This is a genomic window from Photobacterium sp. WH24, assembly GCF_019204055.1.
Taxonomy (GTDB): domain Bacteria; phylum Pseudomonadota; class Gammaproteobacteria; order Enterobacterales; family Vibrionaceae; genus Photobacterium; species Photobacterium arenosum.
In genome coordinates this window covers 1-55382 of the sequence record NZ_JAGSOZ010000021.1, presented here as the reverse complement: position 1 = coordinate 55382, position 55382 = coordinate 1, and the positions used below count along the sequence as shown (strand labels likewise).

The 55382-nt window shown below is 51.7% G+C and carries 63 protein-coding genes and 1 tRNA gene (1 of these 64 running past the window's edge); 11 read left to right on the top strand and 53 right to left on the bottom strand.

What is annotated here, in order from left to right; all coding sequences use genetic code 11:
- The 5 genes from KCG43_RS19140 to dusA all read right to left on the bottom strand — a co-directional run.
- Window positions 1–1019, bottom strand: the 5' portion of a protein-coding gene (locus KCG43_RS19140) for an assimilatory sulfite reductase (NADPH) flavoprotein subunit (protein WP_218386914.1). Its footprint begins 802 nt before the window's first position; only the first 1019 of its 1821 coding nucleotides appear in the window; it begins with the start codon at window positions 1017–1019; the stop codon falls past the left edge of the window.
- A gap of 166 nt (window positions 1020–1185) precedes the next feature.
- Window positions 1186–1419 carry a thymidylate kinase gene (locus tag KCG43_RS19135; RefSeq protein ID WP_192017785.1) on the bottom strand — a complete coding sequence of 78 codons (234 nt, stop codon included), beginning with the start codon at window positions 1417–1419 and terminating at the stop codon, window positions 1186–1188.
- A gap of 111 nt (window positions 1420–1530) precedes the next feature.
- Window positions 1531–2187, bottom strand: coding sequence for a TIGR04219 family outer membrane beta-barrel protein (locus tag KCG43_RS19130; protein WP_192017784.1), 657 nt, complete (start codon window positions 2185–2187; stop codon window positions 1531–1533).
- A 129-nt stretch (window positions 2188–2316) separates the two neighbouring features.
- The gene (pspG, locus tag KCG43_RS19125; protein ID WP_192017783.1) at window positions 2317–2568 is read right to left on the bottom strand and encodes an envelope stress response protein PspG; all 252 of its coding nucleotides are present in this window, start codon (window positions 2566–2568) and stop codon (window positions 2317–2319) included.
- Between the two features lie 221 nt (window positions 2569–2789).
- Window positions 2790–3818 carry a tRNA dihydrouridine(20/20a) synthase DusA gene (gene dusA, locus KCG43_RS19120; RefSeq protein WP_218386912.1) on the bottom strand — a complete coding sequence of 343 codons (1029 nt, stop codon included), beginning with the start codon at window positions 3816–3818 and terminating at the stop codon, window positions 2790–2792.
- 84 nt (window positions 3819–3902) lie between these two features.
- On the opposite strand from dusA, the gene KCG43_RS19115 reads away from it, so the two are divergent.
- Window positions 3903–4982: a site-specific integrase gene (locus KCG43_RS19115; RefSeq protein WP_218386911.1), complete on the top strand. Its 1080-nt coding sequence runs from the start codon at window positions 3903–3905 to the stop codon at window positions 4980–4982.
- A gap of 54 nt (window positions 4983–5036) precedes the next feature.
- Here KCG43_RS19115 and KCG43_RS19110 read toward each other — a convergent pair whose 3' ends face one another.
- From KCG43_RS19110 to KCG43_RS19020, 20 genes are all read right to left on the bottom strand, one after another.
- Window positions 5037–5702 (bottom strand): hypothetical protein, encoded by a 666-nt coding sequence (locus tag KCG43_RS19110; protein ID WP_218386910.1) that lies wholly within the window; start codon window positions 5700–5702, stop codon window positions 5037–5039.
- Between the two features lie 338 nt (window positions 5703–6040).
- Window positions 6041–6178: a hypothetical protein gene (locus KCG43_RS19105; protein ID WP_155804952.1), complete on the bottom strand. Its 138-nt coding sequence runs from the start codon at window positions 6176–6178 to the stop codon at window positions 6041–6043.
- Window positions 6175–6591, bottom strand: coding sequence for a hypothetical protein (locus KCG43_RS19100; protein WP_218386909.1), 417 nt, complete (start codon window positions 6589–6591; stop codon window positions 6175–6177). The genes KCG43_RS19105 and KCG43_RS19100 overlap by 4 nt, the downstream gene beginning before the upstream one ends.
- Before the next feature lie 9 nt (window positions 6592–6600).
- Window positions 6601–6996, bottom strand: coding sequence for a structural protein (locus KCG43_RS19095; protein ID WP_255558101.1), 396 nt, complete (start codon window positions 6994–6996; stop codon window positions 6601–6603).
- The gene (locus tag KCG43_RS19090) at window positions 6983–7330 is read right to left on the bottom strand and encodes a hypothetical protein (protein ID WP_218386908.1); all 348 of its coding nucleotides are present in this window, start codon (window positions 7328–7330) and stop codon (window positions 6983–6985) included. Before KCG43_RS19090 ends, KCG43_RS19095 begins: the two co-directional genes overlap by 14 nt.
- The gene (locus tag KCG43_RS19085; RefSeq protein WP_218386907.1) at window positions 7327–7824 is read right to left on the bottom strand and encodes a hypothetical protein; all 498 of its coding nucleotides are present in this window, start codon (window positions 7822–7824) and stop codon (window positions 7327–7329) included. The genes KCG43_RS19090 and KCG43_RS19085 overlap by 4 nt, the downstream gene beginning before the upstream one ends.
- Entirely contained in the window at window positions 7817–8638 is an 822-nt protein-coding gene (locus KCG43_RS19080; RefSeq protein ID WP_218386905.1) for a hypothetical protein, read from the bottom strand. Before KCG43_RS19080 ends, KCG43_RS19085 begins: the two co-directional genes overlap by 8 nt.
- 4 nt (window positions 8639–8642) lie before the next feature.
- Window positions 8643–9101: a hypothetical protein gene (locus KCG43_RS19075; RefSeq protein WP_161442356.1), complete on the bottom strand. Its 459-nt coding sequence runs from the start codon at window positions 9099–9101 to the stop codon at window positions 8643–8645.
- Between the two features lies 1 nt (window position 9102).
- Window positions 9103–9372: a hypothetical protein gene (locus tag KCG43_RS19070; protein ID WP_218386902.1), complete on the bottom strand. Its 270-nt coding sequence runs from the start codon at window positions 9370–9372 to the stop codon at window positions 9103–9105.
- Entirely contained in the window at window positions 9369–9551 is a 183-nt protein-coding gene (locus KCG43_RS19065) for a hypothetical protein (protein ID WP_027253759.1), read from the bottom strand. Before KCG43_RS19065 ends, KCG43_RS19070 begins: the two co-directional genes overlap by 4 nt.
- Window positions 9552–9554: 3 nt before the next feature.
- Entirely contained in the window at window positions 9555–9821 is a 267-nt protein-coding gene (locus KCG43_RS19060) for a hypothetical protein (protein WP_218386900.1), read from the bottom strand.
- Window positions 9822–9830: 9 nt separating this feature from the next.
- On the bottom strand, window positions 9831–10730 hold the full coding sequence (locus KCG43_RS19055; protein ID WP_218386899.1) for a major capsid protein P2: 900 nt from the start codon (window positions 10728–10730) through the stop codon (window positions 9831–9833).
- 2 nt (window positions 10731–10732) lie between these two features.
- Entirely contained in the window at window positions 10733–10858 is a 126-nt protein-coding gene (locus tag KCG43_RS21470; RefSeq protein WP_255558100.1) for a hypothetical protein, read from the bottom strand.
- 126 nt (window positions 10859–10984) lie between these two features.
- The gene (locus KCG43_RS19050; RefSeq protein WP_218386893.1) at window positions 10985–11767 is read right to left on the bottom strand and encodes a hypothetical protein; all 783 of its coding nucleotides are present in this window, start codon (window positions 11765–11767) and stop codon (window positions 10985–10987) included.
- Window positions 11730–12248 carry a hypothetical protein gene (locus KCG43_RS19045; RefSeq protein ID WP_218386891.1) on the bottom strand — a complete coding sequence of 173 codons (519 nt, stop codon included), beginning with the start codon at window positions 12246–12248 and terminating at the stop codon, window positions 11730–11732. The genes KCG43_RS19050 and KCG43_RS19045 overlap by 38 nt, the downstream gene beginning before the upstream one ends.
- Window positions 12214–12732: a hypothetical protein gene (locus KCG43_RS19040; protein ID WP_218386889.1), complete on the bottom strand. Its 519-nt coding sequence runs from the start codon at window positions 12730–12732 to the stop codon at window positions 12214–12216. The genes KCG43_RS19045 and KCG43_RS19040 overlap by 35 nt, the downstream gene beginning before the upstream one ends.
- A complete protein-coding gene (locus tag KCG43_RS19035; RefSeq protein WP_218386887.1) occupies window positions 12725–13033 on the bottom strand; it encodes a hypothetical protein in 309 nt (102 codons plus the stop codon). Before KCG43_RS19035 ends, KCG43_RS19040 begins: the two co-directional genes overlap by 8 nt.
- A gap of 4 nt (window positions 13034–13037) precedes the next feature.
- Window positions 13038–14813: a replication endonuclease gene (locus tag KCG43_RS19030; protein WP_218386885.1), complete on the bottom strand. Its 1776-nt coding sequence runs from the start codon at window positions 14811–14813 to the stop codon at window positions 13038–13040.
- Entirely contained in the window at window positions 14813–15001 is a 189-nt protein-coding gene (locus KCG43_RS19025; protein WP_192015895.1) for a hypothetical protein, read from the bottom strand. Before KCG43_RS19025 ends, KCG43_RS19030 begins: the two co-directional genes overlap by 1 nt.
- Before the next feature lie 9 nt (window positions 15002–15010).
- Window positions 15011–15265 carry a pyocin activator PrtN family protein gene (locus KCG43_RS19020; protein WP_218386882.1) on the bottom strand — a complete coding sequence of 85 codons (255 nt, stop codon included), beginning with the start codon at window positions 15263–15265 and terminating at the stop codon, window positions 15011–15013.
- Window positions 15266–15399: 134 nt separating this feature from the next.
- Here KCG43_RS19020 and KCG43_RS19015 point away from each other — a divergent pair, with 134 nt between their 5' ends.
- Window positions 15400–16008: a S24 family peptidase gene (locus KCG43_RS19015; protein ID WP_218386880.1), complete on the top strand. Its 609-nt coding sequence runs from the start codon at window positions 15400–15402 to the stop codon at window positions 16006–16008.
- A 63-nt stretch (window positions 16009–16071) separates the two neighbouring features.
- On the opposite strand, the gene KCG43_RS19010 is transcribed toward KCG43_RS19015, so the two are convergent.
- Window positions 16072–16944 carry a hypothetical protein gene (locus KCG43_RS19010; protein ID WP_218386878.1) on the bottom strand — a complete coding sequence of 291 codons (873 nt, stop codon included), beginning with the start codon at window positions 16942–16944 and terminating at the stop codon, window positions 16072–16074.
- 804 nt (window positions 16945–17748) lie between these two features.
- Here KCG43_RS19010 and KCG43_RS19005 point away from each other — a divergent pair.
- A complete protein-coding gene (locus KCG43_RS19005; protein ID WP_192017371.1) occupies window positions 17749–18126 on the top strand; it encodes a hypothetical protein in 378 nt (125 codons plus the stop codon).
- A 127-nt stretch (window positions 18127–18253) separates the two neighbouring features.
- Here the strand turns inward: KCG43_RS19005 and KCG43_RS19000 are convergent, their stop codons facing one another.
- Both KCG43_RS19000 and KCG43_RS18995 read right to left on the bottom strand, forming a co-directional pair.
- The gene (locus tag KCG43_RS19000) at window positions 18254–18658 is read right to left on the bottom strand and encodes a DUF3597 domain-containing protein (protein ID WP_218386876.1); all 405 of its coding nucleotides are present in this window, start codon (window positions 18656–18658) and stop codon (window positions 18254–18256) included.
- 204 nt (window positions 18659–18862) lie between these two features.
- Window positions 18863–20434 carry a S8 family peptidase gene (locus KCG43_RS18995; protein ID WP_218386873.1) on the bottom strand — a complete coding sequence of 524 codons (1572 nt, stop codon included), beginning with the start codon at window positions 20432–20434 and terminating at the stop codon, window positions 18863–18865.
- Between the two features lie 522 nt (window positions 20435–20956).
- Between KCG43_RS18995 and KCG43_RS18990 the strand changes: the two genes are divergently transcribed.
- The 4 genes from KCG43_RS18990 to KCG43_RS18975 all read left to right on the top strand — a co-directional run bounded on the left by KCG43_RS18990 (window position 20957) and on the right by KCG43_RS18975 (window position 23605).
- Window positions 20957–21850, top strand: coding sequence for a neutral zinc metallopeptidase (locus KCG43_RS18990; protein WP_192017368.1), 894 nt, complete (start codon window positions 20957–20959; stop codon window positions 21848–21850).
- A gap of 348 nt (window positions 21851–22198) precedes the next feature.
- The gene (gene zur, locus KCG43_RS18985) at window positions 22199–22645 is read left to right on the top strand and encodes a zinc uptake transcriptional repressor Zur (protein ID WP_192017367.1); all 447 of its coding nucleotides are present in this window, start codon (window positions 22199–22201) and stop codon (window positions 22643–22645) included.
- 36 nt (window positions 22646–22681) lie between these two features.
- Window positions 22682–23146 (top strand): chemotaxis protein CheX, encoded by a 465-nt coding sequence (locus KCG43_RS18980; protein WP_027254037.1) that lies wholly within the window; start codon window positions 22682–22684, stop codon window positions 23144–23146.
- Between the two features lie 249 nt (window positions 23147–23395).
- A complete protein-coding gene (locus KCG43_RS18975; RefSeq protein ID WP_027254038.1) occupies window positions 23396–23605 on the top strand; it encodes a cold-shock protein in 210 nt (69 codons plus the stop codon).
- Window positions 23606–23676: 71 nt separating this feature from the next.
- On the opposite strand, the gene pgi is transcribed toward KCG43_RS18975, so the two are convergent.
- Complete coding sequence (gene pgi, locus KCG43_RS18970) at window positions 23677–25329, bottom strand: glucose-6-phosphate isomerase (protein WP_218386871.1); 1653 nt, start codon at window positions 25327–25329, stop codon at window positions 23677–23679.
- Window positions 25330–25705: 376 nt separating this feature from the next.
- Window positions 25706–26191, bottom strand: coding sequence for a MarR family winged helix-turn-helix transcriptional regulator (locus tag KCG43_RS18965; protein WP_192017365.1), 486 nt, complete (start codon window positions 26189–26191; stop codon window positions 25706–25708).
- Between the two features lie 159 nt (window positions 26192–26350).
- Here KCG43_RS18965 and KCG43_RS18960 point away from each other — a divergent pair, with 159 nt between their 5' ends.
- Window positions 26351–26947: an NADPH-dependent FMN reductase gene (locus KCG43_RS18960; RefSeq protein ID WP_192017364.1), complete on the top strand. Its 597-nt coding sequence runs from the start codon at window positions 26351–26353 to the stop codon at window positions 26945–26947.
- Between the two features lie 48 nt (window positions 26948–26995).
- Here the strand turns inward: KCG43_RS18960 and KCG43_RS18955 are convergent, their stop codons facing one another.
- Window positions 26996–28081: a GNAT family N-acetyltransferase/peptidase C39 family protein gene (locus tag KCG43_RS18955; protein WP_192017363.1), complete on the bottom strand. Its 1086-nt coding sequence runs from the start codon at window positions 28079–28081 to the stop codon at window positions 26996–26998.
- Window positions 28082–28156: 75 nt separating this feature from the next.
- On the opposite strand from KCG43_RS18955, the gene KCG43_RS18950 reads away from it, so the two are divergent.
- A complete protein-coding gene (locus KCG43_RS18950; protein WP_192017362.1) occupies window positions 28157–29623 on the top strand; it encodes a RimK family protein in 1467 nt (488 codons plus the stop codon).
- Window positions 29624–29745: 122 nt separating this feature from the next.
- Here the strand turns inward: KCG43_RS18950 and KCG43_RS18945 are convergent, their stop codons facing one another.
- Genes KCG43_RS18945 through KCG43_RS18935 form a run of 3 tightly spaced genes read right to left on the bottom strand, consistent with a single transcriptional unit; the run spans window position 29746 to window position 33617 of the window.
- Window positions 29746–31095: a BamA/TamA family outer membrane protein gene (locus KCG43_RS18945; RefSeq protein WP_218386868.1), complete on the bottom strand. Its 1350-nt coding sequence runs from the start codon at window positions 31093–31095 to the stop codon at window positions 29746–29748.
- A 16-nt stretch (window positions 31096–31111) separates the two neighbouring features.
- Window positions 31112–32191 (bottom strand): alanine racemase, encoded by a 1080-nt coding sequence (alr, locus tag KCG43_RS18940; protein ID WP_192017360.1) that lies wholly within the window; start codon window positions 32189–32191, stop codon window positions 31112–31114.
- Window positions 32192–32216: 25 nt separating this feature from the next.
- On the bottom strand, window positions 32217–33617 hold the full coding sequence (locus tag KCG43_RS18935; RefSeq protein ID WP_120513586.1) for a replicative DNA helicase: 1401 nt from the start codon (window positions 33615–33617) through the stop codon (window positions 32217–32219).
- A 255-nt stretch (window positions 33618–33872) separates the two neighbouring features.
- Between KCG43_RS18935 and KCG43_RS18930 the strand changes: the two genes are divergently transcribed.
- Complete coding sequence (locus tag KCG43_RS18930) at window positions 33873–34640, top strand: YdiY family protein (RefSeq protein WP_303459495.1); 768 nt, start codon at window positions 33873–33875, stop codon at window positions 34638–34640.
- Window positions 34641–34758: 118 nt separating this feature from the next.
- Here KCG43_RS18930 and rplI read toward each other — a convergent pair whose 3' ends face one another.
- The 18 genes from rplI to KCG43_RS18840 all read right to left on the bottom strand — a co-directional run bounded on the left by rplI (window position 34759) and on the right by KCG43_RS18840 (window position 53109).
- Window positions 34759–35211, bottom strand: a complete 453-nt coding sequence (rplI, locus tag KCG43_RS18925; RefSeq protein ID WP_192017359.1) for a 50S ribosomal protein L9 — start codon at window positions 35209–35211, stop codon at window positions 34759–34761.
- Window positions 35212–35247: 36 nt separating this feature from the next.
- Window positions 35248–35475, bottom strand: coding sequence for a 30S ribosomal protein S18 (gene rpsR, locus KCG43_RS18920; protein WP_002539422.1), 228 nt, complete (start codon window positions 35473–35475; stop codon window positions 35248–35250).
- 16 nt (window positions 35476–35491) lie between these two features.
- Window positions 35492–35794 carry a primosomal replication protein N gene (gene priB, locus KCG43_RS18915; protein WP_027254047.1) on the bottom strand — a complete coding sequence of 101 codons (303 nt, stop codon included), beginning with the start codon at window positions 35792–35794 and terminating at the stop codon, window positions 35492–35494.
- 7 nt (window positions 35795–35801) lie between these two features.
- Window positions 35802–36191 (bottom strand): 30S ribosomal protein S6, encoded by a 390-nt coding sequence (rpsF, locus tag KCG43_RS18910; RefSeq protein ID WP_192017358.1) that lies wholly within the window; start codon window positions 36189–36191, stop codon window positions 35802–35804.
- A gap of 230 nt (window positions 36192–36421) precedes the next feature.
- Complete coding sequence (gene rlmB, locus KCG43_RS18905) at window positions 36422–37159, bottom strand: 23S rRNA (guanosine(2251)-2'-O)-methyltransferase RlmB (RefSeq protein WP_192017357.1); 738 nt, start codon at window positions 37157–37159, stop codon at window positions 36422–36424.
- The gene (gene rnr, locus KCG43_RS18900; protein ID WP_218386866.1) at window positions 37159–39702 is read right to left on the bottom strand and encodes a ribonuclease R; all 2544 of its coding nucleotides are present in this window, start codon (window positions 39700–39702) and stop codon (window positions 37159–37161) included. Before rnr ends, rlmB begins: the two co-directional genes overlap by 1 nt.
- Before the next feature lie 259 nt (window positions 39703–39961).
- A complete protein-coding gene (locus tag KCG43_RS18895) occupies window positions 39962–40588 on the bottom strand; it encodes a tetratricopeptide repeat protein (protein WP_218386864.1) in 627 nt (208 codons plus the stop codon).
- A 192-nt stretch (window positions 40589–40780) separates the two neighbouring features.
- Window positions 40781–42079 (bottom strand): adenylosuccinate synthase, encoded by a 1299-nt coding sequence (locus tag KCG43_RS18890; RefSeq protein ID WP_192017354.1) that lies wholly within the window; start codon window positions 42077–42079, stop codon window positions 40781–40783.
- 122 nt (window positions 42080–42201) lie between these two features.
- Entirely contained in the window at window positions 42202–42396 is a 195-nt protein-coding gene (locus KCG43_RS18885) for a DUF2065 domain-containing protein (RefSeq protein WP_192017353.1), read from the bottom strand.
- A 92-nt stretch (window positions 42397–42488) separates the two neighbouring features.
- On the bottom strand, window positions 42489–43487 hold the full coding sequence (gene hflC, locus KCG43_RS18880; protein ID WP_192017352.1) for a protease modulator HflC: 999 nt from the start codon (window positions 43485–43487) through the stop codon (window positions 42489–42491).
- A 2-nt stretch (window positions 43488–43489) separates the two neighbouring features.
- Window positions 43490–44644, bottom strand: a complete 1155-nt coding sequence (hflK, locus tag KCG43_RS18875; RefSeq protein WP_192017351.1) for an FtsH protease activity modulator HflK — start codon at window positions 44642–44644, stop codon at window positions 43490–43492.
- A 54-nt stretch (window positions 44645–44698) separates the two neighbouring features.
- Window positions 44699–45988, bottom strand: a complete 1290-nt coding sequence (hflX, locus tag KCG43_RS18870) for a ribosome rescue GTPase HflX (RefSeq protein ID WP_192017350.1) — start codon at window positions 45986–45988, stop codon at window positions 44699–44701.
- Window positions 45989–46013: 25 nt separating this feature from the next.
- Window positions 46014–46280 carry an RNA chaperone Hfq gene (gene hfq / locus KCG43_RS18865; RefSeq protein WP_027254057.1) on the bottom strand — a complete coding sequence of 89 codons (267 nt, stop codon included), beginning with the start codon at window positions 46278–46280 and terminating at the stop codon, window positions 46014–46016.
- An 85-nt stretch (window positions 46281–46365) separates the two neighbouring features.
- Entirely contained in the window at window positions 46366–47301 is a 936-nt protein-coding gene (gene miaA / locus KCG43_RS18860; protein ID WP_192017349.1) for a tRNA (adenosine(37)-N6)-dimethylallyltransferase MiaA, read from the bottom strand.
- Window positions 47294–49393, bottom strand: coding sequence for a DNA mismatch repair endonuclease MutL (gene mutL, locus KCG43_RS18855; protein ID WP_218386861.1), 2100 nt, complete (start codon window positions 49391–49393; stop codon window positions 47294–47296). Before mutL ends, miaA begins: the two co-directional genes overlap by 8 nt.
- A 14-nt stretch (window positions 49394–49407) precedes the next feature.
- The gene (locus KCG43_RS18850) at window positions 49408–51120 is read right to left on the bottom strand and encodes an N-acetylmuramoyl-L-alanine amidase (RefSeq protein ID WP_192017347.1); all 1713 of its coding nucleotides are present in this window, start codon (window positions 51118–51120) and stop codon (window positions 49408–49410) included.
- Window positions 51121–51124: 4 nt separating this feature from the next.
- On the bottom strand, window positions 51125–51589 hold the full coding sequence (gene tsaE / locus KCG43_RS18845) for a tRNA (adenosine(37)-N6)-threonylcarbamoyltransferase complex ATPase subunit type 1 TsaE (RefSeq protein WP_192017346.1): 465 nt from the start codon (window positions 51587–51589) through the stop codon (window positions 51125–51127).
- A gap of 14 nt (window positions 51590–51603) precedes the next feature.
- Complete coding sequence (locus KCG43_RS18840; protein ID WP_218386859.1) at window positions 51604–53109, bottom strand: NAD(P)H-hydrate dehydratase; 1506 nt, start codon at window positions 53107–53109, stop codon at window positions 51604–51606.
- A gap of 195 nt (window positions 53110–53304) precedes the next feature.
- Here KCG43_RS18840 and queG point away from each other — a divergent pair, with 195 nt between their 5' ends.
- Entirely contained in the window at window positions 53305–54435 is a 1131-nt protein-coding gene (gene queG / locus KCG43_RS18835; protein WP_192017344.1) for a tRNA epoxyqueuosine(34) reductase QueG, read from the top strand.
- A 786-nt stretch (window positions 54436–55221) separates the two neighbouring features.
- Here the strand turns inward: queG and KCG43_RS18830 are convergent.
- Window positions 55222–55312, bottom strand: a tRNA-Gly gene (locus KCG43_RS18830).
- Window positions 55313–55382 lie beyond the last annotated feature (70 nt).

Below are 55382 nucleotides of genomic sequence, written 5' to 3'. Positions count from 1 at the left end.
GCGAACTTGGTCACCAGCTGCGGGTTAGAAGCGGTAATTTCGTATTTGTGAATCAGCGCGTCTTTCAGGCTGTAGGCTTGGCCGTCCACCTCAACGCTTTCATCACCGGACAGACCCACTTTCGCTGCCAGCGCTTCAGCCAGGGCAGGATCATTGTCATACCAGACGCCCAGCGCATCGCCCGGCTGATAAGTCAGGCCGGATTCACCGAGATCGATTTCCACATGGCGGACATCTTTACCGGAATCACGACCGGTAATTTTCTGGCTGACCAGCAGCTCTGCCGCATACGGATTTTGCTTATTGTACTGAGACACAGCCGCCGTCGCGTTTTGCGCCACGTGCAGCTGAACCACTTCGGCATCATTGCCGCCCAGCAGTTCTTCCTTGATGGTCTCTAGCGCTTTAGCGCGCCACTCGGCGGCCGGGGCATCATAATCAACATCACAGTCGATACGATCCACAAAAGGTTTGGCACCCAGCTTACTGAGGTAGCTGTCAAAATCTTTGGCAGTCTGGCAGAAGAATTCATAACTGGAATCCCCCAGGCCCAGCACGGCATAGCTCAGATTCGGCAGCTTAGGCGCACGCTTGGACTGCAGGAATTCATGCAGCTCCATGGCGTCATCCGGCGCTTCACCCTCACCGTGGGTTGAAGCCACTATGATCACATGGGTTTCCTTGGCCAGGTTCTTGCCTTTGTAATCGCCAGAGGCAAACACGTCAGCCTGGATACCAGCCGCAACCGCTTCTTCCTTCAGCGCCTGAGCAACGCCTTTGGCGTTACCCGTCTGCGAAGCATAAATAATGGTAAGTTTGCCAGCCGGTTTCGCTGCCACAGCGGCGATGGGCTGACCGGCAGGCTGATGGCCCGCCGTTTGGGTTTGACTTAATCCCCAGAAATAACCGCTAATCCACGCCAGTTGCTGTGGTGACAGCTCTGCGACTGTCTGTTGCAGCTGACCGATCTGCTGATCATTGAGAGGGCTGGCTAAAGCCGAGAGTTCCTTAAGTAACATGACACGACGATCCCTTTACATTGCGTAAGGGTAGATTAGCTACTCGACGAAATAACAAGAAAGAATAGATAAGAATGTTTTATAACTTTTTGGAAGAGAAAAGCAGGAGGTAAGAAAATTAAGCGGCACAAGGACGCCCAATCCGGGGGATCAGGCGCCACGGCATTCAGAAATGATCGGCAATACGTACCTGATGAAAACCCACTTCAAAAGCACGCTCAGTGGCAGTGTCTATGTCCCGGTAGCACTTTTCACTGCCTGAGCCGTCAGTCAGGGTGACAAAGCCACCACGGCGATGACGAAATTCGACCACCCAGCCGTTGGCCTGTAGTGAAGGTTCAATCACAGCTTCCACTATTTCGCTTTCCGCATACAAACGCTGTAACTCGGTAATTGTCATCTGCCTGATTCCTGCATCAATGCCCACTTTAAAAATGGCCTATAACTCAGCAAACAGGCAACAAAAAAGCCATGCGTTTAGCATGGCTTTAGTTCAGCAGTGATAGGCCAATCAGAAATCGACTTCAACACCGGCAAAAAATCCGTCCAGCTTCACTTTGCTGCCGGCAGGATTATTGATCGCATCAAAATCGTAGTCCATCACACGGTATCCGCCACGCAGATTCAGGTTGGCCGCCACCAAAGGAATGGTGAACTTCATACCTGCTTTAGCATCAAGCGTGCTGGTATCATCGAAGCTGCCAACGTTACCTTCTACAAATACCGCCAGCGGTGTCATAGGAATACCGACTTCAACATTACCGTAAATCGCCGGCTGCCACTCATCATCAAACGTCTGCATGTGACCTTGCGCGTTATACTCGCCGTCGCCGAATTTAATCAGAGACACACCCACATCCACGGCTACCAGATCGTTATCCAGAATCTCGTAATACAGAGTAAAGTCTGTTTGTTTAAATGCCACCGCATCCGCTTCTACATTGGCATAAGCAATACGTGCGTTTGGAATCAGTGGAATAAAATGTTCAAACGAGGCATAAAAAGATGGAATGGTTTTATCGCCACCGTCTACTGCATCGTTAATTTCAGCGCTGCTCATCCAGGCATCCGCGCCTACTGTGCCGCCCAGCAACATATCAGCCTGAGCAGGTACCGCTGCTGCAATTGCCACTGCTACGGCCACTGCTGAAAGCATGTTTTTTTTCATTTCTGAGTCTCCGCTCTTTATCATTGTGCTTTGATTTTTCTGCGCCAGACTATACCAGATGCAATGTAAGAAAACTGCATTTCATCGCCGGGAATCAGGGATTTGGCTCAAGCTCACTTTTTGAACACGCTAATATTTGCGTCTATGCATATCACGTGGCCGCGACGAGCGAATCGACGACTCGCGACGGGCTCCGCGGTACAGCCAGACAGCAACCGCAATCAAAATAATCCATGGCAGCAGTTTAATCACCACACCTAATAAACCCGCCAGCGCCATTACTGCAAAACCGGCCGCTATCGCGATAACCATACCCATCAGGCTGATCCCTGTCATAACCAGCACACCGGCAAACACCAGTAAAAATAAAAACTCTACCATTCCAATCTCTCCAGTCACATCATAGGTAACAGAACCCGTTCTGCCCCTTCCTGCTTCACTGCAGGTTAACTGCAGGTTTCGGGCCAACATTCAGCTATCAAACAAATACTTATTTTTCAGAAAGATACAAAAACGCCGCGTTATCAGCTCGCGGCGTTACAGGCTAAGTTAGCAAATTTGACGATAACGAGTGGTTAAACTCACTATATCTTGCAGGCTAATCACACATCCAGATGGGCGGGAATCTTATCCAGCGCTTGCTGAACCACTTCTATGCCCGAACCCGGCTTGTGGGCATTTTCGCTGATGTGCCGGCGCCACTGGCGTGCGCCCGGCATATTCTGGAACAACCCCAGCATATGCCGGGTAATGTGACCCAGATACGAACCGTTCGCCAGCTGACGCTCAATATATGGATACATAGCTTCAACCACCTCGCGGCGTTTTTTGACAGGACACGCACTGCCGAATAACTGCTGATCCAGCTCCGCCAGCATATACGGATTCTGATACGCTTCGCGCCCGACCATCACCCCATCAAGGTGGGTCAGGTGTGCTTCGATCTCGGCCAGCGTTTTCACCCCGCCGTTAATCGCCATGGTCAGGTGCGGAAAATCTTTCTTCAGCTGATACACTCGCGGGTAATCCAGCGGCGGAATTTCACGGTTTTCTTTCGGGCTCAGGCCGCTCAGCCAGGCTTTACGGGCATGAATGGTGAAATTATCGCAGCCGCCTTTTTCAGACACAGTACCGACAAAATCTGCCAGGAACTGATAGGAATCCTGCTCATCGATACCAATCCGGGTTTTCACCGTAACGGGAATATCCACCACTTCACGCATGGCCGACACGCACAAAGCCACCAGATCCGCCTCGCCCATCAGGCACGCACCAAAACGGCCGTTCTGCACACGATCCGACGGACAACCGACATTCAGGTTCACTTCATCGTACCCGCGCTCCTGCGCCAGCTTGGCACAATGCGCCAGATCCGCGGGGTTCGAGCCGCCCAGCTGCAACGCCACCGGATGCTCTTGCTCGTTAAAGCTCAGAAAATCACCCTTACCGTGAATAATTGCCCCGGTCGTCACCATCTCGGTGTACAGCAAGGCGTGCTGCGACAACAGACGATGGAAATAACGGCAGTGACGATCCGTCCAATCCAACATAGGCGCCACGGAAAAGCGGCATGAGGGGTGATCGCCAGCGAGGCCGTGATTTTCCTGACTTTTATCAATAGTTAGCGTCATTCTGAATTTCCTGTGATCTCATTGAAATTGCCCGAATTCCGTTCTACAGTACCCCTCAAAGTACCCCTTTCAGAGTAGGACAACATGGCCTCATTCACTATCGAAAAGCGAGAACTCAAAAGCGGCGAACTGCGGTACAAAGCAACAATCTTCGTTAAACAGCAAGGCCGCATTATACATAGGGAATCGAAAACTTTCAGAAAAAAGGAGCTGGCCCGTACCTACGGCCGAAACAGGATCAGCGAAATAGAATCACAAGGGGTACTGAAAGATAAACCAGTCCCCCTGGGGGTACTGCTGGATAAGTTCATACTCAAAGAGAACTTATGGGAGAAAACTGGTCGTACAAAACGCTACGTCATCCAGATGCTACGTGACTGTGACATTGCGCGAGTGTTAAGCGACGAACTCAGAACCAGCGACCTGATTGAGCATTGCGAGAACAGAAAGAAAGCGGGCGCTGCCCCGGCAACCATTTACCATGACGTGGCTTACCTGCGCTCTGTCATGAAAAAGGCCAAACCAGTATTCGATATCAAAGCCAATCCAGACATCTTTGAAGAAGCTGTACCAGTTCTGATTGAAATGGGCTTAGTAGGTAAAAGCCAGAAACGTACACGCCGCCCAACGGATAACGAGCTAGAGCGATTGAAAGAAGGGTTAAAAGACCGCCAAGAATTCCGTAGTAACGGGCCTACTCGTATTCCATTCACTGACATTCTGGATTTCAGCATTCTGACCTGTATGCGCATTGGGGAAGTTTGCGGGCTACGCTGGGAAGATCTCAATGAGGAGCATAAAACAGTGCTTGTCCGGGATCGCAAAGACCCACGCAAGAAAGAAGGCAATCACATGATAGTGCCGCTGCTGGGTGAGTCCTTTGATATTGCTATGAAGCAAGATAGAAGAAATGACCTGATCTTTCCATACAACCCGCGCAGCGTCACAGCAGGCTTTCAACGCGTAAGGAACAGCTTAGGGATTAAGGATTTACGTTACCACGACCTACGCCGGGAAGGTGCCAGCCGTTTGTTTGAGAAGGGATACAGCATTGAGGAAGTGGCACAGGTGACGGGGCATCGAAATCTGAACATTCTTTGGCAAGTGTATACGCAGTTGCACCCGCATAAATTGCATGAGCAGTATAATTCTACTGCTTCTTAATTTCAAAGCCCTATAAAAAGTTAAAGCACCCGAAAAAGGTGCTTTACTTAATTTTTACATTTTTATGAGTTGACTTAAGTCTCTCTTGGATATCATAAAAACTCGACTACGATAATTATCATCGTTACCCCAACCTACCGAAACATATGAATCGACAAACTCATCGTATGTATCAATAGACTCAATCTTAGGTACTAACGAGTCATCAAGATTATCTAAGTCAATGTAGTAAACAAACTGCTCAGGAACAGATATTGCATCAGCAATCCTCTCCATCCAGAAACGCTTACCATCACTAGTTTGCTGCTCATCTGTAATCATGATGTCATGACTATCTAAAAGATGATTGAATATTGTCCGTGGAAAGCCTGTTACAACCGCCCTATGACGTGGGTCAAAAGTACGCCAAACAATTAGTTGGGTACAATTTTTACTAGCAAGATAGGCATTTGGAGCATTTCGAACCAGCATTTTGACTTTATATACAGTTTCTGGTTCTTGACCGTCAGCCACTAAGCATATGGTTTGCTCCATACCTTCTGCGGCTGGCTTTTCTGCACCAATCAATAACCTGTAACCATGCGGAACCACATACCCAGGAACTGCGAATGCTGATGGGCCGTTTTTCAAGAAAACGTTGGTTTCAATTTTGTTACTAGCTGATGTGGTGAGTTTCATATCAAAACCTGCTGTATCATCATCTGGTATCAACTGAGGCACTTTTATCTCACTTTATTATGTTTTTTATGCTGTTATTTTTTGATTTTTTTTTTATATCTTTAAACTCATACTAATACTTCCACTTCAATAATGCTACACCCAGTTACCCTAAATTTCCCTTAATTGCCCCCGTTTTACCTTCATTATCTGTCTCATTTTTAAAGCAAACACAACGCCCATTGCTCAAATAGCAGACAAAACCCGCCTTTTAGGCGGGTTACTTTCACACACTTTAGCGCTTCCGCTTCTTCACCGTCGCATTCTTCGCTTTCACCACCCGACCACCTTTCGCGAAGCGGTAGCCTTTCTTCAGTGTGCCGTTACTTTTCAGTCCTGTCTTAGCCATGCTTTTTCCCCAGTTGTACGTTCGTTTCCAGTATTGTTAGGCGCTTGTCCTGCTTGTACAGTACGATGAGCAGCGCGATCATGGTGGGCGGTAAGCCCATTGCGGTCAGTTGTTGCAGTATCTCTATCAAGTTGGTTTCCCTCTTAATTTGTGTGAGAAGAATTCCAGCAGGTAGCGCACCATGGAGCGCATCCCCAGCACGTCGACGACGATAGCCCCGACCACATACCAGTAAGGCTCTGGAATGCTGCTGAGCGCCTGAAAACCTGCATCCACATACACCGCGTAATCAGGCCAGAAGCACAGCACTAAGGGCGTAAAGACAACCAACAGGATGAATTCATCTTTCCAGCCCCGGCCCTTGATACTCAGCTCGTCCAGATTGGCGGCTTTCTCGTCGCCGTATTCCAGCCGTTTTAACCTAGCGGTGTGTTTGGCCTGCTCCAGTTCGTCTTTGCGTTTCAGGGCTTCGGCCTTGTTGCGGCTGTGCTGCTGCCATGCCGTCACCCCGCCCGTGATCAGATTCAATAATGCACCGAGCATCCTTCCCCCTTATGCCGCCTGAATGCCCGCATTGAGCATCTTGACGCTGTAAGGCTGCATGCCGTTCTCGTGGCGGATAATCAGGGGCACGATGTCCATGGTTTCCGCTTCTGACAACGAGGTGTCAGGGGAGACGCCCAGCGCCCCGGCGACGTGGTTCACATAAGCGCTGGTGTCATTTTCAACAGGCGGTGCCCAACGGTTAATGATGCCGCGCACTGTGGTCAGGCCGTGCAGGTTGCGATAGGTTTTCAGCGTTCGCGCCAGCGCACGGATGCCGTTTTCCGGTCTGTCGAAGATGACAAAGCGGCCATCGTTACCGACGCGGCCACGCCATGCGGTGCCGTTGTCTTCGATATTGCCCGGATTGTTGTTGCGGATGCCCCGCGGCTTATACATCGTCATTGCTGCTAACCCCATTACCATCAGACTCAATATCAATAAGATCTTGTTGCTGCTCATTGCGTGCCGCTTCCTCTGCTGCGTGTTGTTCGGCCATGGCCGTGACATAGCGTGTGTGCTCGTCAATCAGCCACCCATAGGCGGCGTTAAACACTGTGCTGTCGATAACCTGATTCGGGCGGTTATCCGTGTATTCGATATGGCCCAGCCCGGTCAGGGTGTTGAAATCAACCGCCCATTCACCTTGCCTCATGGCATAGCCGCCGATGTGTCCCAAGAAGGCCGGCACACCATCAATGACGATGAGCTGATCTTGTGTGACTGCTGTAATTCTCATAACTTCATAATCCAAATGACGGCCACCGATTTTTGACGCACATCGACGTGACCGTGGTTGTGTGATTGCCCGCTGCCCGGCGTGCTGACATAGGTGCTGGCGTTATGCAGCCGTAAACCCAGTGTCCGCGGTGAAGAGCGTCCCGTCTCGGCGTACGCACTCCAGCCGTTATTCGGCACCGAGCGATTCGCCACCCCCGCATTACTAATGCTGGAGATTTGAAAGTTACTGGTGCGCTGATAGGTCATGGACGAGCTGGGAAGCTGATTGGATGACAGGGTGTGATTGCCTGTCGCCCGGCTGTCTGTCCCGAATGTCTGATTCGGACTGTAAGCCCGGCCCGCACCGACCATCGCCCGGTCGCACAAGTCCGGTGTGCCGTTCTGACCGTCACACAGCACCCAGCCCAGCGGGATAGATTCAAGGGTGCCGTTGTGGATCTTGATATCACCGCTTTTCCAGCTTCCGCCGCCGCCACCGTGTAATCTAGCCATGGCGCACCTCTGCCAGCGTCCGAACCGTGGCCCCTTCCAGCGCATAGGCATACACCGCCGCCCCGGTATCCAGTGTCATGGATTCCCCAGCGGCAATGTAAATCCCCGTCTGGTTATCGACACCCTCACCCCCGACGAACAGGGCTTTGTCTGTCTGTACCAGCACAGACTGGCGCGTGTTGTCCGCCTCAATCAGCAAGGTGCTGACGGCAGGGTCTAACGGTTTGGCTGCACTGGCGAGCGCATCACTGCGGGCCACCGCAACCAGACCGCTGACCTGCTGCACCTGCGGCAGATTACCGATAGTGACTTGACCATTAACGGTCTGCACCGCGGGCAGGTTGGTGATCGCCATTTCCCCGCTCACTGCCTGCACCTCAGGCAAATTGCCTACGGTGATCTTTCCGCTCACAGGCTGCACCGCGGGCCAGTTGGCAATAGACACAGGCGTAACAAACGCAACGGGCACGGTCTGCTGAATCGCATCAATGGTCACGGGTTCGCGGATGCTGTGCACCTCCACCGCGCCACTGATTGCCACCGCGTCAGATTGGGTGTTCACCGGAATATCGGTTAACTGGTACTTGAGCGTGACCGCCGTGCTGTGGTGGTTGTACAGCTCAATGGTCTCAAAGCCACCTAAAGGCACCACGTCATTTTTCTTCAGCTCCGTGCCAAGCTCCCGGTTCTGGGTTTTCGCCAGCAAGGTGACGGTATGGGAGCAGTCACGGATTAACAGGTACTGACTGACAGCCGAGATGATCTTTTCTCCGGCCTGTAGCTGTACTTCGATGATTTTCTGTGTCTGATACATTCCGCTACCTCTTAAGAACCACAACCAGCAGCACCAAGCCGATGACCGCCGCAAAGGCCATCATGACCTGGGTGTTCTGTCGTCCTATGTCACTGGCCCCGCCTGTGTTGGCGCTGGCATTGATGCTGTTCGCCAGCTGCATGGACTGCGAGGCCAGATTGCTCTGGTTGGAGGCCATGCCGCCAAGGGAACTCAGCGCCCCGTTGAAGGTTTCCAGTCCAAAACTAAACGCATCCGTCAAGGCGCTGTTATTCGACGCTAACGCATTCGAGCCAAGGGTCATGGCATCACTGGCCATTTCCCCCGCGGCCTCCATGGCACCGTGGTCAGTCATGGTGACGCTGCCATCAATGCCACTGAACATCATGCCGTTGTTCGCACCGCTGACGCCCATGCTGTTGGAGGTGTTAACGCTGTTGTTGATGTTGCTGTTCGCACTCTTTTTCGTACTGAATAAGCCCATATCAGCGCCCCCTCAGGTAGAAAAACAGCAGCACCATGGCCGCGATTGCCACCACTATCATGGTGTAATTCGGGGTTTTCGCCCCGAAGGTCACGCCCCCCGCCTCGAAGTTCATTTCAACCGGGCCGTTGGTGGTGGTCATTGGCCCGCTGTCACTCACTGACTCCAGCGCACCAAGTGCCCCGGACATATCCATGCCGGGAAAGCCCATACTGGCCCCGGCGGCGGTTCCGGCCAGACTGGCTAAACCGCCAGAAGATGATCCGCTCACAACGCCCCCTTCTTACGAAAATAGAGAAAGGCCAGCACCAGCACGATGACGCCCACGGCTATCACACCTGCACTGAGATACTTAGTGCCATCTGCAGCGGTATAGCCGAGGGAGCCGCCCACAAGGGCGCCGCTGCCCCACAACACACCACCGCCGATTAATAGAGGTACTAAAGGCATTGATTACCTCCGCATTAACAAAACGATGACCAACAGCAGGACAACCGCCCCGCCGATGATCCAGCCATAATGGAAAGACTGGGGGCGCTGCTGGGTGACTGTCGCCGTGTTGCCCGTTTCGTTGGCGCTCGGATCTTGGGTGCTGTTCGGTGTCGGCTTGCTGTCGAGGTAATCATTCCACCAACCGCCCGCAAACTCCGTCGTGTCTTCCCACGCCCCGCCCAGCATTTCACTGCCTTTGTCCACCGCATCATTAAGCCAATCCAGCATGTTGCCCCCTTAGCCCTTGACCTGTGCCGCCGTGCGCTCAACGTCCAGATATTCAGTAATCACGGTGACGCTGCCCGCGGGCTTATGGGTCTTGAAGGTAAACAGCAGCTCTTTGGCACGGGCCGTCGGGAACATTTCATTGCGGATAAAGCCGCGCATCAGAAAGTCCAGATGGAACATGCCGTCCTGCCACATCAGATCGTTGCGGTTCGCCATGTAACGCTCACGCCAGGCGGTGGTTTCATAGGCCACGTTGTCATCGCGCTTGATTTCCAGCTCGTCGATAGCATCCGTCATGAAGTGCATGCGGCGAATGCTGCGCTTCATGTCGTTCGGCAGGGTGTTAAAGGTGTTAGTGCCCTGCGCTGGCATATCAATCTGCAAACGCTCCAGACGCGGCAGATACATACGCAATGCCTGCGGCTTGTTGGTTTCGGCAATGACTTCAAGAGTCGGGCTGTCCGGGTCGCCTTCCTGCTTGGCCGCAATATCGACCTGAATCTGTAGCGACTCGCCCAGCATGGTGACCAGTGAGGTCAGCTGCTGGCCGTCTTTGAGCTTCAGGGACAAATCGGCAAAAGACACGATAAAGACCTGTTCACCCTGCGGGGCGAGCGCCGCGGGCACATCCAGTTGTTTGTACTGCTCCAGCGTGCGAAAGAAGGTTGCCGGAATACCGCTGATAAAGGCGTTACTGTTCAGGCGGAACGTGATTTCCAGCCGTTCTAACGGCAGGTTGGTGTTAAACATGAACGAGTCAAACGTCTGGCCTGTCGGGATCGTCAGCGTTGAACGACCGTTATAAGTCACACCGCTAAAACTCGACAGTTTGAGCTGCTTCACCCCTTCGTATTTGTAATTGGCTAAGGCTTGCGCCTGCGCTTCTGGCGTTACTGCTACTACATTCATGATTAAAACCACCCGTCGCCGTAAATTGTTTCTTTCAGCGTCTTCAATGAAGACACGTTATTGATCACCGCAATGATCAGCAAAGTGACCACCACAGTGATCAGCATGACTTTGTGCTCTTTCTTCATAGCGTTCCTTTGTGTTGTTGGTTGAACCATTAAGGTGGTGCTATGAAAACGACTTTTAGGCAGGTTGGAAATGAGGAGAAACCTATAGGTTAGGCGGGTAACCTATAGGTTTAAACGTGACGGGCGTCACGCTGATTTTTTGCTGTTTTTCCGATAGCTCAGGGCCACTTTGCGGCCTGTCTGGCAGTTCAGTGCCCCTTTCTGGTAGTTCCCTACGCCGTCCTCGACGTGGATGAAATCTGCGATCGGCTTGTTGATTTCCAGCTTGTTCACTTTGGCCGAGCGCAAGGCGGCAATGTCTGCCACCGGCACGCTCTTCGCGTCAGACAGATACTTGGCATCATTCATTGAATTGACCGCGCACAAATACCATGTCGGTGACTGGGTGGTGATGGTTTTCGGCACTTCCTGCCCGCGCTGAAACACGGTGGTCACTATGCCGCCATACTGGCGGGCACCGCGTAGCAGCTCCCCGGTTTTTCCTTTCAGGGTGCCGGACGTGGGCGAGCAGGACGCCAGCTCTTCGATGCAAATTTCCAGCGGGGCTTTGCGGCCATCGAGCACCGACCACGCCGCCGCTGAGAAAAATTCCAGCTCCTCAAACACCAAGTCAGCCGGGATATAAGCAATTTTAAAGGCGCTGTTTCCCTGCCGGGCTTTGACCAGCGCTTTGAGGAAATCCGCCTTTGAGTGGAAGCCTCTGACCTGCTGGCCCTGAAAGGGTTTCCCGGCGTAGTTTTCGTAAGGGTCAAAGAACACCGCATGTGCCTTGGCGGTGATGAATTTTGCATGCTTGACCAGTGAGGTTTTACCGCTACCGGTGCCGCCGATAATCACCCGGTGCAACGGGTCTAAGTGGGTATTGGAATTCTTAGGCCGCGGCAGGTTCAGTGCTGGCTTTTTCGCCATTGTCCACCTCCTGCTGTGCTTTCTCGTCTGCCAGTTGGGCGCGCTTCTCGGCCCTGAGCCCTTTCACCTGACGGGCCGTGACGCCACCCAGTCCAATGACCGCCACCAAGAACAGGATCTCTTCTTTGTATTGGCCGAGCCAGTTCAACCACGTCGCCCCGTGCTTTTGCATCAATGGCCCGGCGGCTTTTAATACCTTGGCCTTGGCTTTCTCGTCATATTCAAAGTCCAGACCAATCGCGAAGGTGATCGCCTGCTCAGACAGGACAAAGCCCAAGTCCAGCAAATCAACCGCGGCTTCTGCCGCGTCTTCATCGTTGGCGGCGTCCTGCGCCATGGCGTTATCATCCGGCTCAGGTACTTCCTGAGATTCAAGTTGCTGAATCGCCGCGCCCCAGTCCGCCCAGTCATCCGCCTGGGGTTGTTCTTCGACGAGATCAAACGCCTCAATTTGCTGCAAATTTTCCGCTGTTGCTGTCATCTTTTTTACCTTTACACAGACCAATTAAAATCATTACCAGTACAAATAACCCGACTAACCACGGATACAGGGTTTTCCACGCGATTGTCGGGACGTTTTTCTCAGGTTCGGTTAACGCTGGAAGCCCGTCCTCACTGGTTTGGGTAACGCTCTGGCTAACGCTTTGAACCGAATCCGGAACCGTTTCCTGAACGGGTTCCCGAACGGGTTCGCTAACAGATTCCTGAACGGTTTGAACAGGCGCATCACCCAGCGCCTGAACCGTGTCTACCTTGTGCTTTTCAATGTGCTCGTGCATTGACGTGCTGTTTGTACTGTTCCCGCACCGCGGGCAACGGTAATAGAGTTTGCCAATATTGCGCGGGTTCTTCGGCGGCTCGCCGGATTCCATCAGGCGGTGCTCCCCGGTCATGTGTACCGTGCAGACCTCGCCACACTCGGGCACCGTGCAGCGGATATAGCCGCGGGTCGGGTTCTTACTCATTCTCGCCCCCTTCCAGCACTGCCAAGCGGGCTTGTACTTCGGCCCGGTAACCGGCACGGGCTTTCGCGCTGATCCCGTCGAGCATTTCCAGCTTGTCAAAGAAATCACCCGGCAGGCCGATAGCCTCCAGACTCAGGGAGCCGCCGCTGAACATCACGGCAGAGACCTTTTTCACCAGCACTTTCATATCCAGCGCTTTGAGTTTTTCAATCTCGCCTTTCACCTCCACGGATAAGGCTTCCGCCGTATCAATGGCTTTCTCGGCGTGGCGTAGCTGCTGGGCGGTCATGGTTTCAATCATCAAATTATCCTCGGGTCACAATTAAGCGGTTATTTGCCAGTTTGAGCTGGCAATCTTTGTCTATTGGCACTTTGGCCCCGGCCAATATGGGTTTAATCAGGCACTGCACCCCGGCATGGCTCCATCCGGTCACCTGTTTTAAGTGCTCTCCGAGCACGGGGTTACAGTTATTTTCAGTGCTCCAAGGGGAGCCGCTCCGCGACTCTAACAGCGCCCCTAACTCAGACTTTTTCACTAAACGGTAAGTCTCGTTGCATGTCGAAATGAAGGTGCTCACCCCTTCAGAGATCCAGTGAAAACCAATGGCTTTTTTCACGATCTCACCGTACTGGTTCTGTTTTTCTTCATAGGCAAGCTGGGCATCAGCGGCGAGCTGGCAAAACAGCGCCCACTTAGAGGAATCCGCCGCCTGTCGCAGCGCTTCGAGTTTGGGATCAATGCGGGTTTGTTCTTCGGTGGCCCGGCGCAGATGACGCCACAGGGAAACAGGCTCACCGCCGAACTGCTGAAACTGGCGGATACGGTGAACCGAGGCCCACGCACGAACGCGAAAGGCGCTTTCTTCAGCTTCGGTGTCCGGCATGTGCTTGCCGTTGATGTTTTTCGAAACGTACTTCGCGATATAGGCCGTGGCACCGCCCTTAGCCGGGTCGGCTTCCTTGACGTCAAAGCGCGGGGAAATGTCGTCTCCCAGCTCGGCTCTGTCTTCACTGGTCGCCACGCCGGAAATGATGTTAATCAGGGTGTCTTTGTCTTTCGGATCGCAGAACAGAAAATAGTGGCCATGGCTGGTGCCGTCCTTGTGCGGCTCCGCCACGCGAAAACCGAAGTAGTGAATATCTTCTTTGGCAATCAGGGCACGGGCCTGCGCCCATTGCTGCATCAGATTGCTATGGCCTTCTTTGACCGTGGCCCCGTTCCACTTGTTAGAATTGCGGTGGTACTTACTCGGCAATGTCCACGTCAGGAACAAGGCGGTATAACCTAAGTCCTGCGCCAGCTCTTCAAAGCCGCGGGAACGTACCATCATTTCAATGCGGCGGTTTTCCGGGTTGGCCGTGGTGCGTTTGATCACCTCGACAAGGTCGAAGTGCTCCCCGGTGGCCTCGTTGTACACCGCGGTATTCTGAATGAAGCGTTCCGCTTCACGCTGCTTGTTCTTCCAGTTTTGGAAAGACGGATAGGAAATATATTTCGACTGGTGCCCCTTGTCGCCGACGCGCTCAAGGGCAATCTGAGCGTACTCAATGTACTGCGCCCGAAGGTGTAACAGGCGGCGCTCAATCCATTCTTCAGACTGCATTTTCAGCACTGAAGCCGTGAGTTCTTGCTCGGCCCGTTCTTCTTCCATCTTGTCGCCCGGCATGACTGGCGGGTTAATGGAAATGGCGCGGATATTCTCAGCCAGCACAGAATAAATGTGCTTCATGGCCTCAAGAAAACTGTCAAAAACCTGCGGGTCAATGTCTTTCATTGCCTGCATATTCTCATCAGCAACCAGACGGGCCAGCTTACGCACGGCCTCGTCTCGCATCAGAATGTTGTGGCTCAGACGCTCGGCGTTGACCTTGTTGCGACTGTCGACAAAAGAAAACTTGTTTTCAATGAAGGGGGCGACTTTCAAACCGAACTTGACCGCCTCATCACTGAAGCGGTCAAGGTTGTCACGGGTAGCCCCGCCGCGCTGCTGGCGGCTGGCTATCTTGGTGCGGATATCCTGACGGACGACTTGCGGGAGACGTTTTAAGAAATGACGAGTAAAAACCGTACCGTGTTGCATTACTCATTGACCTCATAGCAGCCTGTTGGCGTGCATGTGTAGTTCATCGGGCGGGGTGTGTAAGTGCGCTTTCTTATCCCGTGCTTTTCCCGCAACTTACCCAGCAGGAACACAGCACGCTGGCGTTTCTCTGGATCAGGGCTGACCATGCCAGCCATATCCGGGCAAGGGGCGTGTATAGGATCCATGCATCCCCCTTAACCGTGCACCGAACGCCATTCCGCTTGCGCTTCTGCGTATTTCTTGTCGATGTGGGCCGCTAAGTCCTCAATTTTGATCATGGTTGGGCAACGTTCTGAGTCACGCAATTTGAAGGTCGGCACCGGGAAGTCACAAGCCTTAGCCCTTTGTTCGGCAGTCTTTGGCGTGACGCCAAAGAACTCTTGTGATACCTGCTTCAACTCGACGATTGGGCTTTCAAAACGGGCAAATAAAGCAAAACTAGTGTTCATAGATCCTCCATGTAGTAAACTTGGAGACATTTAGGGCAATCCAAACAACCTTAAATATCCCTCAATGACAACAAAGGGAATTATTGAGGATCAAAGAGAGCAAATCAACCCCATAAATACACCAGGAGATTGAAATGGGAACTTTTGAGGAACAACTTAAGGAACTGAAGAAGCTCACCAACACTGCCAAGAACGTAGATCTGGCAAGGGTTTTAGGTAAATCCCCAAAGACCATTTCTAACTGGAAGTACCGTGATCACATCCCTGAAGATATTTTCATAAAAGCGAGACAGATATCACAAAATGGGGTAATCGCTCCGCCAAGAGGTTATGTACATTTGGATTTATATGAAGTTGAAGTGAGTGCCGGACACGGTGCCTTAGTGGTGAGTGAAGAGAAGTCCAGTGACATCGTATTCAGCGAGACATTCATCAACAACGAGATAGGCGTAAACGCAAACAACATTTTTCTAATGCCAGTCAAGGGCGACAGTATGTACCCTACGCTCAAAAATGGCTCTTTGGTGATGGTAAACCGAGTGGATCAGTACACGGGAGATGGGATTTACGTTTTCCGTTTTGATGGTCAGTTGATGGTAAAGCGTCTGCAATTTTCAAAGCATGGTCTGTCAGTCACTAGTGACAATGACAATTACCAGCCTTGGGAACTAAGCAAAGAAGAAGTCATGAGTAGTGATTTTGAAGTGGTTGGTGAGGTTGTTTGGTCTGGACAGCGGATGTAGTTACTATTGCAAAGGTTTATATAAACAGTCAACTAATTCAAAAGTTGACTGTTTCATTAGGACTTATATATGTATACTTTTAATTCCTTTGTAATCTCTGAACCTTAGCTCGTGACCATGGGCGTAATTACCAGCCGTGTTAACATACTCAGCAATAACATTCTGCCTAGTATTCAAATAACCAAAATACCAATACCATTGATTAGGCTTAGCAAACTTTACTACATTAACGTATTGGCTCTGGAATATATCAATTGATATAGACAAATCTGGAAAAGTTGATAAATCTATACTTTTCATTTCCAGCAAAAAATTTTTATCGTATTCAAGTATAATATTCCAGATATCTGACATTTTATCATTTTTATTTACAAAACCAGTTTTTATAGGGTTTCTGATATCATTCAGAACAAATTGATTATCCTTTCCACCTACAGGAAAACTCATTTTTGACAAAAAGTTATGTGTAAATCTTTCTCGTTCATACTCATCTAATTTGTTTATTTCAAATTCTTTGCTATGAGTTCTATTAATTAAATAGATACAGTCATCTCTTTGCATGAAGTCTTGCATTAAATGAGAGAATTTTCTCACAGTGAATATTTTCTTTCTTTCCTCTGGGATTGCAACAACAAAATAATGAAAAATACAAGCAGCAGCGATCGATATCAACAAGCTTTCTACTAATTGAGAAACTTCAAAAATAGAAAGTATTAAAATGGCATTACAAAAACATATCAAGGTCAAATTGTTCGATTTATCTCTCACTAAAAAAACCTTAAAAAATTTAATTACAAATTTTTTAATCCACCTCAAAATTATAAACTCTTTCTTATGCGTATTCCGAACGAAAAAGAAGTTATTTTGATCTAAAACTAGCCTAGGATATTTGGTAACAACATACAATAAAGCATTAACTATCAATATCCATATCATTTGAAACCTTCCTGTGATAAGTGGGCCACTAAGTAATTCTAAACTAAATAATCAGCCATAAATGTTATGCAATGCATGTTTCTATGAGGACATATTTAACGATTAATATTGAAAAGACATCTAGGAAGGTAGTATGTTACGGATTCGGTACGTATATTGTGCACGAGCCCAGACAGGGCGCTAATTGTGCGCATTATCCAACATGGGGGCCACAGAAAAGCGGCATGAGGGGTGATCGCCAGCGAGGCCGCGATTTTCCTGAGTATTTTCAGTGTGTAGCGTCATTCTGAATTTCCTGTCACTTCAATTGAAATTGCCCGAATTCCGTTCACTGTACCCTCGCAGTCCCCTTCCAGAGCAGGACAATCTCGCCTCATTCATCGTCGAAAACGACATCGAAAGCGACAACAGGCGGTACAAAGCAACTATCTTCGTTAAAAAGCAGGGGCGTATTATACATGCAGAATACAAAATGATCAGGAAAAAGGCTGTAGACATGCCCGCACTGACCATCGATGAGTACGTGGGTTACGCCATGCAGCAAAAAGAAGAAACGAGCTGAGATTTCAACATAACCCGCGTATCAGATCAGCTTAGGGATTGAAATCTTGCGTTACCGCGGCCAATACTGGGGAGAGGCCAGCCGTCGGCTGTTGCTGTATTTCTATTACGTCGGTTTCGTTTGTTTATAAACTTACGTGTGATTTCACACAATCGGTAGTGCCTTTTTCAAAATCCTGTCTATTGTTGTTATTGCATATGATGTGTACATAAACACAAACAACAACGTCAAGGAGATTCAACATGGCTGGACAAATTACATTTTGGGAAGGAAATGGCGGCACTCAGGATCAAGTGGGTAATACGCTAAACGGCAGTCAAAACTATAATATCGACTGTAAAAGCGGTGATCATGGTTTTTCAAATGACGAAGCACGTTCCCTGAAACTTCAAAATATTCCAAGCGGCATTACCATCATAAAAGTCTACGACAGCCCATCCGCGTCTGAGAGTGATGACTGGGCTCGAATTACAGTGATAGGCCCGGTTGCTGAAGCAACAATAGGCACCTTTAACTCAGGTGGCGAGTATGCCGGAGGGAAAGTGAGATGCGAAAGCTTTTATCACAACGGTCTGGATGGCAAAGTCTCGAAAATATTTATCGACTACATTCCGATGTAATCACGGTTTTAAGCAATACAAAAATTAGGTTAAAAGCAACAGCCCCTGCTGAGATTGGGGCTGTTTCCCTTCCTTCTCTAATTACACACCTGACAGCCTCTACGCCATTCAGTCAGGAAATTTGTATTTACAGCAATTCATCCGGCACGTCACCGCCGTTGTCGGCCAGTTTCTGTAGCACGGTTTTATGCAGCCACATATTCATTTGGGCGGAGTCGGCCATTTTGTCTGCGGGGCAGCCCAGTTCAGTCGCCAGTTCTTTGCGGGCTGACAGGCTGCTGTCGAGACCCAGCAGTTTCAGCAGATCGACAATAGAGGTTTTCCAGTTCAGTGCTTCCGGATGGTCAGCCGCCATAGCTTCCAGTTTGGCAACCACATCGACAGTTTCCATGGCCGGAGCGGCTGGCTCAGCCGGAGACGCGGGTGCAGGCGTTTCATCGGGGGCAAATGTGACGTTGGAAGATGGCGTTGGTGTCTGGGGTGATTTTTTTCCAAAGCCAAGCTTGTTGAGAATATCGTTGAACAAACCCATTGCGGCTCCTTAACCGGTGTTGGCCGGATTGCGAATGACAGGCAAAACAGAGCGGCAGAAGTGCTCGCTCAGCTTCATTAAAGCTAGTCGGGTTATCCGGTGCAGAGCGTCGCATTTCAACGACTGAATAAGGGTTAACAAAAAAACGCCCTGAACTGTCCTTGTCCGGGGCGCGGCAGTCATCAATTTATCGGCGATAACGATTCAGAAGCTAGCCTGCAGCGACAGGCTGCCATAGGTGTTATAGCCATTCAGCATGATGTGATAGCGACCAGACTGAGTGGGGGTGATAGAGCAGGTTTCGCTGTTACCCGCACGGTAAGGCCGGCAATCCCAGCTGGATTTGGTGGCTTTCTGCCCGAGGCGAACATACAGATCGGCATCCCCCGTTCCACCATAGGTACGGACAGTTAAGGTACGCCCTGCCGGCACATCAATGTAGTAATGCTGCTCACTACCGGACGTCCCGTTCAGGCCACTTTGCACTTTACCGTTTTCCAGTTTGCCGTCTGACGGTGTACCCGGATCGCCGCCGCCATTATCTGTACCGCTGTAAGCCAGCAGATTAAGGCTATTGCGTGAATCACTCACTTTACCTGTAGTGCCGCGCTGGGCCAGTAACTGACTGACCTGAGAAGGGGTCAGGTTCGGATACTCATCGAGATACAGCGCAGCGACCCCGGCAACGTGCGGTGTGGCCATCGAGGTTCCGCTGATGGTTTTGTAGCTGCCGTCATACCAGGCGGAGGTAATGGAGGATCCCGGCGCAAAAATGTCGACACAGCTGCCCCAGTTAGAAAAGCTGGAACGCTGATCAGAACTGGTTGTCGAGCCGACAGTGATACCATTTGCCACCCTGGCGGGTGAGACATTGCAAGCATCCTGATTCTCATTTCCCGCTGCCAGCATAAAGCTGACGCCTGAATTCACCGCGCTGTTGATGGCGCTGTCCAGTGCGGTCGAAATACCGCCGCCCAGGCTCATATTCGCCACAGAAGGACCAGTGGCATTCTGCTTCACCCAGTCAACACCGGCAATCACCCCTGATGTGGTGCCCGAGCCATTACAGCTCAGTACCCGCACCCCGACCAGGCTGACGTTCTTCGCCACACCGTAGCGCGTACCGCCAATGGTGCCGGCAACATGCGTACCGTGACCATTACAGTCGGTGGCATTGCTGTCGTTATCGACGAAATCGTAGCCGGAACGGGCACGACCGCCGAACTCGGCATGGGTGGTGGTGACACCGGTATCAATGACGTACGCCGTCACGCCTGCGCCGTTATATTGAGTGACAAAATTACCGTCCAGCGGCAGGTTGCGCTGATCCACACGATCCAAGCCCCAGGTGGCATTGGTCTGCTGGGCATCAAAAGCTTCCGGGAAAACCGGATCAAGTGAAATCCGCTGATCCTGCTCTATGTAGTCAACCTGATTGTCCTGACGAAGTGTATTGAGTTGCTCTGCCGTCAGCTCAGCGACAAAGCCGCTCAGGGCAGAATCAAACACCCTTTCAGCAGTCACAGCATGAAGTGTACTGATAGACTCGACAGTACGAGCCACAAACTCGACACGCGCGGCGATATCATTGGCGATATACGCCGGTTCTTTTAACACCACAATATACTGATTGGCGACGGCCTTCTCAGGTGCCGCGGTGATCAGCCTGGCCTGTGACTCCGAACTTACTGCAAACTGCGAGTCTTCAGCCTGAATGGCAGCACTGGCTAATACCAGCGCAGACGTGATACAGCAACCTAGCATTGTCTTAAACATTGTTAGTCCTTTTTTATGTTTGTCCGTTACTTGGAATTGCCTACCCCTCACATCAGGCACAGTTAAAATCTATACGCAACTACGCCCTTATACATAAGATGAAAACACCAAATTTTATTAATGAAACAGAGAGATGCGTGGTTACATACAAGTTGAGACTCATAGCAAGGCATAAGTAACCTGCTGTTTTTATATCGCTATCTGGCCACTATGATGGGCTTAACCTGATAACTGAAGGATGTAAACAAATCCGAACAGGTAAAAAACCTGCTGATCACTTCTTATATTTCATCAAGTTAAAATCATCACAATAAAAATCAGTCATAAGATTGCAGAGACCAGGCTTTACAGCAGACCAAAATGCTGATTTTTCACGGATTTGCAAAGCAGAAGATCTCGGCTAACTGAAAAGCGTGTTGTGCTGCTGAATGAAAATGCCTCCCGTCTCAGGGTGTAACAGGAAAAAAGGGCACTTTTCGTTCAGACTTGTTGAGAACCTCTTCACGACTCAGGGGAAAACCTATGCGCTGGCGCAAGACCAAACAAAGTACCAACATTGATGACAGACGCGGTCAGGGGCCAGCTCACTCCGGGATGGCGGTCGCTGGATTACTGCGTTTTCTCCCTTTCCTGCTCAAAACCAAAGTAGGTAAACTTATTCTGGTTGTCGGCGGGATATACCTGGCTTATCAGTATTTTACCGGTGGATCCGGAATGATGGACGTTCAGCCCGGTTCCGGGGCGATGCAGCAACAGGAAGGCGCACAAACCGGTGGCTTACCGGCCAGTGACGAAGAGGCTCAGTTTGTCGCGGCGATTCTGGGCACCACAGAAACCGTGTGGAGCAAGCTGTTCGACGGCCAGTATCCCGAACCACAGCTGGTGCTGTACAACAATATCACCCAGACAGGCTGTGGCATGGGTCAGGCACAGTCCGGGCCATTTTATTGTCCTGCCGACAGCAAGGTTTATCTGGATCTCAGCTTTATGGATGAGCTGAAAAAACTGGGGGCGCCCGGTGATTTTGCTTTTGCCTATGTGATAGCACACGAGGTGGGTCATCATGTGCAAAACGTGCTGGGCACCAACAAGCAGGTCGCTCAAATGCAACAGCAGGCCAGCGAAACCGATGCCAATCGCTTAAGCGTGATGCTTGAGCTACAGGCCGACTGCTATGCCGGTGTCTGGGGCTACTATGTTCACAATGACATGCAGTTACTGGAGCCCGGCGATATTGAAGAAGGGCTGAAAGCCGCCAGTTCCGTGGGTGACGACAGGCTGCAGGAAATGGCAGGTCAGGCCGTACAGCCAGATGCCTTTACTCACGGTACCTCTGAGCAGCGGGCAAGCTGGTTTCGCAAAGGGTTCGAATCCGGCAATCCCAAAGATTGTGACACTTTCCAGAATCTGCAATAGCTCTTATCCGGGGCCAGAGCGACGTTGGCCCTGAAAAGATCACCCGGCCCTTTAAGTCCTGCTTGCCATTTAGTGGTTTCTGCATACACTTTGCCTCGCATTGTTCAGGACAACAGCAATGGCAGATGACTGCCGGCGCTGAAAGCACCATGTCCTGAATAGGCGGCATTTTTTGACTTACAAACCAGTCAATGAATCAATCGTTCATACCGTCAGCGACTTAACCGCTGATGCGAATGTGATCAGTTACACGAAAATTTTGTCCATCCGTAATGGATTATGTCTCTCAGAGCTAGGTTTTTGAAATGCTATGATAGACTATGACGCTAGTCGCTTTTTTGAGGAAGTATGGCAAATCATATGCAACTGCTGAATCAGGCCCAAACACTCTGTGATCAACGTGGAGTCCGGCTGACCCCGCAACGCCAGAAAGTACTGGAGCTGATTGTTGAACGCCAAAGTTCAATCAGCGCCTACGAGCTGCTTGATTTGCTTCGGGAAACTGAACCTCAGGCCAAGCCTCCCACTGTGTACCGCGCACTCGACTTTCTGCTGGCCCAGGGCTTTGTCCATAAAGTCGAGTCGACAAACAGTTATATCGCCTGCAATCTGTTGGACCATGCCTCTCATTGTTCACAGCTATTAATTTGCGATGAATGCAGTCATGTGGAGGAATGTCACGACGATGAATTGGCTAAAATGCTAAAACTAAAGGCACAACAACAGGGCTTTCAGATTTCTCACCATGTGGTTGAAAGCCACGGTGTGTGCCAAGCATGCCAACATAAGAAGTAGTCCGTTTCTGAACAACAACAAGGCAATCCAGATCCTATGCGAGCAGAATTTGTAAACCCGTTTCTGGCCTCTCTGCTGAATGTGCTCAAGACCATGGCGTCAATGGAGCTGGCCCCGCAAAAACCTCTGCTGAAAAAAGATGAAGTCGCCCGAGGTGATGTATCTGGCCTGATTGGTATGATTGGTCCGCAGACCAGAGGCTCGATGTCCATTACCTTTGATGAAGGCCTCGCGCTGGAAATTATGCAGCGCATGCTGGGCGAGCGGCCAAATGGCATCAATGATGAAGTCACCGATATGGTTGGCGAGATCACCAATATGGTCACAGGTGGTGCTAAACGTATTCTGTCTGAAAAAGGCTATGACTTTGAAATGGCCACCCCCGCAGTTGTGTCAGGCCGCGGCCACACCATCACGCACAAAAGTGAAGGGGCGATCATCATCATGCCGTTTGAATCTGAATACGGCAAAGCCTTCATCGAAATCAGCTTCGACCGCTAACGCTTTCAAACACCACTTCTTTTTCTGCAGGCCAGTGCAAACTGGCCTGACCTATTGCCGTGACTATGCTTAACCCTTTCACTCTTTTTGCATAAATAACGCATAAATCATTGCCCCGCATTCCGGTTACGATCTAGACTGGAAATGCTATTTAGGTATCTACTCACCTATAAAGATACCTGTTAATAGCATTCGTGTTGCCTGCCTTCGGGTAACGCAAGGAATAGATTACAAAGGAAAGATCGTCAAATGAGCAAACTGACAGGAACCGTTAAATGGTTCAACGATGATAAAGGTTTTGGTTTTATCTCTGCTGCTGATGGCAAAGATGTATTTGTTCACTTCAGCGCCATTCAGGCTCAGGGACGTCGTACCCTGAGAGAAGGCCAAAACGTTGAGTTTATCGTTACTGACGGCCAGAAAGGCCCACAAGCCAGCGAAGTGGTCGCCCTGTCTTAACCGTAAGGCATACCGCAACTAAGAAAAACGCCGCAAAAGCGGCGTTTTATCATTTCAGGCTTTCGTCAAGATTACTGACGCCATTGCTTAAAGGTATTGATCAGGCCATTGGTCGAGCTGTCATGGCTGCTCACCGCTGCGTTGTCCGCCAGCTCCGGCAGGATCTGATTGGCCAGCTGTTTACCCAGCTCAACGCCCCACTGATCGAAGCTGTAGATATTCCAAATCACGCCCTGGGTGAAGATCTTATGCTCATACATCGCGATCAGCGCACCCAAGGTATACGGGGTCACTTGCTTAACCAGAATGGAGTTGGTCGGACGGTTACCTTCGAACACTTTAAAAGGCGCCAGCTCTGCGGCTTCCTCCGGCGTTTTACCTGCCGCGGTGAATTCCGCTTCCACCTGCTCGCGGGTTTTACCAAATGCCAGCGCTTCGGTCTGTGCAAAGAAATTTGCCATCAGTTTAGGGTGGTGATCACCCAACTGATTGTGGCTGATTGCCGGGGCAATAAAATCACACGGGATCAGCTTAGTGCCCTGATGGATCAACTGATAAAACGCATGCTGACCATTAGTGCCCGGTTCGCCCCAGATAATTGGTCCGGTCTGATAATCCACAGGATTACCGCCGCGGTCGACATACTTACCGTTCGATTCCATGTTGCCTTGCTGGAAGTAAGCCGCAAAACGGTGCATATACTGATCGTACGGTAAAATGGCTTCGGATTCGGCACCGAAGAAGTTGTTATACCACAGGCCAATCAGCGCCAGAATGACCGGAAGATTCTCGGTCAGCGGCGCTTGTGCAAAATGCTTATCCATCGCATGCGCACCGGCCAGCAGTTCTTCGAAACGCTCGTAACCCACAGCCAGGCAGATCGACAAACCAATCGCTGACCACAGTGAATAACGGCCGCCGACCCAGTCCCAGAATTCGAACATATTGTCGGTATCAATACCAAAGGCAGACACCGCACCGGCATTGGTCGACAGGGCGGCAAAGTGCTTCGCTACATGCGCTGGATCTTTGGCCTCAGCCAGGAACCAGTCACGCGCCGAGTGGGCGTTGGTCATGGTTTCCTGAGTGGTGAAGGTTTTTGACGCCACCAGGAACAGAGTCGTTTCCGGGTTCAGCCCCTTCAGGGTTTCAGCAATATGGGTGCCGTCTACATTAGAGACAAAATGCAGGTTGAGACGGGTTTTGTACGGCGCCAATGCTTCAGACACCATGTAAGGACCCAGATCAGAACCACCGATGCCGATATTGACCACATCTGTGATGGCTTTGCCTGTATACCCTTTCCAGTCACCGCCAATAATACGGTCGGAGAACTGCTGCATTTTCGCCAGCACGGCATTCACATGCGGCATTACATCTTCGCCGTCCACCAGCACTGGCGTATTGCTGCGGTTACGCAGCGCGACATGCAGTACGGCGCGGTCTTCGGTGCGGTTAATTTTTTCACCGTTGAACATAGACGCAATGGCGGTTTTCAGCTCGGTCTGTTCAGCCAGATCAAACAGCTTGGCCAGCGTTTCTTCAGTGATAAGGTTCTTTGAATAATCCAGCAGGATATCGTTGCCGAACGCCGCGGAAAACGTCTCGAAACGTGATGAGTCTTTAGCAAACAGCTCGCTGAGCTGAAGATCCTGTGCCTGTTCAAAATGGGCAGTCAGTGCCTGCCAGGCAGTTGTTTGCGTGGGGTTAATGTTTTTCAACATAATGACGTTCCTGATGTGTTATTTTTTCACTACAGCACAACTGGTGGTGCGGCAGTGAATGTCCAATTCAACGGCGTTTGCACAGCCAAACTGGCCATAAGCATGGCGATATTTTGGTAATTTTACAACTTATTGTTAATTATGCCGTCGCTACCGCCCTACCTGCCTTGCTCCAGGTCACGCTTTCGGTGAATCATGCATAGCCGCTAAACTATAGGAAATTATCCTGCAGTCCGAAAGAAACCAAGAGAGAAAATCGACAGAAAGCATGTAACTCAGTAGTACCAATCTGAACTTCGGTCTGATTCCTCTCACATTACTGATGAAATTGAACAACAGATTGTTGAATAAATCATAGCCCTATCTGGCTGAAGGATCAGGACTCATTGCTCAGTAGCCAGGCTCTCAGCAGCGCAGCCAGTTGCTGTCGCTGTTCTTGTGTCAGCGGATCAAGAATGGCTTTCTCATTAACGACATGCGCTTCAACAGCCTGGTCAATTAAAGCCCGGCCTTTCTCTGTCAGCGCCACACTGCAGCTTCGTCTGTCTTCGGGGCTGGCTATGCGTTCAATCAACCCGCGCTTGGCCAACTGCTCAATGCGGGTACTCATGGCACCGGATGACAGCATCAGGGTCTGGTAAAGTTCGGTCGGGGTCAGAGGGGTATTACAACGCCTCAATGTTGCCAGGATATCAAACTCAATCGCACTTAAATCATAGTTTTTAAACGTCTTATTTATTTTCTTGTCGATCAGTCTGCTCATGCGGCTTATGCGGCCAATCACGGCCATTGGCGAACAATCCAGATCAGGGCGTTGCTGTTGCCATTGTGTCAGTAACCTGTCTACATGATCGTGATGCATATAATTCTCTCAAACTATTTTTTTAAAAAGATACTTGAAAAAAAGATTTCTCAGGCGTACCTTTCATTACATATCTTTCATAAAAGATACTTACGTAAAAGTTTTAATCATTATAGCACTGAATCAGTCGGCAACCTCTCAGCGATAAGGAAAAGCATTATGAAACTCAGCATTATTTCAGGCAGTCATCGTGAACAATCTCACAGCGTGAAGGCGGCAGCCTATTTACAGGCACTGGCTCATGGCCAAGGGTTCGAGGAAGCAGAGATCATGGATTTAAGTACCCTTAATCTGCCGCTCTGGAACGAAGGGGTCTGGAGTGGCAGTGAGGAATGGAGTGGCTGGCGAGCACTCGCTGAAGAACTGAAAACATCGGACGCTGTGGTACTGATCACACCGGAATGGCATGGCATGGCAACCCCGGCCCTCAAAAACTTCCTGTTGCTGTGCACGTCGGCAGAACTGGGTCACAAACCCGTACTGCTGGCCAGTGTTTCCGCAAGCGTGAACGGTGTCTACCCTATCAGTGAGCTGCGCATGACAGGCAGTAAGAACAACCATGCGTGCTTCATTCCGGATCATTTGATCTTCCGCGACTGTGAGACTCTGCTGACAGCGGACAAGGCCGTCAGCGATGAGCGATTCGACGGCCGGGCGAGATATACCATCAAATCTCTGGCAGCCTACGCCAGAGCCTTAGCCCCGGTGCGAGAAGAACTGCAACAAGGGATGAAAGATTTCCCGTTCGGCATGTAGCAATCAGCATCATGTCCCTGACTGTGATGCCCCAGAGGACACGGCCCGCTAGGACTTGATCACCACACAGGCCGTCTGTTTCTGGCGGCCAAAGCCGAGGATCTGGCTCAGCCCGGCTTTATTGAGCGGAATATGGGCGCGATGGCTGCTGTCCGCCTTGTCTTCGGCGAAAGGGTCATGAAAGAAAAAGAACTGTTCGCTGACGCCGCTCAGCACAATCCAGTGTGGCTCTTTGCAGCCGTTGAAACGATAGGTGCTGATCAGCATCAGCAAACAGTACCCTTGCTTCAGCCAGTCTTCAATCTGACTAACCGCCGGCATGGCATCCACCACAGGCACACCGGCCTCATCCATCTGCTGACAAAAATCCTGATGGACCAGCTCGATAATGTCCTTTTTCCTGGGATCGCGAACACTGTCTATAAAAGGCGTTGACAGCGACTGAGCCCACAATTCCACTTTGCACCCGCGCCGGTTTGCCGCCAGTGCCAACCCGTGTCCGCTGCACCCACCGTGCCCCGAGGCCATGAAGATAGTGGTAGCCTCCCGCCACAGCTGCATCTCGGTCTGCCGGCTGGGCTGAAAAGCTGGGTCCAGATAAGACAGACTCATCATTAAGCAGGCCGGACCACAGGTGAATGGCGTGGTCTGCACATACAAAGGGAGTGGCAGCAGATGCTTAGCTTCCATAGGGCTCAGGCGTTTTTGCATCCTGACGCCATCGGCCAGATCATCGTAATAATGGATTAAAATTTTTAATGGTTTATAACCGCATTTTTCATAAAGATTTCGCGCCGCGAGATTGTCATTGCGCACTTCCAGCCTTAATGTATTGAAACCGTTTTCCAGTGCCGCCGCTTCACAGGCAGACAGTAACTGCTGAGCAATGTGCCTGCCTCGATAAACGGGATCGACGGCAAGGGAATACAACCGCGCCAGCTGGGTACCCCGGTGAAATAACACCAGCCCATAGCCAGCTATCCGGCCTTCATCTTCCGCGACAAACAGCACGCTCTGGGGTGATTTAATAAACCGCCGCATCTGACGGGGTGAAATTCGATCCCCATCAAAAAGCTGAGCCTCCAGAGCATTTAAACTATCTAGATCATAAAGCTGTGCAATACGGACTATCATGGACTTATTCACGCTTGAGTGGACTAGTTCGATTTAATCCCAAAATTAGCCGTAAGGCTATAGGTGAAGAAAAAGATGACAAAAGTCCTCATTATTACCGACAACGACAGTGACTGGCGGCAGTATTTTCCCTCTGACAGGGTTGTCACTGTCGACACATATTTGCAGCAGGGCGCGTTTTGTGAAAACAAAGCCACTCAGGTCATAAACCTGTGTCGCGACTACGGTTACATGAGCAGCGGTTATTACTGCTCGCTGATGGCTGAAGCCCGCGGGCACAGGGTCATTCCCCGTGTGATGACGATTAATGACTTATCTCAGCCCTTCCTGTTGTCGGTACCGTCAGACCAGCTGGAAAAAGCCTTTGCGCACCAGTTGCAGTCGTCTGGGGATCAGCTCGAAGAAAAAATTTATTTTGGTCAGTCCAAAGTGCCCGGCTTTGAAAAAATGGCGCGCCGCCTGTTCGAGCACTTTATGGTGCCTGTGATTAAGGTCATTATCCGCCGCTCCGATTCGCACTGGCAGGTAGAGCAGATCACGCCGTTCCCGTTTCAGGATTTGACGGATCCTGAACAGGATTTGTTTGCCGATGCACTGGAACGTTTTTCTAACAAGGTATGGCGCTCACCCAAGCCCAGCAAGAATGCACGCTACGATCTGGCGCTGCTGGTCGATCCATACGAAAAGATGCCGCCGTCAGACAGTGCGGCACTGCACAATTTCAAGAAAGCCGCCAAGCGTCTGGGCATGCGGCTGCAGGCCATTACGCCGGATGACCTGTCGCGGCTGGGCGAATTTGATGGCCTGTTCATTCGTGCCACCACCAATATCGGTAACTTCACTTACCGTTTTGCCAAAACGGCGGAGAAGCTGGGCCTGATCGTGATGGACGATCCGGAGTCGATCATGAAATGCACCAACAAGGTGTTTCTCACCGAATTGTTGCGGTTGCACAAAGTCCCGACCCCGAAAAGTGTGGTGCTGAAAAGCTTCGATCCTAACTGGCTCGAACAGGCCGAAAACGACATAGGTTTTCCTATGGTGCTCAAAGTGCCGGACGGTGCTTTTTCCGTCGGCGTGGTGAAAGTCAAAAGCCGGGAAGAGCTGCTGACCCAAATGGATACCCTGTTTGCGCGCAGTACGCTGATTCTGGCCCAGGAGTTTCTGCCGACAGATTTTGACTGGCGGATTGGTATCCTCAACCGTCAGCCGCTGTTTGCTTGTAAATACTATATGAGCCGCGGCCACTGGCAGATTTATCAGCACCATAACAGCGGCCGGGTGACCTCGGGCGGCTTTGAAACGCTGGATTTGAAGCAGGTGCCGAAGAACGTTATCGAGGTTGCTCTCAAAGCGGCCAACCAGATTGGCTCTGGTCTGTACGGCGTTGATCTGAAGGAAGTGAATGGCCAGGTGGTGGTGATAGAAGTGAACGACAACCCGAGTATCGATCATAAAGTCGAGGATGCTTTCCTTGGCGATCTGCTCTACGACCGGGTGATGACAGAGTTTCTGCGCCGTATTCAGCTGCGCGGCTTTTGAGTCTGCGCCCCAGTAACCCTCCCAGCCTCCCCCGACCAAAGGGGGAGGAACTGTACAGAATTTGCTGAAGCTCCGCTATTCCCTCCCCTTGGCAAGGAGGACGAACAGCTAAAGCACCGCTCTCAGAATGGCTGATTCACCATGACGTTGAAACTACTTTCCTCTTCACCCCATGCCATTTCAGCCCGTACCACCACCCCTTCTACCTGAAAGCGCACTGCGCCTCCGGCACTCCAGCGCATGTCCTGGTTCAGTTCAGCAAGATCAAACTCGTCAGCCACCCGCCCCAAATCGGTAAACAGCACCCATTGCCACCAGGGAACATCATACCAGTCAAACACCGGCCAGCCGCTCAGCGGTTGCCACTCGGGCATGACCCGGTATTCCATGCTGTAACTGAGCGCACTGCGATCAGAAAAACGCCCGCCGGGATAACTGCGCAGGCGAAACAGACCGCCAAGGCTGGCACGGGCAAACTCTGGCGGCCTGTGATAACGGGTTTGCCCCTGCACCTGCTCACTCTGATCCCAGCTCGGCACATCCGACAAATAGGCATTAAAGGCAATCACCTGCTGCTCAAACCAATCACCGCCCGGCCCTATGTCCCAGAACCAGCTCTGACTGAGCTCCCACTGCCACCAGCTTTCACGATCGCTGCTGCCGGGATCTGTGGTCACCGTCAGCAGGCTGTGCGATCCCTGGCTGGGGTTATGTTCGCTGTTGAGATTATCCCACTCCAGACGGGTTTCCAGCGCCCAGACCTCATCAGTATCGGCAAATTCCGTGTCCGGCAAAGGCGGGGAGTCGTGAAAGCGGCGGCTCTGGTAATAAGGGCGAAATTCAATGGACGTGATCCCGCTTTGCCACGGCGTACTGCCGGTCAGCGGGCGTTCCAGCGCCAGAGCAGCCAGAGGGTTGGCCGTTGCAGAGCCCAATGGAAAGATATAACGGGCAAACATCCGGTATCTGGCATCATAGGCATTGGCATTGAAGGCATCCAGGGCGCTTGAATCATTGCTGGCCGCCTCTCCGAGATAAAAATCGGTATGCTGAAAATCGGCGTTGTAGATCTCGGCACCTAACAGCCAGCGGCTGTCGTTGCTGAAGCGGAAGTTATCGCCGCGTATATAGGTCAGCCAGGTTCCCTTGTTCCCTTTCAGGCCGGCCCCGAACAGTGAGGCCTGTGGCTGAAAAGCGCCTTTGACCACTCCGGCCATGCCTAAAGCAAAACCGATGTTGTCGGTATAAAAAGCAAAGGGCACCACGGCATAATCTTTTGCCCAATTCAGTTCGCCCTCGTCATCATAACCGCCGGTATTGATCTTAATACCGTCATCAGAGGCACAGGCAACCGCAGGATAGCCCGCCCAAAGCAAGGCTGAAAACAACCAAGCCGTGGCATTGACCACGGCTTGTCTGGGATGGCGGATACTTGTACGGGATAATGCCCGGCGATATAAGGGTGTCAGCATAACAGTTTCTTCATTGTCAGCGGTACGCCATAGCCACACGCGATGTCAGCTTGGTGACCAGTTCGTACGCTATGGTACCAACATGATCGGCCACCACCTCGGCAGGTAATCCCTGTCCCCATAATACTGCTTCATCGCCCACCCGATCAGTGGCATCCGGCCCCAGATCGACCGTCAGCATATCCATAGAGACCCGGCCTGCAATCGGCACCCAGCGGCCGTTAATCAGTACAGGCGTACCGTTCGGCGCGGTGCGCGGATAGCCGTCGCCATAACCTATGGCCACCACGCCGACTTTGGTATCCCGCTCGCTGACCCAGGTGCCGCCATAACCGACCGCTTCCCCTTGCCTGAGTGTCCGCACCGCAATCACACTGGAGGTCAGTGTCATCACAGGTTGCATACCAAAGGCCTCGGCAGAGTGCGTCTTATCAGCAAACGGCGAAATGCCGTACATAATAATGCCGGGACGAATCCACTCCAGGTGGCTGTCCGGCCAGGCCAGAATACCCGCAGAATTGGCCAGAGAGCGCTCGCCACGGCAACCTTGCGTCAGGGACATAAAAGTTTGGATCTGACTGTCTGTCACCGGGCTGTCCAGCTCATCGGCACAGGCAAAGTGGCTCATATACCGCAGCGGCTGTGCCACATTCTGGCTGGCATGCAGGCGCTCGACAAAAGCCTGGAACTCTTCCGGACGCACGCCGAGACGATGCATGCCGCTGTCAATTTTGAGCCAGACTTTCACCGGCGTCTCCAGCACTGCCTGCTCCAGGGCTTCCAACTGCTCTATGGTGTGGACCACGGTCTGAATATTATTGGTCACCAGCACAGGTAAATCCGATGGCGAATAAAAGCCTTCCATCAGAAGAATCGGCTTTACCACGCCACAGGCGCGCAACGAGAGGGCTTCCTCTATCCTCGCGACGCCAAAACCGTCTGCATCCGGCAGCCCGGTAGCAACCTGCTCCAGACCGTGCCCGTAACCATTGGCCTTGACCATGGCGAGCAACTTGCAGCCGGGCGCCTGTTGTCTGATCAGACTCATGTTCTGGCGCAAAGCCCGGGTATCAATATAGGCGGTAGCTGCTTTCATTTATTGTCCTGCTGCTGGGTTAACGCTAATACTCATCATCAAAAGCCGGGCCGGCATAGTTATCAAAGCGGGAAAACTGGCCCTGGAAAGTCAGGCGCACGCTACCGATGGGACCATTACGCTGCTTACCTATGATGATTTCTGCAATGCCTTTCAGTGCACTGTCTTCGTGATATACCTCATCACGGTAGATGAACATGATCAAGTCCGCATCCTGCTCGATGGCACCGGATTCACGCAAGTCTGAGTTTACCGGACGCTTGTCGGCACGCTGCTCCAGCGAGCGGTTAAGCTGAGACAGCGCCACCACAGGCACATTCAGCTCTTTCGCCAGGGCTTTCAGCGAGCGGGAGATCTCGGCAATTTCCAGCGTACGGTTATCCTGCAAGCCAGGCACCCGCATCAGCTGAAGGTAGTCGACCATGATCATGCTAAGACCGCCATGTTCACGGGCAATACGGCGGGCACGAGAGCGGACATCTGTCGGGGTCAGGCCAGAACTGTCATCAATGTACATGTTCTTCTTTTCCATCAGTATACCCATGGTCGACGAAATACGCGCCCAGTCTTCATCATCCAGCTGTCCGGTACGGATCTTGGTCTGGTCTACCCGCGACAGCGACGCCAACATACGCATCATGATTTGTTCGGCGGGCATCTCCAGCGAGAAAATCAGCACAGGTTTTTCCTGCTCCATGGCTGCGTTTTCACACAGGTTCATCGCAAACGTCGTTTTACCCATAGACGGACGGGCTGCCACTATGATCAGATCCGATCCCTGCAGGCCAGCAGTTTTCTTATTCAGATCAGTAAAGCCGGTCGAGACCCCGGTGACACCATCCTGAGGCGACTGATACAGCAGTTCGATACGTTCCAGGGTTTTTTCCAGTATGGTATCGACATTTTGCGGGCCTTCATTTTCATTGGTACGCTGCTCGGCAATGGCAAACACTTTGCTCTCGGCCATATCGAGCAGATCGACGCTGGTTCTGCCCTGAGGATCATAACCGGCGTCGGCAATCTCGTTAGCGACCCCTATCATGTCACGGATCAGCGCACGCTCCCTGACAATCTCAGCATAGGCGGTAATATTGGCCGCAGACGGCGTGTTCTTGGCTAACTCGGCCAGGTAGGCAAAGCCACCGACATCATCAAGCTGATCATGCAGCTCAAGACGTTCTGACAGGGTGATCAGATCCAGCGGCTGGCCGGATTCCAGCAACCCGGCGGCAGACTCAAAAATCATCCGGTGCGGACGGCTGTAAAAATCACGCGCGACCACTTTTTCTGCAACGCTGTCCCAGCGCTCATTATCCAGCAACAGGCCGCCAAGCACTGACTGTTCTGCCTCCAGCGAATGAGGCGGCATTTTGAGCGCATCCATCTGACTGTCTTTGGGACGATTGGGTTTACTTTTCTCTGCCATAACCACTTGCACGTTTGACCTGAATCCGGCCTGTTAGTATACCTGAACATTCCTGCGAGCTGGCAGCCATCCAGACAAAAAAGACCCGGTAAAAGCTGCGCTGCCCAATCTTACGGCACTTCAGCAAAATTTATGTCTAATAGCGCAACATCCTGACGATCATCTGACATTATTCAGCTACACTGCGCCGCCTACACCTTTTCTGCACTTTTTTGTGCAAGCCGTCGTTTCTTGTGTCTGTAGTTGGGAGGGCACGTGGCAAATAAATGCATACTGCTTCCTGTGCTGACATCCGGCCTGCTCATGATGGCTGAGGCCAGTGCAGACGAAGTGCCAGAGCTCCCGCCGATCACCTCGCCCTGGTCCAGTGAACTGGAGCTGGGATACCAATCGCTTTCCGGCAACTCGAATACCAAATCGCTCAATACCCGGCTGGGGCTGACCTATGTCAAAGATCAGTTTCGTCAGCAGGTCGAAGCCAAATACCTGCTGGCAGAAGAAGACGGTGAGGAAGAAAAACGCAAAGGCCAGCTCGAATTACAGAGCGACTTCATCATTAATGAGCGGGCATATGTGCTGGGCAATACCAGCTATATCGACGATAAATACGGCCCCTATTTCAGGGATTTCACCCTGGCAACCGGTATCGGCTACCGGGTCATCCGGCTGGAAAACATGATGATGGAAATAGAAGCCGGGCCGGGTTACCGCCATCAGGAACCTAACATAGACGAAATTGACGATGACGACATCATAGTGCCTGAAACCGTCGATGAGCTGATCCTGCGTGGCAGTACCCGCTGGATCTGGAAACCGTCCAAAGATGTCGAGCTGAATATCCGGCTGACAGGCATAGCCGGTAACAGTAACAGCACGCTGGAAACCCAGGTGTCTCTCACCAGTGCTATCTCAGAACATATCGCTATCAAGCTCAGCAACACTCAGAAGTTCAACAGCTGGGTACCGGACGGCCTGCAAAAGCGCGACGGCACCATGACAATCAACCTGCTATTTCATTACTGATCAGCTTCATTACTGAGCAGCGTCATTACTAAGCTGCGCCATCCTGCCGACAGCCCTCTCTCCAGACATAAAAAAACCAGCCCTGAGGCTGGTTTTTTCGCAGAAGTGCAGGTGCTGATTACTCAGCAGCAACAACTTCCAGCTTAACTGTTGCAAATACGTCAGAGTGCAGCTGCAGGCTGATCTCATATTCGCCAGTTGTGCGCAGAGCACCTTCTGGCAGACGTACTTCGCTTTTCGCTACTTCAACGCCAGCAGCAGTTACTGCATCAGCGATATCACGAGTACCGATTGAACCGAACAGTTTGCCTTCGTCACCCGCTTTAGAAGCAATAACTACAGCTTCCAGAGCGTTAACTTTCTCAGCGCGAGCTTGAGCAGCAGTCAGTTGCTCTGCAACTTTTGCTTCCAGCTCAGCACGACGAGTTTCAAACATTTCAACGTTAGATTTGGTAGCCATAACTGCTTTACCCTGAGGGATCAGGAAGTTACGAGCATAACCAGCTTTAACGCTTACCTGATCACCAAGGCTGCCCAGGTTACCGATTTTATCAAGTAGAATAACTTGCATTATCTTGTCCTCTTAAACTTAATTAAACCGGGCCTATTACTGATGCTTGTCAGTATATGGCAGCAGAGCCAGGTAACGTGAACGCTTGATAGCGCGAGCCAGCTGACGCTGGTACTTAGCGCGAGTACCTGTGATACGGCTTGGTACGATTTTACCAGCTTCAGTGATGTAGTTTTTCAGAGTTGCTACATCTTTGTAGTCAATCTCTTGTACGCCTTCTGCAGTAAAACGGCAGAACTTACGACGACGGAAGAAACGTGCCATGGGCTTATCTCCTGAACTAAATTTTTTCAATATGATCGGCATGCAACACTAACTTACCTATGCCATTCCGGCCGGTTTGCCACGAGATAAATCCCCCGGCTTTAATGTTGCTTCCGACAGCTAAATCATGAGTGAGTAATTGCTGACCTTTACCGCTGACCACCACGTTGATGTAACAATACACCTGCCGTGTTAAGTCCGCTTCCACCTGGTTGGAACGATGCTCAAGCACAAAATGGCAATGAGGAACGCCCGCCGGGGACTGGCTTCGTTTGGGATGCTTGGCAACAGTGCCAGACAGCTCCAGACGATTGGTCATTCAATGATTACTCAGCGTCGGCCATTAGACCTTCAGATTGTGCATCTGCACGATCTTCACGACGTGGGGCACGCTCTTCTTTAGCCTTCATCATTGGAGATGGCTCAGTGATAGCGCCTTTAGTGCGCATGATCATGTTACGGATCACAGCATCGTTAAAGCGGAAGCTTGACTCCAGCTCGTCGACCACAGACTGCTCAGCTTCAACGTTCATCAGAACGTAGTGTGCTTTGTGCAGTTTGTTGATTGGGTAAGCCAGTTGACGACGACCCCAATCTTCCAGACGGTGGATTTGACCGCCAGAATCTTTGATAGCACCGGTGTAACGCTCGACCATGCCAGCAACTTGCTCGCTTTGATCAGGGTGCACCATAAATACGATTTCGTAATGACGCATGGGTTGCTCCTTACGGATTATTCAGCTTCCCTGTTCAGCTCGGTTATCCTGGGGAAGCAAGGAACGAAAAAATAAAACCGAGAATTTAGGCGCGAGATAGTACAGAATTACACCGCTCAGCGCAACTAAAAGAACAGCGATATCGCCCTGTCCTGGCGTTTATTTTCACCACAGACAGAAATGCCACCCGAGCGGATGGCATTTCATTTGATTTAGCAGGTATTTTTGTTTTAGTCCTGACGCTGGCGCACCGCTTCAAACAGGCAGATACCCGTTGCAACCGACACATTCAGGCTGGAGACAGTGCCCGCCATCGGGATCTTAATCAGATCATCACAGGTCTCGCGGGTCAGACGGCGCATCCCTTCCCCTTCCGCGCCCATCACTATGGCCAGTGGCCCGGTCAGTTTACTTTGATAGAGGTCATGAGTCGCTTCACCGGCGGTCCCCACAATCCAAATCCCTTTGTCCTGCAAGGCACGCATAGTGCGGGCCAGATTGGTCACCCGAATCAGCGGCACCACTTCAGCAGCGCCACAGGCCACTTTAGACGCGGTTGCGTTCAACTGGGCGGCCCTGTCTTTCGGCACGATAATCGCCACCACACCGGCGGCATCGGCATTTCGCAGACACGCGCCCAGGTTATGCGGATCGGTCACGCCATCCAGTATCAGCAACAGTGGATTGTCTTTACCTTCAAGCAGGTCATCCAGATCCTGTTCATTGTACTGTTTACCCGGTTTTACCCGCGCCACAATACCCTGATGGCTGCCGCCGTCGGCTTTATCGTCCAGAGCCTTACGGCCGGTCTGCTGGATAGTCACCCCTAATCGCTGCAATTCGTTCAGCAGCGGCAATACCCGCTCGTCCTGACGCCCTTTCAGCACAAAGACTTCAATGAAGCGTGCCGGGTCGGACCCCAGCACAGCGCTGACGGCATGAATGCCGAAAATCATATCATTACGCATTACTTAGTCTTCTTCGCCGCTCGTTCTTTCTTACCGGCCCGCGGCTTGCGCGCCTTGACCGATTTCTTTTTCGCCTTGTCTTTTTTCTTGGCTTTTTTGCCTTTCTTGTCGTCTTCGCTACCAGGCTTAGTTATCACACCGGCTTTCAGCTGCTGACGAACAGAAGTGCGCTCTTTCTTCGCTTCCGCTTTGTGCTCCTGCTGCGCTTCACCGTTTTCAACGCGGTACGCTTTCAGGTTCTGACGCTGCAAGCCTTCTGCTTTGCGCATCCGTTGCTGCTTCTCACGGGTTTGCGCGGTTTTACCTGGTCGGCGGGACTTTCTGCCACCGCCCACCAGTTCGAAATCAATCTGGCGGTCGTTGAGGTTAATCGCCGCGACTTTCACCTGGACAGTGTCACCCAGGCGGTAAATTTTGCCGGAGGCATCCCCCACCAGGCGCTGACCGATAGGATCGAACTGGTAGTAATCGTTATCAAGATTTGAGATGTGCACCAGGCCGTCAATATTAAGCTCATTGAGGCGGACAAAGAAGCCAAAGCCCGTCACATTGGCAATCACGCCTTCGAACTCATCACCGACATGGTCCTGCATGTATTCACATTTCAGCCAGTCAGCCACATCACGCGTGGCATCATCGGCACGACGCTCTGTCATTGAGCATTGCTCGCCCAGCACATCCATGTCGTCGAAGGAATAGTGGTAGCCGCCGGTCGGTGTCCAGCGATCTTTGTGAGTGCCGTTCTCTTTGGCAACCAGATATTTGATGGCACGATGCAGAGCCAAATCAGGATAACGGCGGATCGGCGAGGTAAAGTGCGCATACGAGTTGAGGGCCAGACCGAAGTGACCCAGGTTTTCCGCCTGATACACTGCCTGCTTCATGGAACGCAACAGCATGGTCTGGATCAGTTCTTTGTCCGGGCGATTCTGGATCGCCGCTGCCAGGTGAGCATAATCACTCGGGGCAGGCTCCAGGCCACCGGTCAGATTCAGGCCCAGCTCGCCGAGGAAATCCCGGAAACCTGTCAGGCGTTCTTCGCCCGGGGTATCATGCACCCGGTACAGCGCAGGCTCTTTGGCTTTTTCTACCAGCTTGGCAGAAGCCACATTGGCCATGATCATACATTCTTCGATGATCTTGTGGGCATCGTTACGCTCTGACGGCACAATGCGGTCAATCTTACGATCCGCATTGAAAATGAACTGGGTTTCCAGCGTTTCAAACTCAATAGCACCGCGCTGTTCACGCGCAAGTTTGAGCACTTTGTACATGCTGTACAGCTCTTCCAGGTGCGGAACCAGAGGCGCATAACGCTGGCGCAGATCCTCGTCCCCTTCCAGCATCTTGCTGACTTTAGTGTACGTCAGACGGGCATGAGAGTTCATCACAGCTTCGTAATGCCGGTAGCCGGACAGTTTGCCGGCCGCCGAAATAGTCATCTCACAGACCATGCACAGGCGATCAACCTGAGGGTTGAGCGAGCACAGGCCGTTCGACAGCACTTCAGGCAACATAGGGATCACCTGAGCCGGGAAGTAAACCGAGTTACCGCGGTTTATCGCTTCTTTATCCAGTGCGCTGTCAGGGCGCACATAGTAGCTGACATCGGCGATAGCCACCCATAAACGCCAGCCACCTGATTTTTTCTTTTCACAGAACACAGCGTCATCGAAGTCGCGGGCGTCTTCGCCGTCGATAGTCACCAGCGGCAAATCCCGCAGATCAACACGGCCTTTCTTGGCGTCTTCCGGCACGTCTTCTTTCAGTGTCGCGACCTGCTTCTCAACCTCTGCCGGCCAGACATGGGGAATATCGTAGGTACGCAGGGCAATTTCAATTTCCATGCCCGGTGCCATGTTCTCGCCCAACACTTCCACAATTTTACCGACAGCATTGTACTGACGGGTGGCGCGCTGGGTGATTTCCACCACCACTACGTTACCCATGCGGGCACCCTGACGCACTTCCTGAGGGATCACGATATCCTGCGAGATCCGTGAATCATCCGGTACGACAAAGCCCATACCGTCTTCAATAAAATAGCGACCGACAATCTGGCCGCTGTATTCCTGCAGCACACGGACAATCCGCCCTTCACGGCGGCCGCGTTTATCGACGCCAGCCACCTGAACCAGAACATAATCACCATGGATAACACCGCGCATCTGATGAGACGGCAACAGCAGGTCATCTTGACGGGCCATGCCGCTGCCTTCAGGGCGCACAAAGCCAAAGCCGTCTTTATGGCCAATGACATGGCCTTTAATCAAATCCAGCCTTTCCGGCAATGCGTAACACTGGCGGCGGGTGTACACCAGCTGGCCGTCGCGCTCCATGGCGCGTAATCGGCGGCGAAGGCCTTCATACTGGTCTTCGCCCTGCAATTTCAGCTCGGTAAACAGCTGATCGCGATTAACAGGTGTACTAAAGCCGCGAACCACTTCCAGAATGAATTCACGGCTTGGGATTGGGTTTTCGTAGTTTTGAGCTTCCCGCTCGCGGAAAGGATCGACGGGTAAATCAGTTGTACCTTTGGACATAAAATAATCCGTATTGGCAGCCAGATACCCTAAGTATATCCCTGCCATCAATAATTAGTTGGGAGCAGGTCAAATTCCGCTCCAATAAATGAAGATAATATCTGCGTGTGAATCAGTCGCTTACACGCTTTTTTTGTGAGCCTGCCTGTCACTGGCAGCTCAAGCAACGCGACAAGATAAATGCCGCTCAGATCACATTCTAAGCGCTAACTGCCTGAAAAGATACCGCAGGCCAAAAATCACCACGGCAAGAGGGAGGTTACCAGAAGCTCTCTCGTCGCTTCGCGCGAGCAATCACATTGGAAGGCATACGCAGCTCTAAATTGCGACGTAAGTGAGCAATCTTTTTGTGGGTCCGGCCGTCAGCCGTCACTGACTGATACAGCCAGCGGTAAGCATCTTCGTAATCCAGCGGGCTGCCATAATCATTGAGCAGCAATTCGGCAAGCTGAATGCGTGCAGCCAAATGGCCCATCGCCGCCGCTTCGCGCAAATAAGGAATCGCACGTTCCCGATCCTGTTGCACCAGTGTGCCCCTGGCATAATAACGGCCCAGCTGTTCCAGCGCTGAAGGCAGGCCCTGACGAGCCGCTGTTTCCATGTAATAGAGGCCCAGTTCAACGTCACGCTGCACACACACGCCCCAAGCCAGCATATCGCCATACAGAAACTGATACGCTGGCAGTTCCACACGCTCTGCCCGCACTTCAATATCCTGTACCAACTGGCACTCATCGGCTTTCACGCGCTGTAACTGCTGGTTGCCCTCAAACAGATGGATCAGTTCCGCCTCTGAATACAAAGGCACAGCATCCCCAACATCTGTAATCGCTTTAACCGGCATCGCCGCCATTAAAGCTGAAAGCACTATTACACGCAGAACCATTCCGCTCTCTCTTTACATTGAAACATTACGACTGGACTCAGCCACATTTCTTCGCTGAAAACGATAAAAAACCTGGCGGTATGAACCTTATCGACCAGAGGCAAACAGACTTTAGTCAAAATTTCAGAAAGCGAACAACAAAAAGCCAACCCTAAGGTTGGCTTTTGAGCATCAGGTCAAATCGCTCAGCAATCAGCTTGCGTACGGATGCACCTTGATGATGGTTTCGTTACGATCAGGGCCGGTTGAGATCAAATCGACAGGTACACCTGTCAGCTCTTCCAGACGCGCGATGTAATTCAGTGCCGCCTGCGGCAACTCTTCCAGTGTTTTCACACCGAAGGTAGTCTCAGTCCAGCCTGGCATAGTTTCGTAGATAGGCTCTACGTCTTCGAATGCATCAGCCGCCATTGGAGACACAGTCAGGATCTTGCCATCCGGCAGTTTGTAACCGGTACAGATCTTGATTTCTTCCAGACCATCCAGAACATCCAGCTTAGTCAGACAGAAACCGGACACTGAGTTGATTTGCACAGCACGGCGCATTGCAACGGCATCAAACCAGCCACAACGACGCTTACGGCCTGTGGTTGCACCAAACTCATTACCTTTCACACCCAGGTGCTCACCGACTGCATCATCAAGCTCAGTCGGGAACGGGCCAGCACCAACACGTGTGCAGTACGCTTTGGCGATGCCCAGAATGTAACCCAGGTAGCGAGGACCGAAGCCAGAACCGGCAGCAACACCGCCCGCCGTCGTGTTAGAAGAAGTCACATACGGGTAAGTACCGTGATCGATGTCCAGCAGTGTGCCTTGTGCACCTTCGAACATGATCTTGTCGCCACGCTTGCGTGCGTCATCCAGCTCCTGGGTTACATCAATAACCATAGATGTCAGGATGTCCGCCTGAGCCAGCACAGTTTCCAGTACTTCTTCGTAGCTTACAGGCTCAACATTGTAATAATGCTCCAGCTGGAAGTTATGGTAAGCCATCACTTCCTTAAGCTTCTCGGCAAATGCCTCTTTATCGAACAAATCGCCAACACGCAGACCGCGACGAGCAACTTTATCTTCATAGGCAGGACCGATACCACGGCCAGTCGTACCGATTGCTTTCTTACCACGAGCCAGCTCACGAGCCTGGTCCAGCGCAATGTGATACGGAAGAATTAGCGGACAAGCTTCTGACAGGTATAAACGCTCACGAACTGGAATACCACGCGCTTCCAGTGGCTCCATTTCTTTCAGCAGAGCATCAGGAGAAAGGACGACACCGTTACCGATAATGCATTTCACGTTGTTACGCAGGATGCCTGAAGGGATTAAGTGCAGGACAGTTTTTTCACCATCTATGACAAGGGTGTGACCTGCGTTGTGACCGCCCTGGTAGCGAACCACATATTGTGCATCTTCAGTCAGCAGATCAACGATCTTGCCCTTACCTTCGTCACCCCACTGGGTGCCGAGAACGACTACATTGTTTGCCATCTTTCTTCGTCTATCAGTAGTTAAAAATGGATTCTAGCACCTTACAAATTTGCTTGCAGTCATTTTTTGACCATGACCCAGAAAATCGAAAGGCAGGCTTCACGAATACCCTACGTCAGGATTTACAGCTGGGTGAACATGATATAAGCAATAACGCTGCCAGCGACGACTAAACAACCACCTATACGGCGTAATGTCTGATCATCCTGGCTGCTCAACTGACTGATCAGTTCGCGCCAGCCCCTGGGTGCCAGTAATGGCCCCAAACCTTCCAGAATCAGTACCAGCCCGACGGCCAGCCAGAATGTTTGACTCATCGTTTTACCCCGCTATCGGCTCATAATCTCCAGGTCTCAGACAAAAAAAAGACAAGGCCAACGCCTTGTCTTTTTGTCAGCACTGAACCCTCTTAGTTCAGGCCGTCCGACCCTTTCATGTATTTGAAGAAGTCACTGTTTGGATCAACTACCAGAATATCCTGCTTGGAGCTGAAGCTGTTTTCGTACGCTTTCAAAGAACGCAGGAAGTTATAAAACTCCGGATCTTTGTTAAACGCAGTCGCATAGATATCTGCAGCTTTCGCTTCAGCATCACCGCGCTGGATGCGGGCAATACGTTCTGCTTCAGAAATAATCTTGGCGACTTCCAGCTCAGACTGAGCACGGATAACCTCGGCTTTTTCACGGCCCTGAGAACGGTGCTTACGAGCAACCGATTCACGTTCAGCACGCATACGGCGATAGATAGACTCGCTGATCTCATCCGGCAGGTTGATTTTCTTCATCCGGAAATCAACCACTTCGATACCAAGGTCACGGGCACTGATCTGAGTTTCTGCCAGTACATCTGCCATGATCTTGTCACGCTCGCCTTCCAGCTCTCGCTTGGGGGCCACTTCCTGCACAATTTCAGATGCAATGGCCACGCTTTCATCAACGGGTGCAGCAGCGCCGGCATCCACGTTGTTGCCACGATCCGGACCAGACACTATCTGTTTGATCTCTTTGGCACCGATCTGAGCACGCAGACTGTCGACAACCTTACGTTTCAGCAGCCCTTCCGCCGTTGCGGTATTACCGCCACCGGTGGTCAGGTAATACTGACCAAAGTCCTGAATACGCCACTTTACATAAGTGTCGATGATCACGTCTTTTTTCTCAGAAGTGACAAAACGGTCAGCCTGATCATCCATGGTCTGAATACGGGCATCCAGTTTACGCACACGGTCAAATACCGGTACTTTAAAGTGCAGGCCCGGCTCATACACACGTGTCATGTTGCTAACGTCATCTTTAATGATTCGACCGAAACGAACCACAATTCCACGCTCGCCCTCTTTGACGACGAAGACGGACATCAACACCAGAGCGATGAGAATGACTACGAGCGGGATAATTAACTTACGCATAATTAATATCTCCCCTGACGACCAGAGTCAGCACGCGGTGCCGCTGGAGTAGGATTCGCATTTTCCGTCTTCTCCAGCTCAATACCGTACGAGCTGGATGGGCTCATTTGCTGCTTACTGCCTTCAGACTGATTCATCAGCTTGTCCAAAGGCAGATATAACAGATTGCCACCAGATTTCGAATCCACCATCACCTTGCTGGTGTTGGAGTAAACGCGTTCCATAGTGTCCAGATACAAGCGATTACGGGTTACTTCTTTCGCTACGTTGTACTCAGGTAACAGTTTCTCAAATTGAGCCACTTCACCCAGTGCGCCGTTAACCACTTTCTCGGTATAACCTTCCGCTTCTTTCTTCAGACGTTCAGCACGACCTGTCGCTTTCGGCAAAATATCGTTGCTGTATGCTTCCGCTTCGCGCACAAAGCGCTCCTCATCCTCACGGGCTGCAATCGCATCATCAAATGCATCTTTCACAGCTTCCGGCGGACGGGCTGACTGGAAGTTCACGTCCACCACCAGAATACCCATGTCATATTTATCGGTAATCTTATCGATATCAGTCTGGGTATTGGCACGAATCGTCTGACGGCCACGGGTCAGGGCTTCATCCATAGTGGAGTCACCTATCACCGCGCGCAGTGCAGAATCCGTCGCCTGGCGCAGACTGTCGTCCGCATTGGTCACACTGAACAGATACTTCTGTGCATCAGACACCCTGTACTGCACTTCCATTTCAACTCTCAGTACGTTTTCATCCTTCGTCAGCATCAGACCTGAGCTGCGCAGAGAACGAATCGCCTGTACGTTGACCAGCTCAACATCATCGATGAAGGTAGGTTTCCAGTTCAGACCAGGATCGACCATTTCATAGAATTTACCAAACCGAAGTACGACGCCACGCTCAGCTTCGCCAACAGTGTAAAACCCAGAAAATCCCCAAATCGCAGCCGCGATAACAGCAATGACACCTAAGCCGACAGCACCGCCGCCGCTCGAAGGTCCACGCTTATTCCCAAAAATACCACCAAACTTACGACTCAGTTTTGCAAACACTTCATCGAGATCAGGCGGCCCTTGTTCACGACCACCACGATTATTGTTCCCCCAAGGGTCCTTATCGCGGCCACCGTTGTTTCCAGGCTCATTCCACGCCATTATAGAACTCCATCAATATGATATGACGACAGTTTTTATTACTCTAGCAGTCCATCAGGCAAGGATAAAGTCATCCAGCCCCTGGTGCTCTCTTTTTTGCAGTCGAGCCCATTCTGCGATGGGTAAACGTACATCCAGTATCAGGTTACCATTTTCTTCATACTCTTCCCTGACAATCGCCCCAAGCTGATAAAACTTGCTCCGGAAGCGACCGATCACTGCCGGCGGCAGACGCAGAGTATGGGTGACCATAGTCCCGGACAGCCGTTCCGTCAGTGCCGTGAAAAGCACATCAATACCTGTCCCTTCACGGGCAGAAACCCAGATCCGCCGTGGAATACCGTCTTCGTCGCGCTCAATACGCGGCTCAGCCTCTTCCAGGTTGTCGATCTTATTCATGACCACCAATACCGGGACATCACCGGCGTCGATCTCTTCCAGTACCGTGTTGACCGCATCGATATTTTCCCGATAACGCTCATCACTGGCATCCACCACATGTAACAACAACGCGGCTTCCTGGGTTTCTTTCAGCGTGGCTTTAAACGCAGCCACCAGATCATGAGGAAGATGGCGGATAAATCCGACCGTATCGGCCAGGATACTGGTCCCCACATCGTCCACATCGATTTTCCGCAACGTCGGATCCAAGGTGGCGAACAGCTGATCCGCAGCATATACCCCGGCATCAGTTACCCGGTTAAACAGGGTAGACTTACCGGCGTTGGTATAACCGACTAACGAAATTGTCGGAATATCTGCCCGACTTCTGGCTCGGCGGCCCTGATCCCGCTGTTTGGATACCTTATCCAAGCGACGCAGAATCGCCTTGATCCTTTCGCGCAGTAAACGACGGTCAGTTTCAAGCTGAGTTTCACCCGGTCCGCGCAGACCTATCCCGCCCTTCTGTCGTTCAAGGTGGGTCCAGCCTCGGATCAAACGGGTAGAAATATGACGTAACTGCGCCAGCTCGACTTGCAACTTACCCTCATGGGTACGCGCACGCTGAGCGAAGATATCCAAGATCAATCCGGTTCTGTCCAGAACCCGGCATTTGCACAGCCGCTCCAGGTTTCGCTCCTGGGCAGGCGAGAGTGAATGGTTAAAAATGACGATCTCGGCGTTTTCCGCCCTGACCGCATCGGCAATTTCCTGTGCTTTACCTTCTCCCACGTAATACTTAGGGTGGGGAGACTGTCTGCTGCCTGTAATCACACGCAGCTTATTGACTCCCGCCGAGGAGACCAGCATTTCAAACTCGCTGAGATCTTCCCATTCCCCTTCTTGCGTGAAGTTGATATGAACAAGAATTGCCTGTTCACCGGCTTCATAACGGTCAAACAAGCAATCAACTCCTTATCGAAGAATATTATTCTTCTGTTTTTTCCTGACCACGTTCTGTTGTCGGACGATCACCTGAATGGTGATGATTTACCGGGCGAGCCGGTACGACAGTAGAAATAGCGTGCTTGTACACCATTTGGTTGACAGTGTTTTTCAGCAGGATAACGAACTGGTCAAATGACTCAATCTGTCCCTGGAGCTTAATACCATTGACCAAGTAAATAGAAACCGGGATTCTTTCACGACGCAGCGCATTCAAAAACGGGTCTTGTAGAGATTGCCCCTTAGCCATTCTTTCTTTTCCTTATTTGTTTGTAGTTGTATGTTTCAATGAACAAAAAAACAATACGCAAAGCAGAGATGAGTATACACGTTAATCAAACCTCACGGCTAACGGAGTTTGTGACTGTTTGTAACGCTTTCTCTACATCACTGCTATCCAACCAAGTCAGCGCTTTCCAGCTGCGAAGCCAGGTAATTTGCCGCTTGGCTAACTGACGGGTTGCACAGATTCCGCGAAAAACCGCTTCATCCAAGGTGCAATTTCCGTCAAAGTAATCCCACATCTGTCGGTATCCAACACAGCGCACTGACGGGAGATCCGGATGCAGATCCCCCCGCTCATACAAGGCTCGAACTTCCTGTTCAAAGCCTGCTTTGATCATCTTGTCAAAACGCTGTTCGATCCTCTGATGCAGAATAGCCCTATCCATGGGTGTTATCGCAAATTGGTGTACCTGGTAAGGTAATGTTTCCCCCTGCGTTTGGGTCAACTCAGTTAAAGTTTTACCTGAAATTCGGAAAACTTCCAATGCCCGCGACAATCGTTGTGGATCATTTGGATGGATCCGTGTCGCAGAGACGGGATCAATTTGTTGTAATTCTTCATGTAAAGCCAGCCAACCCTGTTCCTGGGCTTGTTGCTCAATCTCAGCACGAATAGCCGGATCAGCCTGCGGGAGTGGCGAAAGCCCCTCCAGCAATGCCTTAAAGTAGAGCATAGTGCCGCCAACCAATAATGGAATGCGACCAGCCGCCACGATATCTGCCATTTCTTTAAGGGCATCTTCGCGAAAATCGGCGGCTGAATAACTTTGTGACGGATCACGAATATCGATCAGCCGATGCGGTGCCTGAGCCAGCTCAGCAGCATCCGGCTTCGCGGTACCAATGTCCATATCACGATAAATCAGTGCAGAGTCCACACTGATTAATTCAACAGGCAACTGCTGACGCAAACGGATTGCCAGGTCGGTTTTTCCCGACGCGGTAGGCCCCATCAGAAAAATGGCCTGTGGAAGAGATTTAGTCATGTTTAAACGCTTCTAATGCCGGCTGCAAATCGACCGGACGCAGCAGCCGGGAATAATAAGATTCCAGGGTACTCCCCCAGAGTTGTTCGAGCTCACCCAGCAAAGTAATGGCCTGTGACAGGCTGAAGCGTTCACTGTGAGCCGACAGTTCGGCCGACAGCCAATCCAGCAAAGCTTCCCAGTAATCAGTATGACTCAGTTGTTCCCCGGCCTCTGACAGCGTGCAGAGTTGATCCAGTAACGCAGGGATCAGCAATTGCAGGTTCTGCTGGCGAAGCGGCAGGCTCACCGCCAGGATCACCAGTTTATCCTGCCCTTTTGCCCGGATCTGGATACCCAGTTTCTGCAGGACCGCGCTGTGCTGTCCGGCACTTTGGCTTAACCGCCGTGTAGTTGGGATCACCAGCGGGATCAGCAATGGCTGAGGTTTAAGGCCGTCATGACGGGCAAATTCCAGTTGCCCTTTGATGCGCAGCTGATCTGCCTCTGTGAGCGATAACAAAGCCACATCAGTGCCATGGCTGACCAGCAGATAGCGCTCTGCAATTACGGTCAGCGCTTTACCCAGTCCATGCTCCGGCTGGCTGTTGAGTACCGGATCGCGTTTGACCGGTTCCGGCGTTTCACGCCAGACGTTGGCAAGTTGTACACTCTGCGGCTGGCGTGGCATCTGCTCAGGTTCTGCCGATGCGACAGGTGTCTGCATCAATGCCTGATAGGCCGCAACTTCCGTTTTGGAAGGTGATTCTCCGCCATGCTGACGAGGCGAGTGGCTCCGGGTACTGGCAGCAGGACGGGACGACGCCGGGGCAACAGCGGCCCTCTCCTGCTCTGGACGACCGTCCGGGCGGGCTGAGGTAACAGACTCATCGCTCTGTCGCCATTCTTTTGCCGGCGCTTGTCGCGGATAGGCCGGGGTATTGGCAATAGCATCCAGTGCGTTGGAAGAAGAGACGCGCGAGCTATCGGTGTCTTGTGCCGGATCCGGCTGCCTGCTGAGCGGTGCCGGTTCCTTGATCTGGTAAGCACCCGGCTGGGCGGCATCACCGCGGGCCGATGCTCGTTCTGGTGCCGAGTACAGGCTGCTTTCAGCTCCACTCTGCTGCAATGCACTTTGCACGCCCTGATAGATAAAATCATGCACCAGACGGGCATGGTGAAAGCGTACCTCGTGCTTGGCCGGGTGAACGTTAACATCCACCTGGTGCGGGTCGACCTCAATGAACAGCACGTAAGCCGCGTACTGCTCTGCGGCCAGGGCGCCTTCAAAGGCCTGACGGATAGCATGATTGATCAGCTTATCCTTCATCATCCGGCCATTGACGTAACAGTACTGAATATCGTTCTGTGCCCGCGCCCCTTGCGGGGTGCAGATCCAGCCTGACAGGCGCAGGTCGCCGTGACCCAGCTCCAGTGACAGCGCATGTTGCAGAAAACCCTGCCCGCACACGGCGGCCAGCCGGCGCTCTTTTTGCGCCTGTGTCTCTGCAGCGCGATACTGACGGATCAGTTTACCGTTGTGGCGCAGCAGTATACTGGCATCGAACCGGCTCAGTGCAATACGCTTGAGCAGTTCATCAATATGGGCAAATTCGGTTTTTTCGGTACGGAGAAATTTACGGCGAGCCGGGGTATTGAAAAACAGATCCAGCACTTCCACTGTCGTCCCGACCGGGTGAGCGGCCGGTTTAAGCTGCACCGTCATTTCACGCCCTTCAGCATAGGCCGACCAGGCTTCCGGCTGCGCATCGGTACGGGATGTCAGCGTCAGACGGGATACCGAGCTGATACTCGCCAGTGCCTCCCCCCTGAAGCCAAGGCTGGCGATAGCTTCCAGATCATCCAGAGTCGTGATTTTTGACGTAGCGTGACGGCTGAGCGCGAGTTGCAGCTCTTCTTTCACTATTCCGACTCCGTTATCACGGATGCGAATGGTGCGGCTGCCGCCTTTATCAATGTCGATTTCAATACGGGTTGCGCCAGCATCCAGACTGTTTTCCACCAGCTCTTTCACCACAGAAGCAGGGCGTTCCACTACTTCACCAGCGGCGATCTGGTTAGCCAGCCTGGCAGGTAATATCTGAATGGGCATAATCAGGTCTGCAATTAAGTGCTTGGAATTTTAAGTTTCTGGCCCACCGCCAGTGTATCTGAGCTTAGCTGATTCGCTTGCCGGATACTACTGACGCTGACCCCATAATGGGTTGCAATTTTACCGAGGAATTCACCGCGGCGTACAGTATGCTCAACCAGCTTGCGCTGAACCGGAATGTTCAGCTTCTGGCCGACGGCCAGTTCATCTGCTCGCAAAGCGTTAGCCTGCCGAATACTGTCGACTGTCACTTTATACCGGCTGGCGATCTTACCCAAAAATTCGCCCCGCTGCACGGTATGCACCACGGTGCTGTGCGTGATGCTGGCCACAGCGGCACTGCTGTTAGTGGTGCTGCTGTTGTGGCTGGCCGTTTTACCGGCAGGAATTCGCAATATCTGGCCCACTTTCACCACATTGGATGACAGCTGGTTCATCTGACGGATTGCCTGGACAGACGAGTTGTATTTATCGGCGATCACGCTCAATGACTCGCCGCTGGCGACTTTGTGCTTAATACCGTGCTTGCGGGCAGCAAATAAGGTCCCTTCCGGTGGTTTATCATTGAAATAAGCCAACACTCCCTTATACACCGCCTCTGAGAGCTTGTTCTGGTGGCTGGTGCTGTTGAGCAAACGTTCTTCGCGCGGATTGGTGATAAATCCGGTTTCAACCAGCAGAGAAGGGATATCCGGTGATTTCAGTACCGCCAGACTGGCATGCTCGGGTTTCGACTTATGCAGCTTAGTCACTTTAGCCATTTCGTTCAGTACCCGGCTGGCAACGTCATACCCTTCTTTTTGTGAATGACTGAACTGCAAATCCAGCACCGCCATACTCAGGTACTGATCGTCCTGACCGCCGGACAGCACATCGCCGCCGCCCAGCAATTCAGACTGCTTCTCTTGCTGTTCGAGCCAGCGGCCGATTTCTGTATTGGCGCGGCGGGTATTCAATACCCAGACAGACGCCCCTTGCGGCTGCGGTTTATGAAAACCGTCCGCATGGATAGAAACCAGTAAATGCGCTTTGTTCTTGCGGGCAATTTCAGAGCGTTTGTTCAGATTGACAAAGTAATCCCCCCGACGGGTCATGACCGCTTTCATGCCTGGTGTAGCGTTAATGCGGTCAGCCACCTTACGCGCAATGGTCAAAGTGACATTTTTTTCATATTTCCGGCTCGGGCCGATAGAACCGGGGTCTTCCCCGCCATGGCCGGCATCGATGGCCACGATAATATCGTCATTACCGTAAGGCAGGTGAATGCTGTCGACCGCTTTTGCCTTGCTGCCCGTGTCCGCCGATTTGACGGTTTCGGTTTTGGCGGCATGCGGCAGATCCAGCACCAGACGGTGACTGTAATGGCCATCCGGAGTCGGTGGCAGTTTGAAAATCTTGGGGGATGTGGTGGAGCGGGTCTCAAACACCAGACGGGATGTCCCGGTTTCCGGCGGGCTGCTGCTGCGAATTTTCGTCAATACATCACTGTCTTTGACCACAACCGGTAACGACGATTTCAACGAAGTATCCTTCAGATCAATCACCAAACGATCAGGTTTAGTCAGCGTAAAATAGGTAAAAGTCGGCTCTTCCTCCATGTCCAGCACGACCCGGGTTTCATCCGGGGCTGGCCATACACGAATCCCTTCTACTTCATTCGCCAGAGCTGAGCCGCTCACTATCCCGGCAAGAAAAACCGTCAAAGAAAAACTTCTGCGCCACCCCATTGAATCAACTCTGCTCCAGTTTCTTTAACAATGCCATCCCGTAGCCGTTGTTCGCCGTCACTTCAACCTGACGGTGCTGATCTACGTAGCGAAGTTCAATATCCAGATCCGGCGCCGGCAATAATCCTGTGCCTTTTTCCGGCCATTCAACCAGACAGATGGCATCCGAAGTGAAATAGTCACGGATCCCCATAAATTCCAGCTCTTCCGGATCTGCCAGACGGTAAAGATCAAAATGGTAAACCTGCCAGGGCGGCAGTTCATAAGGTTCCACCAGGGTATAGGTCGGGCTTTTTACATTGCCCTGATGACCCAGCGCACGGATAAAGCCCCGGCAAAAGGTTGTTTTACCTGCACCTAAATCACCGTGAAGGTAAATCGTCGTCTGCCGCTCACAGGCCTGAGCCAATTGTTGACCAAAAGCCACCGTTGCCGCTTCATCGGCCAACACAATATTCAATGTCTGCATTGTTGTCGTTATCTTTATCTTAGATTTATCAATTGTCGAATATACGCAAAGAGATCACCAGCCAGCAAGCCACGTTCCCCTGACTCTGCAGCCAGATCTGCTGCCCGGCTATGAATCCACACACCAGCCCGGCCCGCTTGCGATAGCGTCAGCCCCTGCGCCAGCAGTCCACCAATCAGTCCTGCCAGCACATCCCCCATTCCACCCGTCGCCATACCGGGGTTTCCGGCCAGACAGACATAATGCTGCCGGCCATCATACACCACTGTACCGGCTCCTTTCAGCACTACGACCCCGCCATAGCGCTGCTGGATCTGTTCAGCGGCAGCAAAACGATCGGCTTCGACCTCTGCAACAGTCAGATTGAGTAATCGGGCTGCCTCACCGGGATGAGGCGTCAAAATGCGGTTCTCTTTATAGTCTGGTGCCTGAGCCAATAAGTTCAATCCATCTGCATCCAGCACCAATGACTGATCCTGTCGCACCACACTGTGGCTGGCATAGAGCGCTTTTCCCCATGCGCGCTGACCAAGGCCCGGGCCTAATACTACAACATCGGCCCAGTCAATCCGGCTGCTGAGCTGTTGATTAGCCCGGTCAAGACCCAGTTGCCAGCTCTGAGCCATTATCTCAGGACGCGCGGCCACAATTGCCAGCACATTGTCAGTATGTGTGACGGCTGCTGTCAGGCCTGCGCCAGCTCTGGCGCAGGCTTCAGATGCCAGACGAATCGCACCGCCCATGCCCTGATCGCCTCCCAGGCATAGCACCCGGCCGTAACTGCCCTTATGGGCTGTCCGCGAGCGCGGAGGCAGCATGGCGGCAATATCATCTTGCTGAATCACTCTGGTACTGGCCGGTTGCAACTGCTCCAACACCTCGGCAACGCCCAGCCCGGCAAAGATTAACTCTCCCCGGTACAAGGCGGCCTGCCCGGTCAGCAATCCTCTTTTCATACCAATAAAGGTGACTGTCTCCCAGGCTTTTACCGTCTCACCCAGTATCTGGCCGGTATCAGCGCACAAGCCCGACGGAATATCCACGGAAATGACAGGTTTAGCGGCGGCGTTGAGCGCTTTTATCAGTGCAGCAGCATTATCACGCACGGCACCGGACAACCCGGTCCCCAGGATAGCATCGACAATCACATCAACCGCTGCATCAATATGTGCCTTCGGGGTGTCTATCTTGCCACCGCAGGCCAGCCAGGCATCCCGGGCCAGCGCCGCCTCGCCCTGTAAACGGGAAGCCTCCCCCAACTGCCACAGCGTGACTGTTAGCCCGCGTTCACGTGCCAGACGGGCAACCACATAGCCGTCGCCGCCATTGTTACCACCGCCACAACACACCAGCACATGTTTTGCCGTGGAATGGCAATACTGAAGGCACTCAAATACCGCCAACCCTGCATTTTCCATTAACTGATACATAGGCCAGCCCAGCTTTTGTGCCGCCTGTTTCTCACCCTCCCGAACCTGCCTGGCCCGAAAAGCGGAGCTGGGTAACGACGTCTCTGTCATGTCGGCACGACTTCCTTCGCTCTGCATCTGCTTATCAAAGCACCCTGTACTGGGCATATACTTTAAAATAGTGCCGAAAAGCGTTTCCTGGCACAACAATCCGTGCCGTATTTTTCGCCATCGCTGATTATTTTTCACTGAGCGAACTGTGCTACACTCCGGCCCCCAATTCATCCATCAGACGGCAGCCACATCATGCTCGACTATCAACAGCTCGCTAACGACATAAAACAATGGGGTAAAGACCTGGGTTTTCAGCATGTTGGTATCTGCGATGTTGACCTGTCAAAGCACGAGGCGCAGCTACAACGCTGGCTGGATGCCGGCTATCACGGAGAGATGGACTGGATGGCTCGTCATGGCATGATGCGGGCTCGTCCGGCTGAGTTATTGCCCGGAACGATCAGAGTCATCAGTGTCAGGATGAATTACCTGCCACCGGAAGCCGGCTTTGCCCAGACCCTGAAACAGCCCGAAAAAGCCTATATCAGCCGTTATGCCCTCGGCCGCGATTACCATAAGCTGGTCCGTAACCGCCTCAAACAGCTGGGCCAGAAAATCGAGCAGGTTACCGGTGCTTTTGGCTACCGGCCTTTTGTCGATTCAGCGCCTATCCTGGAGCGCCCGCTCGCGGAAAAAGCCGGATTAGGCTGGACGGGCAAGCATTCCCTCATATTAAGTGAGGACGCAGGTTCCTGGTTCTTCCTCGGTGAGCTCTTGATTGATTTGCCATTGCCCACAGATGAACCCGTAGACAATCAATGCGGTAAGTGTGTGGCCTGCATCACCAGTTGCCCGACTCAGGCCATTGTCGCTGACGGCGTGGTCGATGCGCGCCGCTGTATCTCCTACCTGACCATAGAGCTGGACGGTCCTATTCCGGAAGAATTCCGCGAAGCCATGGGTAACCGGATTTACGGCTGCGATGACTGCCAACTGGTGTGCCCCTACAACCGGGAGTCGGCGATCACGGATGAACAAGATTACCACTGCCGACCTCAGCTCTATCAGCAAGATCTGCTGACATTATTCAACTGGGACGAAGCCACGTTCTTGAAAAACACCGAAGGCTCGCCCATTCGGCGCATCGGCCATCTCAAGTGGCTACGCAATCTCAGTGTCGCTATTGGTAATGCTCCCTACACTCCGGCACTGCTTAACGCCTTGATTGAACGTAAAGGGTTGGACAGTATGCTGGATGAACACCTTGACTGGTCAATCCATCGTCAAATAACCAGGCGGGATGAAGCCCGTGTGGATGTCGTAGCCAATAAAACCAAGCGGCTGATCCGAATCGTCGAAAAAGGACTTCCCCGAGACGCCTGAAACCAATAACCACGCGTCACCTTCGTTTGCGGGTGATTCACGGGCTACAAAACGCGATCCCGATCAGCCTTTTTTGTATGTGGAAAACAATTTCATTTGCACCATTTTGGTTATGAACACTGGTTATTAAGCACAAGCTGAAGCTGTTTGATTTAAGAATGTTATTCACCATGATCATTATATGATCACCCTGTTCACAACTTTGAAATCATCACAATTAAATACATCAAAAACAACAAGTTAAACAAACACTGAAAGATTAATTCTCTGTTGATTATGGGGATAAATATTTAAATGCACAGAGTTATGCACAGATAGACAGCACAACTAATCAACCGACTTATCCACAAAGAAAATGATGTGGATAACTCTGTGCATTAGATGATGCAAATGCAGAATTTAATTTGGATAACAGCAAACCCAAGCGAATAAACACTCATGTGCTTTAGGGCTGATTTGACGTGCAGACAAGATTGTAGTGTAGCCTATATTGGCTAAACAACATTGACTGTCATCATTGATGGTCGCCAATACTTCTCAGTATGGGAATACAGAGCATCTTAATTTCAGACAAAAAAACAACCTTTCGGCTGTCTTGGCTGATTTGGGATGATGTTGATTTCAGCTTACTGATACTTATGTAAGCTTGAGGTGGCCTGGACTTTGTCCGATAGAACCTCGCGAGGCAAAGCTCTGACCTCAAAGACTATTACTTCACAGTAATGGTTGTGCGATTCTACAGCTTTTAATGTATTAAGCTGTGATCTTCCTATCAAGTAGGAAATCTGGTGCGACACACGAGGTTCCTGATCTTCAAGGTACCGGGCGTGACCTCAACCTTGGCAAGGTTGCGCTCTACCAACTGAGCTAGTGTCGCATCACGTTTCACCGTCAGGTACGGTGACAACCGCTTTTGCAAGCTAAGAATTTGGAGCGACACACGAGGT

What these genes read in the sequence shown, in the direction of transcription:
- hflC (WP_192017352.1), bottom strand. Translation starts at nt 43,487, where the DNA reads ATGCGTAAGTTAATTATCCCGCTCGTAGTCATTCTCATCGCTCTGGTG.
- KCG43_RS18960 (WP_192017364.1), top strand. Translation starts at nt 26,351, where the DNA reads ATGAAACTCAGCATTATTTCAGGCAGTCATCGTGAACAATCTCACAGC.
- dusA (WP_218386912.1), bottom strand. Translation starts at nt 3,818, where the DNA reads ATGACGCTAACTATTGATAAAAGTCAGGAAAATCACGGCCTCGCTGGC.
- KCG43_RS18995 (WP_218386873.1), bottom strand. Translation starts at nt 20,434, where the DNA reads ATGTTTAAGACAATGCTAGGTTGCTGTATCACGTCTGCGCTGGTATTA.
- rnr (WP_218386866.1), bottom strand. Translation starts at nt 39,702, where the DNA reads ATGTCCAAAGGTACAACTGATTTACCCGTCGATCCTTTCCGCGAGCGG.
- KCG43_RS19035 (WP_218386887.1), bottom strand. Translation starts at nt 13,033, where the DNA reads ATGATTGAAACCATGACCGCCCAGCAGCTACGCCACGCCGAGAAAGCC.
- KCG43_RS19045 (WP_218386891.1), bottom strand. Translation starts at nt 12,248, where the DNA reads ATGACAGCAACAGCGGAAAATTTGCAGCAAATTGAGGCGTTTGATCTC.
- KCG43_RS18955 (WP_192017363.1), bottom strand. Translation starts at nt 28,081, where the DNA reads ATGATAGTCCGTATTGCACAGCTTTATGATCTAGATAGTTTAAATGCT.
- miaA (WP_192017349.1), bottom strand. Translation starts at nt 47,301, where the DNA reads ATGACTAAATCTCTTCCACAGGCCATTTTTCTGATGGGGCCTACCGCG.
- KCG43_RS19065 (WP_027253759.1), bottom strand. Translation starts at nt 9,551, where the DNA reads ATGCCTTTAGTACCTCTATTAATCGGCGGTGGTGTGTTGTGGGGCAGC.
- KCG43_RS18945 (WP_218386868.1), bottom strand. Translation starts at nt 31,095, where the DNA reads ATGCTGACACCCTTATATCGCCGGGCATTATCCCGTACAAGTATCCGC.
- KCG43_RS19040 (WP_218386889.1), bottom strand. Translation starts at nt 12,732, where the DNA reads ATGAGTAAGAACCCGACCCGCGGCTATATCCGCTGCACGGTGCCCGAG.
- KCG43_RS19030 (WP_218386885.1), bottom strand. Translation starts at nt 14,813, where the DNA reads ATGCAACACGGTACGGTTTTTACTCGTCATTTCTTAAAACGTCTCCCG.
- KCG43_RS19025 (WP_192015895.1), bottom strand. Translation starts at nt 15,001, where the DNA reads ATGGATCCTATACACGCCCCTTGCCCGGATATGGCTGGCATGGTCAGC.
- hflK (WP_192017351.1), bottom strand. Translation starts at nt 44,644, where the DNA reads ATGGCGTGGAATGAGCCTGGAAACAACGGTGGCCGCGATAAGGACCCT.
- KCG43_RS19015 (WP_218386880.1), top strand. Translation starts at nt 15,400, where the DNA reads ATGGGAACTTTTGAGGAACAACTTAAGGAACTGAAGAAGCTCACCAAC.
- KCG43_RS18935 (WP_120513586.1), bottom strand. Translation starts at nt 33,617, where the DNA reads ATGGCAGAGAAAAGTAAACCCAATCGTCCCAAAGACAGTCAGATGGAT.
- KCG43_RS19075 (WP_161442356.1), bottom strand. Translation starts at nt 9,101, where the DNA reads ATGGGCTTATTCAGTACGAAAAAGAGTGCGAACAGCAACATCAACAAC.
- KCG43_RS19000 (WP_218386876.1), bottom strand. Translation starts at nt 18,658, where the DNA reads ATGGGTTTGTTCAACGATATTCTCAACAAGCTTGGCTTTGGAAAAAAA.
- KCG43_RS19115 (WP_218386911.1), top strand. Translation starts at nt 3,903, where the DNA reads ATGGCCTCATTCACTATCGAAAAGCGAGAACTCAAAAGCGGCGAACTG.
- KCG43_RS19010 (WP_218386878.1), bottom strand. Translation starts at nt 16,944, where the DNA reads ATGATATGGATATTGATAGTTAATGCTTTATTGTATGTTGTTACCAAA.
- tsaE (WP_192017346.1), bottom strand. Translation starts at nt 51,589, where the DNA reads ATGCAGACATTGAATATTGTGTTGGCCGATGAAGCGGCAACGGTGGCT.
- KCG43_RS18975 (WP_027254038.1), top strand. Translation starts at nt 23,396, where the DNA reads ATGAGCAAACTGACAGGAACCGTTAAATGGTTCAACGATGATAAAGGT.
- KCG43_RS18840 (WP_218386859.1), bottom strand. Translation starts at nt 53,109, where the DNA reads ATGACAGAGACGTCGTTACCCAGCTCCGCTTTTCGGGCCAGGCAGGTT.
- KCG43_RS19020 (WP_218386882.1), bottom strand. Translation starts at nt 15,265, where the DNA reads ATGAACACTAGTTTTGCTTTATTTGCCCGTTTTGAAAGCCCAATCGTC.
- KCG43_RS18890 (WP_192017354.1), bottom strand. Translation starts at nt 42,079, where the DNA reads ATGGCAAACAATGTAGTCGTTCTCGGCACCCAGTGGGGTGACGAAGGT.
- KCG43_RS19100 (WP_218386909.1), bottom strand. Translation starts at nt 6,591, where the DNA reads ATGCTCGGTGCATTATTGAATCTGATCACGGGCGGGGTGACGGCATGG.
- KCG43_RS19090 (WP_218386908.1), bottom strand. Translation starts at nt 7,330, where the DNA reads ATGAGAATTACAGCAGTCACACAAGATCAGCTCATCGTCATTGATGGT.
- rplI (WP_192017359.1), bottom strand. Translation starts at nt 35,211, where the DNA reads ATGCAAGTTATTCTACTTGATAAAATCGGTAACCTGGGCAGCCTTGGT.
- mutL (WP_218386861.1), bottom strand. Translation starts at nt 49,393, where the DNA reads ATGCCCATTCAGATATTACCTGCCAGGCTGGCTAACCAGATCGCCGCT.
- KCG43_RS19005 (WP_192017371.1), top strand. Translation starts at nt 17,749, where the DNA reads ATGGCTGGACAAATTACATTTTGGGAAGGAAATGGCGGCACTCAGGAT.
- KCG43_RS19095 (WP_255558101.1), bottom strand. Translation starts at nt 6,996, where the DNA reads ATGACGATGTATAAGCCGCGGGGCATCCGCAACAACAATCCGGGCAAT.
- KCG43_RS19080 (WP_218386905.1), bottom strand. Translation starts at nt 8,638, where the DNA reads ATGTATCAGACACAGAAAATCATCGAAGTACAGCTACAGGCCGGAGAA.
- queG (WP_192017344.1), top strand. Translation starts at nt 53,305, where the DNA reads ATGCTCGACTATCAACAGCTCGCTAACGACATAAAACAATGGGGTAAA.
- KCG43_RS18980 (WP_027254037.1), top strand. Translation starts at nt 22,682, where the DNA reads ATGCGAGCAGAATTTGTAAACCCGTTTCTGGCCTCTCTGCTGAATGTG.
- alr (WP_192017360.1), bottom strand. Translation starts at nt 32,191, where the DNA reads ATGAAAGCAGCTACCGCCTATATTGATACCCGGGCTTTGCGCCAGAAC.
- KCG43_RS18895 (WP_218386864.1), bottom strand. Translation starts at nt 40,588, where the DNA reads ATGGTTCTGCGTGTAATAGTGCTTTCAGCTTTAATGGCGGCGATGCCG.
- hfq (WP_027254057.1), bottom strand. Translation starts at nt 46,280, where the DNA reads ATGGCTAAGGGGCAATCTCTACAAGACCCGTTTTTGAATGCGCTGCGT.
- KCG43_RS19050 (WP_218386893.1), bottom strand. Translation starts at nt 11,767, where the DNA reads ATGGCGAAAAAGCCAGCACTGAACCTGCCGCGGCCTAAGAATTCCAAT.
- KCG43_RS18990 (WP_192017368.1), top strand. Translation starts at nt 20,957, where the DNA reads ATGCGCTGGCGCAAGACCAAACAAAGTACCAACATTGATGACAGACGC.
- pgi (WP_218386871.1), bottom strand. Translation starts at nt 25,329, where the DNA reads ATGTTGAAAAACATTAACCCCACGCAAACAACTGCCTGGCAGGCACTG.
- KCG43_RS19135 (WP_192017785.1), bottom strand. Translation starts at nt 1,419, where the DNA reads ATGACAATTACCGAGTTACAGCGTTTGTATGCGGAAAGCGAAATAGTG.
- pspG (WP_192017783.1), bottom strand. Translation starts at nt 2,568, where the DNA reads ATGGTAGAGTTTTTATTTTTACTGGTGTTTGCCGGTGTGCTGGTTATG.
- KCG43_RS19085 (WP_218386907.1), bottom strand. Translation starts at nt 7,824, where the DNA reads ATGGCTAGATTACACGGTGGCGGCGGCGGAAGCTGGAAAAGCGGTGAT.
- KCG43_RS18965 (WP_192017365.1), bottom strand. Translation starts at nt 26,191, where the DNA reads ATGCATCACGATCATGTAGACAGGTTACTGACACAATGGCAACAGCAA.
- KCG43_RS18950 (WP_192017362.1), top strand. Translation starts at nt 28,157, where the DNA reads ATGACAAAAGTCCTCATTATTACCGACAACGACAGTGACTGGCGGCAG.
- rpsR (WP_002539422.1), bottom strand. Translation starts at nt 35,475, where the DNA reads ATGGCACGTTTCTTCCGTCGTCGTAAGTTCTGCCGTTTTACTGCAGAA.
- zur (WP_192017367.1), top strand. Translation starts at nt 22,199, where the DNA reads ATGGCAAATCATATGCAACTGCTGAATCAGGCCCAAACACTCTGTGAT.
- KCG43_RS18885 (WP_192017353.1), bottom strand. Translation starts at nt 42,396, where the DNA reads ATGAGTCAAACATTCTGGCTGGCCGTCGGGCTGGTACTGATTCTGGAA.
- KCG43_RS19130 (WP_192017784.1), bottom strand. Translation starts at nt 2,187, where the DNA reads ATGAAAAAAAACATGCTTTCAGCAGTGGCCGTAGCAGTGGCAATTGCA.
- KCG43_RS19060 (WP_218386900.1), bottom strand. Translation starts at nt 9,821, where the DNA reads ATGCTGGATTGGCTTAATGATGCGGTGGACAAAGGCAGTGAAATGCTG.
- rlmB (WP_192017357.1), bottom strand. Translation starts at nt 37,159, where the DNA reads ATGCGTAATGATATGATTTTCGGCATTCATGCCGTCAGCGCTGTGCTG.
- rpsF (WP_192017358.1), bottom strand. Translation starts at nt 36,191, where the DNA reads ATGCGTCATTACGAAATCGTATTTATGGTGCACCCTGATCAAAGCGAG.
- KCG43_RS21470 (WP_255558100.1), bottom strand. Translation starts at nt 10,858, where the DNA reads ATGAAGAAAGAGCACAAAGTCATGCTGATCACTGTGGTGGTCACTTTG.
- KCG43_RS18850 (WP_192017347.1), bottom strand. Translation starts at nt 51,120, where the DNA reads ATGGGGTGGCGCAGAAGTTTTTCTTTGACGGTTTTTCTTGCCGGGATA.
- KCG43_RS19055 (WP_218386899.1), bottom strand. Translation starts at nt 10,730, where the DNA reads ATGAATGTAGTAGCAGTAACGCCAGAAGCGCAGGCGCAAGCCTTAGCC.
- priB (WP_027254047.1), bottom strand. Translation starts at nt 35,794, where the DNA reads ATGACCAATCGTCTGGAGCTGTCTGGCACTGTTGCCAAGCATCCCAAA.